At 69.3% G+C, this 57671-nt stretch carries 45 protein-coding genes and 1 tRNA gene (2 of these 46 cut by a window edge); 27 read left to right on the top strand and 19 right to left on the bottom strand.

Annotation, left to right across the window (positions count from 1 at the left end; genetic code table 11):
* The 3 genes from Q9Q40_04115 to Q9Q40_04105 form a co-directional block, all read right to left on the bottom strand.
* Positions 1–674, bottom strand: the 5' portion of a protein-coding gene (locus Q9Q40_04115; GenBank protein ID MDQ7006394.1) for a HEAT repeat domain-containing protein. Its footprint begins 67 nt before the window's first position; 674 of the gene's 741 nt are visible here — the first part of the coding sequence; its start codon is at positions 672–674; its stop codon lies off the left edge, out of view.
* On the bottom strand, positions 671–976 hold the full coding sequence (locus Q9Q40_04110; protein ID MDQ7006393.1) for a hypothetical protein: 306 nt from the start codon (positions 974–976) through the stop codon (positions 671–673). The genes Q9Q40_04115 and Q9Q40_04110 overlap by 4 nt, the downstream gene beginning before the upstream one ends.
* Positions 977–1049: 73 nt before the next feature.
* The gene (locus tag Q9Q40_04105; GenBank protein MDQ7006392.1) at positions 1050–4136 is read right to left on the bottom strand and encodes a thrombospondin type 3 repeat-containing protein; all 3087 of its coding nucleotides are present in this window, start codon (positions 4134–4136) and stop codon (positions 1050–1052) included.
* Positions 4137–5023: 887 nt separating this feature from the next.
* Here Q9Q40_04105 and Q9Q40_04100 point away from each other — a divergent pair.
* The gene (locus Q9Q40_04100; GenBank protein MDQ7006391.1) at positions 5024–5386 is read left to right on the top strand and encodes a hypothetical protein; all 363 of its coding nucleotides are present in this window, start codon (positions 5024–5026) and stop codon (positions 5384–5386) included.
* A 246-nt stretch (positions 5387–5632) separates the two neighbouring features.
* Here the strand turns inward: Q9Q40_04100 and Q9Q40_04095 are convergent, their stop codons facing one another.
* From Q9Q40_04095 to folK, 6 genes are all read right to left on the bottom strand, one after another.
* The gene (locus Q9Q40_04095; protein ID MDQ7006390.1) at positions 5633–6481 is read right to left on the bottom strand and encodes an HDOD domain-containing protein; all 849 of its coding nucleotides are present in this window, start codon (positions 6479–6481) and stop codon (positions 5633–5635) included.
* A 391-nt stretch (positions 6482–6872) separates the two neighbouring features.
* On the bottom strand, positions 6873–7265 hold the full coding sequence (locus tag Q9Q40_04090) for an aspartate 1-decarboxylase (GenBank protein ID MDQ7006389.1): 393 nt from the start codon (positions 7263–7265) through the stop codon (positions 6873–6875).
* On the bottom strand, positions 7262–8140 hold the full coding sequence (gene panC / locus Q9Q40_04085) for a pantoate--beta-alanine ligase (protein ID MDQ7006388.1): 879 nt from the start codon (positions 8138–8140) through the stop codon (positions 7262–7264). Before panC ends, Q9Q40_04090 begins: the two co-directional genes overlap by 4 nt.
* A 15-nt stretch (positions 8141–8155) precedes the next feature.
* Positions 8156–9067, bottom strand: coding sequence for a 3-methyl-2-oxobutanoate hydroxymethyltransferase (gene panB, locus Q9Q40_04080; GenBank protein ID MDQ7006387.1), 912 nt, complete (start codon positions 9065–9067; stop codon positions 8156–8158).
* Positions 9068–9338: 271 nt separating this feature from the next.
* Positions 9339–9965, bottom strand: coding sequence for a deoxynucleoside kinase (locus Q9Q40_04075; GenBank protein ID MDQ7006386.1), 627 nt, complete (start codon positions 9963–9965; stop codon positions 9339–9341).
* Positions 9962–10537, bottom strand: coding sequence for a 2-amino-4-hydroxy-6-hydroxymethyldihydropteridine diphosphokinase (gene folK, locus Q9Q40_04070; GenBank protein MDQ7006385.1), 576 nt, complete (start codon positions 10535–10537; stop codon positions 9962–9964). The genes Q9Q40_04075 and folK overlap by 4 nt, the downstream gene beginning before the upstream one ends.
* A 113-nt stretch (positions 10538–10650) precedes the next feature.
* Between folK and Q9Q40_04065 the strand changes: the two genes are divergently transcribed.
* The 4 genes from Q9Q40_04065 to Q9Q40_04050 all read left to right on the top strand — a co-directional run bounded on the left by Q9Q40_04065 (position 10651) and on the right by Q9Q40_04050 (position 15054).
* Positions 10651–11265: a hypothetical protein gene (locus Q9Q40_04065; GenBank protein ID MDQ7006384.1), complete on the top strand. Its 615-nt coding sequence runs from the start codon at positions 10651–10653 to the stop codon at positions 11263–11265.
* Positions 11231–12700 carry a bifunctional UDP-N-acetylglucosamine diphosphorylase/glucosamine-1-phosphate N-acetyltransferase GlmU gene (glmU, locus tag Q9Q40_04060; protein ID MDQ7006383.1) on the top strand — a complete coding sequence of 490 codons (1470 nt, stop codon included), beginning with the start codon at positions 11231–11233 and terminating at the stop codon, positions 12698–12700. Before Q9Q40_04065 ends, glmU begins: the two co-directional genes overlap by 35 nt.
* A 21-nt stretch (positions 12701–12721) precedes the next feature.
* Entirely contained in the window at positions 12722–14566 is a 1845-nt protein-coding gene (gene glmS, locus Q9Q40_04055; GenBank protein ID MDQ7006382.1) for a glutamine--fructose-6-phosphate transaminase (isomerizing), read from the top strand.
* A 74-nt stretch (positions 14567–14640) separates the two neighbouring features.
* The gene (locus Q9Q40_04050; GenBank protein MDQ7006381.1) at positions 14641–15054 is read left to right on the top strand and encodes a hypothetical protein; all 414 of its coding nucleotides are present in this window, start codon (positions 14641–14643) and stop codon (positions 15052–15054) included.
* Positions 15055–15058: 4 nt separating this feature from the next.
* Here Q9Q40_04050 and Q9Q40_04045 read toward each other — a convergent pair whose 3' ends face one another.
* The gene (locus tag Q9Q40_04045) at positions 15059–15502 is read right to left on the bottom strand and encodes a hypothetical protein (GenBank protein ID MDQ7006380.1); all 444 of its coding nucleotides are present in this window, start codon (positions 15500–15502) and stop codon (positions 15059–15061) included.
* Between the two features lie 259 nt (positions 15503–15761).
* On the opposite strand from Q9Q40_04045, the gene Q9Q40_04040 reads away from it, so the two are divergent.
* The 5 genes from Q9Q40_04040 (at position 15762) to Q9Q40_04020 (ending at position 21993) form a co-directional block, all read left to right on the top strand.
* Complete coding sequence (locus Q9Q40_04040; GenBank protein MDQ7006379.1) at positions 15762–18017, top strand: UvrD-helicase domain-containing protein; 2256 nt, start codon at positions 15762–15764, stop codon at positions 18015–18017.
* A gap of 380 nt (positions 18018–18397) precedes the next feature.
* Positions 18398–18613, top strand: a complete 216-nt coding sequence (locus Q9Q40_04035) for a hypothetical protein (GenBank protein MDQ7006378.1) — start codon at positions 18398–18400, stop codon at positions 18611–18613.
* Positions 18614–18632: 19 nt separating this feature from the next.
* A complete protein-coding gene (locus tag Q9Q40_04030) occupies positions 18633–19841 on the top strand; it encodes a glycosyl transferase (protein ID MDQ7006377.1) in 1209 nt (402 codons plus the stop codon).
* Positions 19838–21151 carry a glycerate kinase gene (locus Q9Q40_04025; protein MDQ7006376.1) on the top strand — a complete coding sequence of 438 codons (1314 nt, stop codon included), beginning with the start codon at positions 19838–19840 and terminating at the stop codon, positions 21149–21151. The genes Q9Q40_04030 and Q9Q40_04025 overlap by 4 nt, the downstream gene beginning before the upstream one ends.
* Positions 21148–21993, top strand: coding sequence for an HAD-IIB family hydrolase (locus tag Q9Q40_04020; GenBank protein MDQ7006375.1), 846 nt, complete (start codon positions 21148–21150; stop codon positions 21991–21993). The genes Q9Q40_04025 and Q9Q40_04020 overlap by 4 nt, the downstream gene beginning before the upstream one ends.
* Before the next feature lie 66 nt (positions 21994–22059).
* Here Q9Q40_04020 and Q9Q40_04015 read toward each other — a convergent pair whose 3' ends face one another.
* Positions 22060–23037, bottom strand: a complete 978-nt coding sequence (locus Q9Q40_04015) for a DUF1848 domain-containing protein (GenBank protein ID MDQ7006374.1) — start codon at positions 23035–23037, stop codon at positions 22060–22062.
* Positions 23034–23945, bottom strand: a complete 912-nt coding sequence (locus Q9Q40_04010; GenBank protein MDQ7006373.1) for a TIGR01777 family oxidoreductase — start codon at positions 23943–23945, stop codon at positions 23034–23036. Before Q9Q40_04010 ends, Q9Q40_04015 begins: the two co-directional genes overlap by 4 nt.
* Positions 23946–24178: 233 nt before the next feature.
* Between Q9Q40_04010 and Q9Q40_04005 the strand changes: the two genes are divergently transcribed.
* Both Q9Q40_04005 and Q9Q40_04000 read left to right on the top strand, forming a co-directional pair.
* A complete protein-coding gene (locus tag Q9Q40_04005; protein MDQ7006372.1) occupies positions 24179–27559 on the top strand; it encodes a M20/M25/M40 family metallo-hydrolase in 3381 nt (1126 codons plus the stop codon).
* A 117-nt stretch (positions 27560–27676) separates the two neighbouring features.
* The gene (locus Q9Q40_04000) at positions 27677–28660 is read left to right on the top strand and encodes a hypothetical protein (protein MDQ7006371.1); all 984 of its coding nucleotides are present in this window, start codon (positions 27677–27679) and stop codon (positions 28658–28660) included.
* Here Q9Q40_04000 and Q9Q40_03995 read toward each other — a convergent pair whose 3' ends face one another.
* Positions 28661–29443, bottom strand: a complete 783-nt coding sequence (locus Q9Q40_03995; protein ID MDQ7006370.1) for a TatD family hydrolase — start codon at positions 29441–29443, stop codon at positions 28661–28663.
* 41 nt (positions 29444–29484) lie between these two features.
* On the opposite strand from Q9Q40_03995, the gene Q9Q40_03990 reads away from it, so the two are divergent.
* Positions 29485–31470 carry a peptidylprolyl isomerase gene (locus Q9Q40_03990; protein ID MDQ7006369.1) on the top strand — a complete coding sequence of 662 codons (1986 nt, stop codon included), beginning with the start codon at positions 29485–29487 and terminating at the stop codon, positions 31468–31470.
* Between the two features lie 37 nt (positions 31471–31507).
* On the opposite strand, the gene Q9Q40_03985 is transcribed toward Q9Q40_03990, so the two are convergent.
* From Q9Q40_03985 to Q9Q40_03970, 4 genes are all read right to left on the bottom strand, one after another.
* Positions 31508–34018, bottom strand: a complete 2511-nt coding sequence (locus tag Q9Q40_03985; GenBank protein ID MDQ7006368.1) for a cytochrome c3 family protein — start codon at positions 34016–34018, stop codon at positions 31508–31510.
* Between the two features lie 105 nt (positions 34019–34123).
* The gene (locus Q9Q40_03980; GenBank protein MDQ7006367.1) at positions 34124–37078 is read right to left on the bottom strand and encodes a DUF5752 family protein; all 2955 of its coding nucleotides are present in this window, start codon (positions 37076–37078) and stop codon (positions 34124–34126) included.
* Positions 37079–37189: 111 nt separating this feature from the next.
* Entirely contained in the window at positions 37190–38551 is a 1362-nt protein-coding gene (gene gdhA, locus Q9Q40_03975; protein ID MDQ7006366.1) for an NADP-specific glutamate dehydrogenase, read from the bottom strand.
* Between the two features lie 161 nt (positions 38552–38712).
* Complete coding sequence (locus Q9Q40_03970) at positions 38713–39366, bottom strand: response regulator transcription factor (GenBank protein MDQ7006365.1); 654 nt, start codon at positions 39364–39366, stop codon at positions 38713–38715.
* Positions 39367–39460: 94 nt separating this feature from the next.
* Here Q9Q40_03970 and Q9Q40_03965 point away from each other — a divergent pair, with 94 nt between their 5' ends.
* On the top strand, positions 39461–41515 hold the full coding sequence (locus tag Q9Q40_03965; protein MDQ7006364.1) for an ATP-dependent DNA helicase RecQ: 2055 nt from the start codon (positions 39461–39463) through the stop codon (positions 41513–41515).
* Here Q9Q40_03965 and Q9Q40_03960 read toward each other — a convergent pair.
* Complete coding sequence (locus tag Q9Q40_03960) at positions 41436–42191, bottom strand: response regulator (protein ID MDQ7006363.1); 756 nt, start codon at positions 42189–42191, stop codon at positions 41436–41438. The two genes, Q9Q40_03965 and Q9Q40_03960, sit on opposite strands and share 80 nt — an antisense overlap.
* A 281-nt stretch (positions 42192–42472) precedes the next feature.
* Between Q9Q40_03960 and Q9Q40_03955 the strand changes: the two genes are divergently transcribed.
* The 12 genes from Q9Q40_03955 to Q9Q40_03900 all read left to right on the top strand — a co-directional run bounded on the left by Q9Q40_03955 (position 42473) and on the right by Q9Q40_03900 (position 55974).
* A tRNA-Met gene (locus Q9Q40_03955) sits at positions 42473–42548 on the top strand.
* A 29-nt stretch (positions 42549–42577) separates the two neighbouring features.
* Positions 42578–43618 carry a tRNA lysidine(34) synthetase TilS gene (gene tilS / locus Q9Q40_03950; GenBank protein MDQ7006362.1) on the top strand — a complete coding sequence of 347 codons (1041 nt, stop codon included), beginning with the start codon at positions 42578–42580 and terminating at the stop codon, positions 43616–43618.
* Positions 43611–44132 (top strand): phosphoribosyltransferase family protein, encoded by a 522-nt coding sequence (locus Q9Q40_03945; protein MDQ7006361.1) that lies wholly within the window; start codon positions 43611–43613, stop codon positions 44130–44132. Before tilS ends, Q9Q40_03945 begins: the two co-directional genes overlap by 8 nt.
* A 145-nt stretch (positions 44133–44277) precedes the next feature.
* On the top strand, positions 44278–46203 hold the full coding sequence (ftsH, locus tag Q9Q40_03940; GenBank protein ID MDQ7006360.1) for an ATP-dependent zinc metalloprotease FtsH: 1926 nt from the start codon (positions 44278–44280) through the stop codon (positions 46201–46203).
* A 5-nt stretch (positions 46204–46208) separates the two neighbouring features.
* Positions 46209–47351 (top strand): dihydropteroate synthase, encoded by a 1143-nt coding sequence (gene folP, locus Q9Q40_03935; GenBank protein ID MDQ7006359.1) that lies wholly within the window; start codon positions 46209–46211, stop codon positions 47349–47351.
* Positions 47348–48202 carry a diadenylate cyclase CdaA gene (cdaA, locus tag Q9Q40_03930; GenBank protein ID MDQ7006358.1) on the top strand — a complete coding sequence of 285 codons (855 nt, stop codon included), beginning with the start codon at positions 47348–47350 and terminating at the stop codon, positions 48200–48202. The genes folP and cdaA overlap by 4 nt, the downstream gene beginning before the upstream one ends.
* On the top strand, positions 48199–49110 hold the full coding sequence (locus tag Q9Q40_03925; GenBank protein ID MDQ7006357.1) for a CdaR family protein: 912 nt from the start codon (positions 48199–48201) through the stop codon (positions 49108–49110). The genes cdaA and Q9Q40_03925 overlap by 4 nt, the downstream gene beginning before the upstream one ends.
* 28 nt (positions 49111–49138) lie before the next feature.
* Positions 49139–50488 carry a phosphoglucosamine mutase gene (glmM, locus tag Q9Q40_03920; protein MDQ7006356.1) on the top strand — a complete coding sequence of 450 codons (1350 nt, stop codon included), beginning with the start codon at positions 49139–49141 and terminating at the stop codon, positions 50486–50488.
* 105 nt (positions 50489–50593) lie between these two features.
* Complete coding sequence (locus Q9Q40_03915; protein ID MDQ7006355.1) at positions 50594–51310, top strand: pyridoxine 5'-phosphate synthase; 717 nt, start codon at positions 50594–50596, stop codon at positions 51308–51310.
* Positions 51311–51321: 11 nt separating this feature from the next.
* Positions 51322–53223: a sodium-dependent transporter gene (locus Q9Q40_03910; protein MDQ7006354.1), complete on the top strand. Its 1902-nt coding sequence runs from the start codon at positions 51322–51324 to the stop codon at positions 53221–53223.
* Between the two features lie 106 nt (positions 53224–53329).
* On the top strand, positions 53330–53629 hold the full coding sequence (locus Q9Q40_03905; GenBank protein MDQ7006353.1) for a hypothetical protein: 300 nt from the start codon (positions 53330–53332) through the stop codon (positions 53627–53629).
* Between the two features lie 92 nt (positions 53630–53721).
* Positions 53722–55974, top strand: a complete 2253-nt coding sequence (locus Q9Q40_03900) for an aconitate hydratase (GenBank protein MDQ7006352.1) — start codon at positions 53722–53724, stop codon at positions 55972–55974.
* Between the two features lie 186 nt (positions 55975–56160).
* Here the strand turns inward: Q9Q40_03900 and Q9Q40_03895 are convergent, their stop codons facing one another.
* A complete protein-coding gene (locus Q9Q40_03895) occupies positions 56161–56850 on the bottom strand; it encodes a sulfotransferase (GenBank protein MDQ7006351.1) in 690 nt (229 codons plus the stop codon).
* A 99-nt stretch (positions 56851–56949) separates the two neighbouring features.
* On the opposite strand from Q9Q40_03895, the gene Q9Q40_03890 reads away from it, so the two are divergent.
* A protein-coding gene (locus Q9Q40_03890) for a sulfotransferase (protein MDQ7006350.1) crosses the window boundary here: on the top strand, positions 56950–57671 show its 5' portion. 43 nt of this gene lie beyond the right edge of the window; 722 of the gene's 765 nt are visible here — the first part of the coding sequence; it begins with the start codon at positions 56950–56952; the stop codon falls past the right edge of the window.

The raw sequence follows: 57671 nt of genomic DNA, 5'->3' as shown, positions 1-57671 counted from the left end.
TGCTCCAGGGCGGTCAGCGCCGCACTCTGGTCGTAGCGGTTGTCCCGTCGCGCCATCGCCTCGAGGGCGGGCACCGCGCGGGGATCGCCGATGGCCCCCAGGCCGCGGGCGGCCCACGAGCGAACCATCACCGACTCGTCGTCGAGCAGGCCCAGCAGAGTCTCCAGCGACTCGGGCGCCGCAAGACGGGCCAGGGACTCGACAGCCACCTGCCGCACTTTCGGCTCGGGCTGACCGAGGGCCTCGATCAGCGGCCCCACCCCCGCGGGATCGCCGATCTCTCCCAGGGCCCCGGCGGCCTTGATGCGCACCACCAGGCTGGCGTCGTCCATCAACCGGGCGAGGACGGGAATGGCCCTCGAAGACCCCAGCTTGCCCAGGCTCGCCGCCACCGACGCGCGCACTCCGGGATCCGGATCGTCGACCAGGCCGGCGAGGAGATCCACGCCGACCGGGCCGGCGGCGCGGGCGACGAGGGCCGCGGCCGTCGAGCGCACCAGGGGCGAGGGATCGGCGAGGGACTCACGCAGGGCCTCGATGTCGAGTTCCTCACTCCGCGCCAGTTCGTACAGGGCACTGACCCGCTCTTCGACACCCGTCTTGCATCCCGCCGCAACCAGGGCTGCGGGGACCAGCAGCAGGAGTCCAACGCTGCGGACCGGCGATCGCTTCATTCGAAGTCCAGCGGGTTCTTGGGTGGGGTGGGATCCTTGCGGGCTTTTTCCTTGGCCAAGCGGAACTTCCGCTCCAGGGTCTGCCCCCGCTTCTGTTCGCTGCGGAAGGCGCGCAGGAAGTCTTCGTCCCGGCGGGACCCCGCCTCCTGCACGGCCCCGAGGGCGTCATCGAAATCACGGGGGGTCTTCGAGGCCTGTTCCGCATCGAGCACTTCCCCGCTGCCGGGATCGACGGTCAGGCGGCCCCGGCAGCACGGACAGATCACGATCAGCGGCAAGCTCGCCTGGGCATCATCCGCCATCGGCCGCACCTCCAGCAAGGTCGGCGACAAGGATCACCTCTTCCGGCGACCGCGGCAAGCGCCCGGCCGCGGCCTACTGGCAGCCCGCGGGGACCTGGCGCTCGTTGCCCGCGGTGTCACGCCCCGCCGTTCCCTCGCCGCCGGAGAAGGTACCGGTGACCAGGAAGAAGCGCGCATCGCCCGCGGTCGGCGCTTCCGGGATTTCCAGGAAGGCCGCTGGGCTGCTCGGCGAGAGGCACTGGCCGTAGAGCCCCCCGGTGGTCAGGGTGGTCACGGAGTCGGCGTAGACCGCGTAGCCGCTCGCGCCGCTTTCCTTGGTCCACTCGAGGAAATCGGTGACCCGTATGCGCACGCCCCCGATCTCTCCGTCGTCCAGGTCGCAGGCGTCACCCACGCCATCACCGTCGTTGAGGTCGGCCTGGTCGGCGTTGGCCATGTCGGCGCAGTTGTCGACATCGTTGAGAACGCCATCACCGTCCCGGTCGTCATCGGAGGCGTTGGGAATGCCGTCACCGTCCATGTCGTCATCGCAGGCGTCGCCCACACCATCGCCGTCCGCATCGAGCTGAAGCGGGTCGTAGGCCGTCGGGCAGTCGTCACAGACGTCCCCGATACCGTCGCCGTCTCCATCGGCCTGGTCCGGATTGGCGAGCAACGGACAGTTGTCCAGGTCGCCTCCCACACCATCGCCGTCCTGGGCATCGTCGTAACGATCACCGGGGAAGAGATCGCAGACGTCACCCACACCGTCATGGTCCGCGTCGGCCTGGTCGGCGTTGGCCGTCATCGGGCAGTTGTCCACGTGGTTCTGCGCACCGTCGGCATCCCAGTCGCGGGCCGCGTCTTCATCGCAGACCTGCGGCAGGGGCCGCTCGCTGCCGTCGCTGGCCTTGCCCGGCGTACCTTCCGCGCCCGAGGAGATGGTGGTCACCAGGTACCAGAAACTCTTGCCGGCCTCGGGCTGGTCGTTGATCACGGCCCGGGTCAGGGGAACCAGCGGGCGGTAGCAGTAGCCGGGCTCTCCGGAAGCCAGGCGACTGACGAAACCGAAGTAGACGTTGTAGCTCTCGGCCCCGGTCTCCTTCTCCCACTTCGCCTGGTCGGGCTTGGTGGACCGCTTGTTGAGCAGCAGGTTCTGCACCGCCCCGTCGTCCAGGTCGCAGGCGTCTCCGACGCCGTCAGGGAAACCACCGGAGTCGTTCTCGTCGAGCTGGGCCGGGTTCGGCACGTGGGGACAGTTGTCGCTGGCGTCATTCACCCCGTCGCCGTCGTCGTCGTTGTCGGTGGCGTTGTCCAGACCGTCGCCATCCACGTCGTTGTCGCAGTTGTCACCGGTTCCGTCACCATCGAGGTCGCGGTTCGAAGCATCGACGTTGGTCGGGCAGAGATCGCAGGCGTTGCCGAAACCGTCACCGTCGTCGTCTTCCTGGAGGATGTTCGGCTCGTCGGGGCAGTTGTCCGAGTCGGAGGGCACACCGTCGGCGTCCGAATCGTTGTCGGGATCGAGAACGAAGGGATCACAGACATCGCCGCGGGAGTCGAAATCCCGGTCCCTCTGGTCGGCATTGGGGTAGTTGGGACAGTTGTCCCGGCCCCCCACCAGTCCGTCCCCGTCGGCGTCCATCGGGTCGTAGTCCATGCCGGCGCCGCCGGCGAAGATATCGGTGCTGTTGGCCGGATCGTTGCGATCGTCCCGGTAGATCACCGCATAGGCATCCGGCCCTACCGCCAGGTCCACATCGAACGAATCGGCCGTTCCGGGAGCCGTACCCAGGTCGATACGCTCGAAGACGGGCCAGGAAAGCCCGCCATCCGTCGAGCGTGCGATGAAGACGTCCCGCCCCTTGGGGTCGGCCGGCCCGTTGCGATTGTCGACCCAGGCGATGGTCACCTCGGTGCCGTCGGCCTCCATGTCCCACCCCTCGACGGCCACCGTACCCGGGTCGACGCCCTCGTCGATCCGGCGGGAGGCGGACCAGCTCACCCCGTCGTCGCTGCTCTCGGAGAAGTAGAGATCGGCGCTACCGTCCCGATCGTCTTCCCAGGCCACGTAGATTCTCCGCGGCGTCCCCTCGGCCAGGGTGATCCTCGGCGCGGTGGCGCCGGCACCGGCCGGCGCGTCGTCGACCCGCACTTCGGTGGACCACGTGGCGCCGCCATCGGTGGAAAGCGCGAAGTAGATGTCGTCGTCACCGTTCCGGCGATCCTGCCAGACGGCCGCCACGACCCCGGCCGCGCCGCAGGCCAGCGCCGGGGCCGCCGCCTGGGTCTCGGAGGCATCGGCGGCGTCGAGACGGATTTCCGCGCCGACCGGCAAGAAGCTCTGGCCGTTGTCATTCGAGTAGCGCAGGAGGATGCGCCCCGGATGGGGAAGAGTGATCTGCGGATCGGGGTCCCGCCGGTCGCGGTAGGCCACGTAGAGTGTCCCTCCCTCATCGCGGCAGGCCGCCGGCTCGGTAGCTCGTTCGAAGTTGGTCTCTCCCCCGCCACCCTCGTCGATGTTGACCGTCACTTCCACCCCCCAGGTCTGCCCGGCGTCCATGCTGCCGCGAACGCGAACATTGCCGTAGCCGGTGGAGGGATTCGAGTGGTTGTCCTCCCAGATCACATTGACGATCCCGTCCCCCGTGGGCTCCAACAGCGCGCGGCGGGTCAACCAGGGACTCATCTCGTCGGCGTCGTTGTTGGTCACCGTCGCGGGATTTCCGGGCCAGGTCACGCCCCCGTCCGGAGACACGTGGACGAAGACCTGGCCCAGCAGATCCTCGAGCATCATCACGTAGAGCCGGCCTGCGTCATCGAGGGCGGGCACGGCGATTTCCATGCTCCCGCCATCGGCCCAGCCCGGAGGGAAATTGGTATTCAGCCGGACGTCACCGGTGCGCCAGGTTCCGCCTTCGTTGACCGAGAGGTTGATGTAGGAATCGTAACCGGTGAAATAACGCCGGTCCTGGAAAACGGCGTAAACCGTGCCGCCCTGCAAGATGACCCGGGGAGCGCGAGTCTTGGAGGTATTGACGAACAGCCCCTCGTTGACCTCCACCCTCGAGTCGGGATCCCGCATCAGCGCCGCACCGGAGGCCAGCATACCCAGCAGCAGCGCCACGACGATCATGACGCCCTTGCGAATCACCTTGCGATCACCTTCCATGCGGCGCATTCGACGACTCCTTCACCTGCGGCCCGCCCGGTGGAAACGAAGCCCTGACCGCCACGGCGGTGGGCTACCCGCCGGGCGTGGCACTGCACCATCTCGTCTCATTCCCCAGGCCGTGCTTCGAGGCCGCGACGGCCCTCCCGCCGCCGATTGGAACAGGGCGCCCCGCAGCCAGCCCCTCCCGGTGTAGCCAAGCCGAATCCTTCGTGCATATACCGTCATGGCGACCCGTTGTCTCCCCAAATTTCTCTCGGCGACGGCTCTTTTCTCCCCTGGCCCCCGGCCGGCCCGGGATCGACGGCGTTGGCACCGGCCGCGGGACACCGGCGCCAACGCCGGCCAGGCAAGGTCCGGACTCGCTCCATGGGGTTTTTGACGGCAAGACAAGGGGCCGGCGCCGCGAAGTGGCGGGGCTTTCCCCGGGGCTTTTTTCACTCACGCCGAGCCGGTCTCCGCCCGCGAGTCGCCCCGGGACGACCGGGGGCGCCCGCCGGGACTCCGGGGACCAAACCATCAACCCTTTTGTTTACAACGTCTTGTAAGGACCCCGGGAATCGCCCGCAGGTTCCCGCCTTTTTTCCTTGCATTCGACCGGAGTTGCGGGTTTATTTCCGGCCGTCAGGTTAGGTCCAACTGCCGACCGGTCCCTGCTCGAGCTGCCAGAGCATGGAGGGGAAGGTGGAAGGACGAGCGACGATTCCGGAGCCCTCCCGGCCCCCGCTTGGGGGTAAGGCGCAGGGGGATGGGTTCTGGCCACCAGGCAAGGGCCACGGAAAGCTCTCGAATCGTCGGAACGTGAATCGCGGGTTTAGTGAGGTTCGGGTTTGGTCAACCTAGAAAACTTCGACACTGGAATCCCCTGCGCCGTTCAAGGAAAGGAGCCCAATACGATGCGTCCGGCAGCTGTGTTGAAGATGCTGTGCGCCGCTCTCGTGCTCGTCGCCGCTGCGGCGATCACCGTGCCAGTGGCGCACGCAGACTTCGCCGAATGCGTGCAGGCCTGCGTCGACCAGTTCGACGCGGACAAGGCCGAGTGCGACCGTCAGCTTGATGACACTCTGGCCCAATTGGACCAGGAGGCGGATGACTGCCTCAACAACTCTTCCGACCCCATTGCGGCGGGACTCTGCCTGCGTGAGGTCAACATCAAGCGGTTTCGCGCACAGGCCGACCACAGGCGCTGCGTGAGTGTGGCGAATACTGTCGCGTACAACTGCTACCGGGACTGCCAGAACTCTCCTTCGGCTCCATAAGTCCCCGGAGGAACTGGCCAGTTTCTAGCTCTCGAGAGAAACACCAGACTATCGATCAAGAGAAGGCCCGGCTTCGGCCGGGCCTTCTTTTTCGCGACACCGGCGCTCCCTCACCCGCCGGCCTCCCGACAACGGGCCTCCGACAAAAAGACACCCTCGGCACGATGCCGAGGGTGCCAGACGGCGCGGGTTCGCGTTGCGGGGGGATCAAGTCTCTGGGCCGCGCCGCCTCCTACCAACTCCTGCTCAACTGAAAAGCGCCGACCGGGCCGTGCTGAACAGCCCCGGAAGGTACTCCTCGAGTTCTTCCACTTTCTCCGCTCCCAGACCCAGCATCTCCGTCGCCGGATGCGCCAGCAGGTCCAGGTCCTCGTCGCGGCCGATTCCCAACCCCAGGCGATGGGACAGGGCGTCGGCGAAGGACACCGTGGCGACGATCGGCTGGTCTTTCTCGGGCGCGGCGCCGGGGTCGTGGTGGTAACGCGCCACCACGGCCACCGGCTCGGGCAGCTCCCAGTTGCGGCAGAGGAGTTCGCCCGCCTCGCTGTGCAGGTCGTCGACCACCCGGGCCAGCTCGGCTGGCAGGTGCGGCGCCGAGACCGCTTCCCGCTCCCGCAAGGCCTTGATCAGGGCCAGCCTGCCGAAATCGTGCAGCAGGCCGCACATGAACGCTTCGCCCGACTCGATCCCCGCGCCATCGGCCACCATGCCGGCACCGAAGGCCGTCGCCAGGCCGTGTTCCATCAACGGCGCTCCATCCTCGCCGTAGACATCGGGATCGGCCATCTGTGAGCGCAGCACCAGCGCCAGCAGCAGGTTCCGGATCTGGGAGAGCCCCACCCGGGCGATGGCGAAGGCCAGGTCGTTGATCCGCCCACGGGCCCCGTAGAGGGCGGAGTTGGCCACCCGGAGCACCGCGGTGGCCAGCACCGGGTCCTTCTTGATGAACTCCGCCATCCGCGCCGCGGTGATCTGTGGAGAGCGCATCTCCTCGAAGATCCTCACGGCCACCTGGGGCAAGACCGGAAGTTCCGTCGTCGAGGAGAGAAGTTCCTCGAGCGTAGCGGGGACCTGCTGGAGAGTGTCTTGGCTCACGCGGTTCTGGCTCCTGCGGGGCGGTGGCGTCTGCCCTCTCTTGTCGGCACCAACACCGGAGCCCTTTAGCCCGCAACTTTCGCGCCCCACCGTCCTCGACGACCCGCCCCGAGGCAAAGAGGAGACGAAGGTGGAGACGCACTCCCCCCCGAAGGGGGATTTCGGTGTAGATTCTCGAGATCCCTTGCAGGTAGGGCGCAGGACTCGGGTCTTCCGCCTTCGCTTGCGCGCGAGATCCTCTGCGGTCCGCACGGCCGGCAGGCGTCGACCCTGCTGGAATCGAACAACCGGGAGGTTACGCCGGATCGCGCCATCGACCCGCAAGGGGGGAGACACCAAGAGCCGGCGGGGGGCAGCACCTCTCGCCGGCTCCGACGTACCCGACAGGCGATCAGCCCCGACCGACGGGGGTGAAGGCGGTCTCGCCGGTACGCACGGTGAAGTCCCGGTTGTCGGCCCCCACGAGCACCAGCCGCGGCCGGTGACCCGCCACCTCGTCCGGCTCCAGGTCGCAATAGGCGGCGATGATCACCCGGTCTCCCAGTTCCACCAGGTGAGCGGCGGCACCGTTGAGGCAGCAATCCCCCCGACCCGCGGGCCCTTCGATCAGGTAGGTGGACAGGCGGGTCCCGCGGCTGACGTTGTAGACCTCGATACGCTGGTAGGGCGCCATGCCGGCCGCGTCCATCAGGGCCCGATCGAGAGTCAGGCTCCCCTCGTAGTCGGGATCCGCAGCGGTGACCAGCACCCGGTGCACCTTCGAGTGGAGAAAGGGAATCTTCATCGCAGGTCGCCTCCACCGACGCCCGGAATCTCGGGCAGCAGCAGGTTGTCGATCAGGCGGGTCTGGCCGATCCAGGCCGCCACCAGCAGCAGCACCTCGTCTTCCACCGTCTCCAGTCGGTCGAGGCTGGAGGGCTCCACCGCTGCCACATAGTCCACCCGGGCCAGCGGCTCGGCTTCGAGGATCCGCCGCATTTCGGCCTCGACCCGCTCACCGGCAACACTCTCTTCCGCCTCGATCATGGCCTTGGCCGCCTCGAGAGCCCGGTAGAGCACGCCGGCCGCCCGGCGCTGTTCGGGGTCCAGGTAGGCGTTTCGGGAGGACCGGGCCAGGCCGTCGGCCTCGCGCACGGTGGGCTCGACCACCAGCTCCATGTCCAGGTTGAGATCGGCCACCATCCTCCGGACGATCAGCGCCTGCTGAGCGTCTTTCTGGCCGAAGACGGAGAAGTGCGGAGCGACGATCTGGAAGAGCTTGAGCACGACGGTGCAGACCCCGCGGAAGAATCCCGGCCGGCTCGCGCCCTCGAAGACCGCGGAAAGCCCCTCCACCTCCACCGCCGTCCGGAAGCCCGAGGGGTACATGTCCCTGCCCTCCGGGCAGAAGAGGAAGTCGACGCCTTCCTCGATGCAGAGATCGGCGTCCCGGACCAGGTCGCGAGGATAGGTGTCGTAATCCTCCGCCGGACCGAACTGCTTGGGGTTGACGAAAATCGAGACCACCACCACGTCGCCCAGCTGACGCGCCTTGCGAATCAGGGCCAGGTGCCCCTCGTGGAGCGCCCCCATGGTGGGCACCAGGGAGATCTTCCGCCCCCGGCTGCGAATCTCCCGGGAAATCTCGCGCATCAGGTGCACACGGCGAACCAGTTCCATCCGTTGGCTTCTCCCTCAGCCGAGGCGACGGGAATCCTGGCGGCCCTTGTCGCGGGCCGCCAGCGCCTCGGCGGTTTCCCGGGGCAGGCGGTAGGCGTGGCGCGGCGTGGGAAAGGCCCCCGAACGCACCTGGTCGGCGAAGGCCGACACCGCCGAGACGGCCTGACGGCGGAGATCGGCGTAGGCCTTGACGAACTTGGGCAAGGGACCGTCTCCCAGGCCCAGCAGGTCGTGGAAGACCAGCACCTGTCCATCGCAGTCGGCGCCGGCACCGATACCGATGGTGGGCACGCCCACCTGCGCGGTGACCCGGCGCGCCACCTCCGCCGGAACCCCTTCGAGGACCAGGGCGAAGACCCCGGCCTCCTCGAGAATCCGGGCGTCTTCGAGCAGAGCATCGACCTGTTCGAGAGCCCGACCTTGAACCCGGTAACCACCCATGGCGTTGAGCGACTGGGGCGTCAGCCCCAAGTGCCCCATCACCGGGATCTCGGCGCCGACCAGCGCCTCGATCACCTCCCGGCGGCGACGGCCGCCTTCGAGCTTGACCGCCTCGGCGTGGCCCTCCCGCACCAGGCGCCCGGCGGCACGAACCGCATCGGCGGGACCGGTGTGGTAGCTGAGGTAGGGCATGTCGGCCACCACCAGGGCCTGGGGACGGGTGCGGGCCACCGCGGCGGTGTGCCGGACCATGTCCTCCAGATCGACCCGCAGGGTGTCCTCGTAGCCCAGCACCACCATGGCCAGGGAATCGCCGACCAGCAGCAGGTCGACCCCCGCCTCGTCGGCGATGCGGGCCGAGGGCGCATCGTAGGCGGTGAGCATCACCAGGGGGCGCACGCCCTTGCTGGCCATGATGCCGGGAACGGTGATCTTGCGCGGAGCGGCGGCTCGCGGCGAGGCGCCGTCCTGGGGACCGTAGACCATCTGTCCTCCCACCTCCCCGCCGGCAGGGCCGGTCGCAGGATGGGGCTGGTCGGGTGCCGGGCAGGATCCGGCTCGTCGGAAGAGCGGGCTGCCGTGGTGCCGGTCCCCCAAGGGGAGATCCGGCCCCGCGCCCGGGATCTTCCAACCGCCCGGACAGTTCCGCGGCGGACCGGGCTAACCCTCACACCCAGTTGATTTTCGGCAGAGTTTAGCAGCCGCCCGGGCCGTAAGCCAGCGCCGCGGACCGGCCCCCGACCAACGGGCGTGGAGATCAGGGGCGGTAGTACTCCACCCCTCCCCGCTCCATGGCCTGGATCCTGGAGGCCAGATCGTCGAGCTGGGCTTCGTGCTCGAGGGGGTTGATCTCGTTGGTGTCCACCACCAGCAGCGGCGCCTGGTCGAAGTGGAAGAAGAAGTGGTCGTGGGCCTGCACCACCTGCTCGAGATAGGTGTCGGAGATCCGCCGCTCGGCCTGGCGGCCCCGGCGTTGAATGCGGGTGATCAACGTGTCGACCCGGGCCTGGAGGTAGACCACCAGGTCGGGTCGGGGAATCTCGGTGACGAGGTGCTCATAGAGCTTCTCGTAGGTCGCCAGTTCCGAGTCGTCCAGATTGATGTAGGCGAAGATGCGGTCCTTTTCGAAGAGATAGTCCGAGACCACGGTCTGCTGGAAGAGGTTGCCCTGGGCCAGGTGCCGGAGCTGCTGATGCCGGGAGATCAGGAACCAGATCTGGGTCGGGAAAGCCGAGCCCCGCCGATCTCCATAGAACTGCTCGAGAAAGGGGTTGTCGGTGGGCTCCCGCACCAGGCGGGCATCGAAGCGTTCGGCCAGGCGCTCGGCGAGCACCGTCTTGCCCACACCGATGGGCCCCTCGATAGCGATGTACCGTGGCGTCACCCCGTCCGCTCCTCGCTCGGGTCTCCCGGCCCGGCCGGGGCGGGTTCCGGACTCCCCCCGGCCGGGATGTCGATCCTACGGGGACTGTCCGGCGCGGAGCAAGGGGCCAGGGCGGCCAGGCGCTCGGCCACCGTCGCCGAGGTCGGCGGAAGTTCCAGGTGGGGCAGGATTTCCGCCAGTGGCGCGAGGACGAAGCGTCGTGCGGTCATTCGCGGATGGGGCAGCACCAGACCCGGCTCGTCGACTTCCAGCGGGCCGTAGACCAGCAGGTCGATGTCCAGCACACGGGCTTCCCAGCGCCGCCGGCGCCGGCGTCCACAACGGCGCTCGATGGCGAGACCCAGATCGAGCAGCTCGCGGGGGGCCAGGGGGCAACGCCCCGAGGGCCCGGCGAGGACCTGGTTGAGGTAGGGCCCCTGCCCGGGAGGACCGCCCTCGGCGGGACTCTCGTAAATCCCCGAAGCCAGGGTCCAGGGCCACCCTCCGCGCCGCAATTCCCGTCGGGCCCGGCCCAGCCACTGCTCCCGGTCCCCCAGGTTCGATCCCAGGGCGACGACCACCCAGCCTTCCATGCCCCGGCCTCCCGAACCCGGCCTGTTTGACACCCTCGGCCGGCAGACATAGCATCCGCAACGCTCCGCTCGCCGCCGCGAGACGCGGTGGTGCGGCGAAGGGAGATTGTCGCATGCCGAAGCGGAAGGCCGGTTCCACCTCCTCCAGCACCACCACGGTCCCAAGCACTTTCGCCGCCGCGGAAAAGGCTTATTCCAGTGCCATGCAGCTCTTCTCCGTCAAGCGGGATTTCGCCGCGGCCATCAAGGCGTTCGAATCTTTTCTCGAGCAGTTCAGCGACGACGACACGGTTCTCGAGCTGGTTGATCGCGCCCGCTCCCACCTCGCAGCCTGCCGCCTGAAGACCTCTCCGCCCGCGGCCAACCCCTCCACGGGGGCCGAGTGGCTGACCCAGGCCGTGGTCCTGTCCAACGAGGGTCGCACCGACGAAGCCATCGAGGCCTACGAAAAGGCCTTGGCATCCGGCGCGGAAGAGGCGAAGGTTTACTACGCCCGGGCTGCGACCCTGGCGGCAGCGGAGCGGAACGACGAGGCCATGGAAAGCCTGAGGCTGGCCCTGGCGGCCGACCCGGAGAATCGGAATTTCGCCCTGGGCGACCCGGACTTCGAGCGGCTGCGGGAACTGGCCGGATTCGTCGAACTCGTCGAACCTCCGCAGAGCGCCGGCACCGGGCCTGAGGAGGCATACCAGGATGGCCCGGAAACCGAGCCGAACCAGGGCGTCTGAAAGCTCCCCATCCCTCGTCGCCGTGATCCTCGCCGCGGGCGAGGGCAAGCGCATGAAATCCGCCCTGCCCAAGGTGCTGCACCCGGTGGCGGGCCGGCCGATGGTCGAGCACGTGGTGCTCGCCGCCCGCCGGGCGGGAGCCACACGGGTGGTCGTGGTGGTGGGCCACGGAGGCGGGGAAGTCGAACGTGTCCTCCGCGCGCGCGTCGACGGACCGGACCTGCGATTCGCCACCCAGCGGCAGCGTCGGGGAACCGCCGACGCCGTCTCCGCCGCGGCGGGACACCTGCGGGGCGTCCGTGGCGAGGTGCTGATTCTCTGCGGGGACGTCCCCTCCCTCCCCGGTCGCGCGCTGAAGGACCTGGTGCGCCGGCACCGGCGGCGGCGCTCGGCCCTGACCGTGCTCACCGCGGCCCTCGACGACCCCGCCGGCTACGGCCGCATCGTGCGCGGTGAAGACGGCACCATCGAGGCCATCGTCGAGCACCGGGATGCCGACCCGCAGCAGCGGGCGATCCACGAAATCAACACGGGGACCTACTGCGCCACCTGGCCGGCCCTGCGCCGGGCCCTGCGGCGCATCCGCCCCGACAACGCCCAGGGCGAGTACTACCTCACCGATGCGGTACGGGAACTGCTGGCCGAAGGCCTGCGCGTCGAGGCCTGCCTCCACCAGCACCCGGCCGAGGCCCTGGGAGTCAACAGCCGGCGGCACCTGGCCGAAGCCCACCGGGTGCGCTCGGCCCAGGTCCTCGACGAGCTGATGGCCCGGGGAGTGACGATTCTCGACCCGGCCACCACCTGGGTGCACGACACGGTGCGCATCGGACGGGACACGGTCATCCATCCCGGCGTCTGCCTGGAGGGCGCCACGCGCATCGGCAAGAACTGTGTCGTGCGCAGCGGCTGTCGACTGACCGACGTGGACGTGGCCGACCGCGCGATCCTGCTGGAGGGCACGGTGGCCACCGACAGCAGCATCGGCGCCGGCACCCAGGTCGGTCCCTACGCCCACCTGCGACCCGGCACCCGGCTCGGCCCGGCGTGCAAGGTGGGCAATTTCGTCGAAACCAAGAAGGCCCGTTTCGGCCGCGGTTCGAAAGCCTCGCACCTGAGTTACATCGGCGACGCCGAGGTGGGGCGGCAGGTCAACATCGGCGCCGGCACCATCACGTGCAACTACGACGGAACCCACAAGCACCGCACCGAACTGGGCGACGGCGTGTTCATCGGCTCGGACACCCAACTCGTCGCGCCGGTGCGGGTGGGCAAGGGCGCCTACGTGGGAGCCGGGGCGACGATCACCCGGGACGTGCCGGCGGGCGCGCTGGCGATCAGTCGGGCCGAGCAGAAGAACATCGAGGGCTGGGTCGCCCGCAAGAAGAGAAAGATGGCCGCAAAGCAACAGGGGGGCGGCGGCAAGTCCCGCCGCTGATCGCGGGAGAGGAGAGCACAGATGTGCGGAATCGTTGGATACGTGGGCTCCCGCAACGCGGCGGAAATCCTGGTCGGAGGCCTCAGGCGGCTGGAATACCGGGGCTACGACTCGGCCGGCATCGCCCTGGCCTGCGGTGAAAAGCTCGAACTGCGACGCGCGGCGGGCAAGTTGCGGGACCTCGAGGAAGCGATCCAAGCGGCACCGGTACCGGAAAGCGGCCACGGCATCGGCCACACCCGTTGGGCGACTCACGGCAGACCCACGGAGGAAAACGCCCATCCCCACCGGGACGCCGACGACCGCGTCGTGGTGGTGCACAACGGGATCATCGAAAACTACCTGGAACTCAAGCAGGAACTCGGGGCCCAGGGCGAGTCTTTCCGCTCGGAGACCGACAGCGAAGTCGTCGCCCACCTGATCGCCCGGGAGATGCGCGCCGGCAAGAACATCACCGAGGCGCTCCGGGCCACGGCCCGCCGACTGGAGGGCATCTACGCCATCTGCGCGATGAGCGTGGACGAGCCGGGCGTGGTGGTCGGCACCCGCATGGGCCCGCCCCTGGTGGTGGGCCGGGGCGAGGGCGAGAATTTCCTCGCCTCGGACGTCACCGCCCTGCTCGAACACACCCGCGACGTGCTCTTCCTGGTCGACGGGCAGATCGCCACCCTCACCGCTGACGGCATCACCCTGACCGACGCCGAGGGCGGAGAGGTGGAGTGCACGTTCCAGCGCATCGCCTGGGACCCGATCCTGGCCGAAAAAGGCGGCTACCGCCACTTCATGCTCAAGGAGATTCACGAGCAGGCCCGGTCGATCAACGAAACCATGGCCGGCCGCATTTCCCTCGAACAGGGCGACGTGTTCTTCGCACCCGAAGAGTTCCCCCTGACCGACGCGGACCTCCAGGGCATCGAGCGGATCTACCTGATCGCCTGCGGCACCTCCTGGCATGCTTGCCTGGTGGCCAAGTTCATGCTGGAGAAGCTCACCGGCGTCCCCACGGAGGTGGACTATGCCTCCGAGTTCCGCTACCGCGAGCCGCTGGTCGGCCGCGGCACCCTGATCACCATCGTCACCCAGTCGGGAGAAACCGCCGATACCCTCGCCGCCCTGCGGGAGGCCAGCTCCCAGGGAGCGCGTTCGATCGCGATCTGCAACGTCCTGGGCTCGACGGCCACGCGGGAGGCCGAAGGGACGATCCTGACCCACTGCGGCCCGGAGATCGGCGTGGCCTCCACCAAGGCCTTCACCGCCCAGCTCGTCGCCCTGCTGCTGATGAGCCTGCGCATGGGCCTGGCCCGGGGCACCCTGAGCCACGACCAGGTACGCGGGCACCTCACGCGCCTGGTGCAACTGCCATCCCTGGTCGAGCGCTGCCTCGAGAACGACGAGAAGATCCAGGAGATCGCGCGGAGCTACAAGGACGCCCAGGACTTCCTCTACCTGGGACGGGGCGTCAACTACCCCATCGCCCTCGAAGGGGCGCTCAAGCTCAAGGAAATCTCCTACATCCACGCCGAGGGCTACCCCGCCGGCGAGATGAAGCACGGCCCCATCGCCCTGATCGACGAAGACCTGCCCGTGGTGGCCCTGGCCCCGAAAGACAGGGTGTTCGAAAAGATGCTGGCCAACATGGAAGAGGTGAAGGCCCGGGGCGGCACCCTGATCGCCGTCACCACCGAGGGCGCGGGCGACATGGGCGGCAAGGCCGACCACGTCCTCGAAGTGCCCGAGAGTTCCGACTTCCTCGAACCGATCCTGCTGGTTCTGCCGCTACAGTTGCTGGCCTACCACATCGCCCTGCTCCGCGGCTGCGACGTGGACCAGCCCCGCAACCTGGCCAAATCCGTCACCGTGGAGTGAGGGGCGCGAAGGCCCCTCCCCCGGTGCAGCCGGTGCCGACGGGATGCGCGGCCGAAGGGCTGTAGACTCGCGCCATGATCCGCCTGCCGCCATCGTCCCGACCGGGGCCGCCTCCGGGGCTGCATCGCCTGCTGACCGCGCCCCTGGTGGGCGCGATGACCGTGATCGCCTCGGCCATCGCGATGGCCCTTCAGGGCGCGCTGCACGATCCCCTGCGGACGGGCTGGCTGCTGGCCCTGGCGGCGGTGGGAGGCGCCGTCGCGGGAGCGATGGTGGGAGGAGGGCCCCGGCGCCTGGTGGTTCCGTCCGCGGCGCTGGCCAGCACCGCCACCTGCGTGCTCCTGGTGTTGCGCTGGGCCCGCTGGGCCGATGCCGGCGTCGGCCGCTACCTGCTCCGCTGGCTCCCCCTCGCCGCGCCGCTGCTCTTGGGGCTCTGCCTGCTGTCCGCCGCCGCGGGAGCGTGGCTGCGCACCCGCCTCGAAGATTGACCGGTCAGCGAGCCACGCCCCTCAGGCGCTGCCAGCGCCGCAGGACCCGGCGGTCCATACCCTCGCCACGGGGGGCGGCGTCTCGACGACTGACCCGCCGGGGCCGGGCGGCGAGCGTGCTGGGAGCGAGCCGATCCCGGGGAGCGTCACGCCTGCCGCCGAGGGTCGCCCGCAGCCGATCCCATGACTCGAGGGCGTTCCGATCGTCTCCCCGCCGATGCCACGGCTCACGGGGCAGAGCCCGGGCGACTTCCGCCAGGCGAGGGTAGGAAAGGCGTGCCGAAGGCCTCGAGAAAGCGCGGGTCCCGGGCTCCGCAAGCGCCACGGCCCGATCGGGGCGGGGCAGAGCGGCGCCCGCGGCCGGCATGGCCAGGGTCGACACCAGAGCGACGAGCAGGAGCCGGGCCCCTCGCCTGCGCTGCGGTCGACCTTGTTGGCGCGTTCCCATGGATCCCTGCTTTCTCCTGGCCTTCGGCCGGCGGGCGTCGCGGCCTCGTCCCGGCTGCGACGCCGCCACCCTTCGCAAGGGGCGTACCAGCATTCAATGCGTTGAAAACAAAGGAAGTCAGCTTGGCGTCCCGGCCGGGGGAGGACAGTTCTTCCGGACAGAGTGTCCGAACTCCTGTCTTCGGCGGTTGCCCCCGTCCCGCGGGATGGCCACAATGCCGGGCGCGCGCTGCCACGGCGTCGTTTCCCCGGGAAGGTGCATGTTCGACCAGGAAGAAATCCTCGGCCGCCTCAACGACGCCCAACGCGAGGCCGTGCTGCATACCGACGGCCCCCTGCTGATCCTCGCGGGCGCCGGCTCGGGCAAGACCCGCGTCATCACCCACCGCATCGCCTGGCTGGTCGCCACCCGGGGGGCCCAGCCGCGGGACATCGTGGCGGTGACCTTCACCAACAAGGCCGCGGCGGAGATGCGCGAGCGCGTCGAGCGCCGCCTGGGCCAGGCCCTGACCGGCGCCTTCATCGGCACCTTCCACGCCCTGGGCCTGCGCATCCTGCGGGCCAACGCCCTGGCCGCGGGTTACCCGCCGGGCTTCGTGATCTACGACACCACCGACCAGCTCTCGGTGACCAGGGCGGCGATCAAGAAACTGGCCGTCGACGACAAGGCCTATCCCCCGCGGCAGGTGCTGACCTGGATCTCGCGGACGAAAAACGAGCTGGTCGATCCGGGGACGGCGGCCCAGCGGGCCCGTTTTCCCAACGAGAAGATCCTCGCCGCCTGCTACCAGGAGTACGAAGACCAGCTCAAGGTCTCTTCCGCGATGGATTTCGACGACCTGCTGGTACGCACGGTGCTGCTCTTCCGCCGCCATCCGGAAATCGCCGAACGCTACGCCCGCCGCACCCGCTGGCTGCTGGTCGACGAATACCAGGACACCAACCCCCTGCAATACGCCCTGATCCGCCACCTCTCCGCGGTCCACGGCAACGTCTGCTGCGTGGGTGACGAGGACCAGTCCATCTACTCCTTCCGGGGCGCCGACATCCGCAACATCCTCGACTTCACCCGCGACTTCGCCGACGCCCGCATCGTCAAGCTCGAACAGAACTACCGCTCGACGGGCACGATCCTCGCCGCCGCCGGCAAGGTGATCGCCAACAACGCGGAGCGCCACGACAAGACCCTCTGGACGGAGAATCCCGGCGGCCGGAGGATCATCCACTACACGGCCCGCGACGACCGGGAAGAGGCGGACTTCGTCGTCGAGAGCATGCTCGCCCTGTCCCGGGAGGAGGAGATCCCCCTTGAAGAGATGGCGGTGCTCTACCGCACCAACGCTACCTCGCGACTCTTCGAAGATCGCCTGACGGCCCGGGGCATCCACTACAGGATCTTCGGCTCGCTGCGCTTCTACGACCGCAAGGAGATCAAGGACCTGCTGGCCTGGTTGCGGCTGCTGGCGCATCCCGACTCGGACCAGGACTTCCTGCGGGCCGCCGCCACGCCGCCCCGGGGCCTGGGGGCCAAGACCCTCGAGGAGGTCGGCCGACGGGCCGCGGAATGGGGCTGCTCGCGCCACGAGGCCGCCCGCCGCGTGGTGGAGGAGGCCTCCGCCCTCACCCCCCGGGCCAGGGGGGCGCTGCAGCGTTTCCTCGCCACCCTGGACGACCTGCGGGAGTTGGGCCGAGGCCTGTCCACCGCCGCCTGGGTCACCGCGGTGATCGATGCGGTGGGCCTGATGGCATACCTCGAGCGGGCCTATCCCACCGACCACGTGCAGCGGGCGGAGAACATCGACGCCCTGGTCTCGGCCGCCGAAGAGCACGACGAGGCCGGCGCCCCGGAGGGCCTGGCGGGATTTCTCGATCGCGTCTCCCTGCGTTCGGACACCGATGACGTGCAGGGCCGGCACGGCCCCTGCCTGATGACGATCCACGCCGCCAAGGGGCTCGAGTTCGACGTGGTGTTCATCGCCGCCCTCAACGAGGACCTCTTCCCCCACGCCCGGGCGCGTCACGAAAACGGCGGCCTCGAGGAAGAGCGGCGGCTGATGTACGTGGCGATGACCCGTGCGCGCAAACGCCTGCTGCTGACCTCGGCCCACTTCCGGCGCCAGTACGGCGAGCCCGTGCTCTCGCGTCCCTCGATCTTTCTCGGCGAGATTCCCCCGGATCTGCTCGAAGAACGGGGCAGCGCCCGGAGGGACGACCTTCCCCGCGCGCGACCCGGCGGCGCGCTGGCGGGCGTTCCCCGCCGGGATCTGCGGCGCACTCCCGCCGCCGGCACGGCCCGCCCCCGGGGCGGCGAACTGCGATTCGAGCCGGATCCCGACGCGACGGGAGACGGGACGGTCTTCCGCCGGGGCATGCAGGTCCATCACCCGGGCTTTGGCCGCGGCCGCATTCTCGAGGTCAGCGGCCGGGGCCAACGCCTGACCCTGGACATCCGCTTCGAGCGGGCGGGACGCAAGCGCATCCTGCCCCACTACACCACCCTGCAACCCTGCGACTGACCCCTGCCGAGGCCCGCGCCCGGCTGTGCCCGAACGCCGCGATGAACCCTCCGGGACGAGGCCGTCATCGCCGCCTGCATGTTTGCCATGCCGGTCCTGGGCGCCGTGGTGGACCGGCGGCAAGCCGGGACGGCCGACTGCCACGCGGGAGGACGCCGGCTACCGGGATGGGCGATGGGCTTGTCGACCATGGCGACCCGGAGTTCCGCCGTCAGCTTCCCTGGCATTCCGGCCTGGGAAGCCAGGCGCAGCGGGAACCGGCCGCCCGCAGCCAGGCCGCTGGTCGCTGGTGCTCAACGGCCTGGGCCGACTGCCCCTGACGATGCTCGACCTGCTGCCCGGGCGTGTTCTGGATCTGATGGAACCCCCCGGGCTTCGGCGTGCCCCTGGGCCTGAGCCGGCTGCCGGTGTGGAAAACGGCCGGCCACGTACCACGGGGCGAGCCCGATCCGGTCCCCGACCGGGTCGCCCGGATCCGGCGCGCGCGCCCCCGGTGGCGGGTGCCCCTGCTGTTCTTGCCGGGGTTCGCGCTGACCGTGCTGCTGACGGTGACGATTCCTTTCCTGGTCCGGTGGGCTATGATCGACCCGGCTTGATCGAAGCCGGGGAGGCCGCATGTCCGACTTTTACCAGCGCGGGCTGATCACCACCCTGCACAACCTGGGCCACGACAACTGCGCGCGACTGGAGAGCGAGCTGCTTGGCCATGCCCGGCGCCGGCCCATCGCCCTGGTGCTTCCGACCACCGTCGACGATTTCCACGCCCCGCCGATGGAGGGGATCCTCGCTCGCCTGGTCGAGGCGCCTTTCCTCGGAGAGATCGTCTTCACCCTCGGACCCGCCGGCCCCGACGACTTCGCCGCCGTACGACGCCGTCTGTCCGACATCGGCCTGGAGGCCACCGTGTTGTGGAACGACGGGCCGCGGCTGACGGAGATCGCACGGCAGATCGAAAAGGCCCAACTCCCTCTCGGCCTGCCGGGCAAGGGTCGCTCGGCCTGGATGGCCTTCGGCTACGTGATCGGCCGGGGGGAGTTCCATTCCATCGCGCTGCACGACTGCGACATCGTCACCTACGAGCGCCGCCTGCTGCCCCGGCTGTGCTACGGAGTGACGCACCCGGAGCTGGGTTACGAGTTCTGCAAGGGCTACTACTCGCGGGTCACCGACAGGCTCCACGGCCGCGCCACGCGGCTGCTGGTCACCCCCCTGCTGCGCTCGCTGGTCAAAATGATCGGCCACCATCCCCTGCTGACGTTCTTCGACTCCTTCCGCTACCCCCTGGCCGGCGAGTTCGCCATGACCACCCGCCTGGCCCGTCAAAACCGCATCCCCGGCGACTGGGGCCTCGAAGTGGGCGTGCTGGCGGAGGTCTACCGCAACGTCTCCCTGCGCAACATCTGCCAGGCCGATATCGCCGACGGCTACGAACACAAGCACCAGGCGCTCTCGCCCGAGGACGCCGGCCGCGGCCTGCACAAGATGGGCGTCGACATCTGCAAGAGCCTTTTCAGGACCCTGGCTTCCGAAGGAGTGATCTTCTCCGGCGCGTTTTTCAACACCCTCGTGGCGGCGTACGTGAAAACCGCCGAGAACATGCTCGAGCGCTACCAGGACGACGCCGCGATCAACTCGCTGATCTTCGACCGCCACGCGGAAGCCCGGGCGGTGGAGACCTTCACCCACGCCGTCCGGGAAGCCGCCGCCACGATCAGCGACGACCCCCTGGGGGTGCCGTTGATCGCCAGTTGGGACCGGGTCGCCTCGGCCATCGACGGCATCTGCGAAAACCTGGTCCAGGCCGTGCAGGACGACAACCGGTGAGCCTCCCCGTCGAAGAGCCCCGACGATCCTTCGCGCGCGAGTTGCTGGACGCCGCCCTGGCGGCGGTGGATCCGGCCCAGGCCGTCACGCGCCACTTCGCCTCGGTCGAACAGCGCCTGGCCCGCGAGGGCATCGAGCGCGTACGCGTCGCAGCCGTGGGCAAGGCGGCCTGGCCGATGGCCCGGGCGGCGCGCCGCCTGCTGGGTGAACGCCTGGAGGCCGGGGTGGTGCTGACCCGCTACGGCCACGCGGGAACCGAAGCCTTGCCCCCCCTCCAAGTGATGGAAGGCGGTCACCCGGTACCCGATGCGAAGGGAGTCGCGGGCACGGCGGCGATGCGACGACTGCTCGAAGGCGCCTCCGGTCGGACCCTGGTGCTGTTCCTGATCTCCGGCGGTGGCTCGGCGCTGCTGGTGCAACCCGCCGCCGGGCTGAGCCTCGAAGACAAGCGCCAGGCCACCGAGTCCCTACTGCGCTGCGGCGCCGAGATCGGCGAGATCAACGCGGTGCGCAAGCACCTGTCGGCGATCAAGGGAGGCCGGGCCGCACGCCTCGCGGCCCCGGCGGGCGTGCTGGCGCTGATCGTCTCGGACGTGATCGGCGATCGCCTCGACGTGATCGCCTCGGGCCCCACGACTCCCGACAGCTCGTCCTACGCCCAGGCCCTGGCCGTGCTCCGCCGGCATCGCATCAGCCACCAGGTCGCCCCCGCCGTGATCGCCCACCTGGAAAAGGGCGCGGCCGGCGACCTGCCGGAGACGCCCGGGCCCGACGACCCTCTCTTCGACAGGGTGGAGAACATCCTGGTGGCCGGCAACCGGCTGGCGGTGGAAGCCGCGGTGGACGCCGCGCGACAGGCGGGATGGCCCGCGCAGGCCGGCCCCAGCGACGTCCAGGGCGAAGCCCGCCGGGTAGGCGTCGAGATGGCCCGACTCGCCCGGACCCTGGGCGACGGGCCCTGCTGCCGGGTGAGCGGCGGCGAGACCACCGTCCACGTACGGGGTCCCGGACGCGGCGGGCGCAACATGGAATTGGCCCTGGCCTTCGCCATCGAAATCGCCGGCGCCGAGGCGGTCACCCTGCTTTCGGCGGGCACCGACGGCAGCGACGGCCCCACCGACGCCGCCGGCGCGATGGTCGATGGCCGGACCGTGCCGCGAGCGCTGAGCCGGGGCCTCGATCCCAGGGTCTTCCTCGAGCGCAACGACTCCTACGAATTCTTCCGCCGCGCCGGCGGGCTGCTGGTCACCGGTCCCACCGGTACCAACGTGATGGACCTCCAGATCCTCCTGGTGGGCCGTGCGCCATGAAAGCGCTGGTGGTCACCGACCTGGACGGCAGCCTGCTCGACAGCCGGGACTACTCCTTCGAGCCGGCTCGCCGGGTGCTCGACGACCTGGCCCAGCGCGGCATTCCCCTGGTGGCCTGCTCGAGCAAGACCTGCGCGGAGATGCGCGCGGTACTGGCCGAGATGGGCCTCGGCGCCCCCTTTGCGGCAGAAAACGGCGGCGGCGTCTTCTTTCCCGCCACGGAGCCGTGGCGGAGGGTCCTCGAGAGTCTCGAAGCCCGGCCCGCCTTCATCGAAGAGCGCGACGACCTGCTGCTCGTGCGCCGGGGCCCCCGCTACCGGGATATCCTCGAGGCGATGGACCGGCTTCGCGCACAGGGCTTCGCCCTGCGGGGCTTTGCCGACATGAGCGCCGAAGAGGTCGCCGCACGGACCGGCCTGAGTGTCCCGGCCGCCCGCCTGGCCCGCCGCCGCGAGTTCGACGAATGCTTCGTGGTGGACAGCCCCACCCAACCCGACGACTCGGCCCTCGAGCAGGCGGTCCGGGCCCTCGGCTACCGCCTCACGCGCGGCTCCCTGCTCCACCTCCTCGGTCACCAGGACAAGGGTCAGGCTTTCCGCCTGCTCCACACCGCCTGCGAGCGTTTTTTCGGCACGGCCCTGCGCACCATCGCCCTCGGCGACGGCTACAACGACCTTCCCATGCTCCTCGCCGCCGACACGGCGGTTCTCATCCCGCCCCCGAACGGCGAGCCCGACCCCGACCTCGCCCGGGCCCTCGCCTCCCACCCCCACGCCATCACCGCCTCCGCCCCCGGCCCCGCCGGCTGGGCGGACGCGCTGAGCGCATGGCTCGGCCCCTAGCAGCCCGCTGAAAAGCCTCTTCCGCGCGCGACGAAGAAGCGGGCGCCCCCGCCAGCGGCGCCGCACTCACGAAGGGGTGCCGCCGGTCGCTCCACCCGGGACGGCGCCCCGAGCCTTCCGGCCGGCGGAACGGGTCTCGGAACCCGGAGGGACCATGGCGCTCGAGGAAGGATCGTGCGCCGCCCGGGTCGCCCGGGCCGCCCGGGTCGAGACCGTGGCGTAGCAATAGACGCAGCCATGGAGGCAGCTATCGGGAAAGCCGATGTCGATGGAGTGGTGACAGCCGCAGGCCGCACGCTGGCCCTTGTGGGAGCGGAAGGAGAAGGCATGCTCCGGGAAGAGCCCCGCCAGCCACGGCCCGTCGATGCAGCGCCCCCGGGCCAGCCCCGGGACGTCCCAGGCCAGGGGCTCGGCGCAGCTCTGGATCTCGAGGCCGTGGCGTCCGGCCCGTTCCACCAGCCGGGCCAACACCTCCCGCGCCAGCGCCGGCTCCTCTTCCTCGGCGCACAGGGGATAGCCCCCGCCCGGCTCCACCCCCGCCAGGCGACGGCGGGTCTTGCGGTAACGATCGAGAATCGAGACCACGACCCGCTCCACGCTCCCCTCCAGCGCGCTGGCGAAGCGCTCGAAGCGGGCGGCATGGACGCCGGGTCCGTCCCGCGGTCCCAGGACGATGGGGTCGTAGCGCCAGACCACCCGCCGGGGATCGCCCCAGCGGCGGGCCAGGGCGATCATCCCCTCGATCACCCGCTCTTCCGGTGGCGCCTGGGGCTCGAGAGGGGGCCCGAGTCCGGTCAGTGAAACCATGGCCACGCTACGCCGGTGCCCCGCTGCTTCGAGGGCGTCGAGCAACGCTTCCAGGCGCCACGGCTGGCGGGTCCAGAAGACCCAGGCATCCACGTCCGCGGCCCGCAAGGACACCCGCCGGCGCTGGCGCCGATTGAAGGGGTTGACCGACTCGCACCAGCCTTCCCGCAGGCGGGCCCGCAGCCACGGTCCGTAGAAGGCCGGCAGGTCGGTACGGCGGCTGGCCGAGAGGATCACCGCGCCTCCCCGTAGATCGCCCCCAGGGCCGCGGGCAGTTCGGGGTGGCGAAAGCGGAAACCCGCCTCCAGGGCCCGGCGGGGCAGCACTCTCTTGCTCGACAGCAGCTCCCAGGCAAAGCCCCCGGTCAGGATCCGCAGGGCGAAGGCCGGCGCGGGCAGCCAGGCCGGCCGGTGCAGAGCGCGTCCGAGTTCCCGGGCGAACTCCCCCTGGCGCACCGGGCCGGGAGCGGTGGCGTTGACCGCACCGCCCACCTGCCCGCCCAGGGCCCAGAGGATCATCTCCACCAGATCCTCCCGGTGGATCCATGACCACCACTGGCGCCCCCTGCCCAGGCGCCCCCCCATGCCGAGGCGGAAAGGCCGTTCCATCGCCCCCAACGCCCCGCCGCCCCGTTCGAGCACGATGCCGATACGCAGCCGCACCACCCGCCAGCCGGCCGCTTCCGCCTGCCGGGCTTCCTGTTCCCACTGCCGGCAGACCCGGGAGAGAAAGTCGTCGGTGGGGCCCTCTCCTTCGTCCAGGATGGCGTCCCCGCGTTCGCCGTAGAAGCCGATCGCGCTGGCGGAGACCAGCACCCCCCCGGTGCCGCCGGCCACCAGCCCCTCGACCAGGTGGCGCGTACCCGACACGCGGCTGTCCTCGATGGCCCGACGCTTGGCCCGCGTCCAGATCCCCGCCACCGGCTCTCCGGCCAGGTGGACCACCGCCCCGACTCCCTCGAGGGCCTCGGCGGGAGGCGGGCCGGCCTGGGGCTGCCAGGCCCAGGCCCCGGACAGTTCCGGCAGCGCCTCCGTCACCGCCCGGGGCCGGCGGCTGAGAGCGACGACCTGACGGCCCTCCTCCACCAGGCGGGCAACCAGCGCCCGCCCGATGAAACCACCTGCTCCCGTCACCAACACGCGCATCGCCGGCCTCCTTCCATCGGGCGGATCAGTGTAATCCGGCGCCGCCGCCGTGGGGCCCGAGACGCCGGAGCGCTCGCGGGAAGCCCGGGCGAGACTCGCGGCCGCCCGGCCTCCCGCCGCGAACGCGAAAAGCACGAGGACGCTTGCCGGACCCTGCCCCCCCGGACTTGGGATGAAGCCTCGTGGAGCGGGTGTATTCTCACTGTCCTGCGCTGATGAACCCGGGAGTTTCCATGATCGACCGTCTCCGATTCCTGCCCCTGTTGGGGGTGCTCGCCACCGGCGCCCTTTCCCTCGCCGCCACCGCGGCGGACCTTGTGCACCACGACCTCCAGGTGCGTCTCGATCCCCCGACCCACCGCATCTTCGTCCGCGACGAGATGACCCTGGGCGCCGCGCCATTCGCCGCGGCCGCCGACGGGGTGACCCTGGTGCTGCACGAAGGTCTCGAGCTCCGCTGCCGCTCGGAGGGCTGGCACCTCGAAACCCTCGACCAGGTCCCCGAAGGCTTCGCCGGCGCCGAAGGGGCGCAGGTGCCCCTGACGGCCTACCGGCTCGTGCGTGACGCCGGGACCGGGGGCCCGGTGACCCTCGAGTGGGAGGGCGCGATTCACCATCCCCTCGAGCAGGTGGGCGAGGAGTACCAGCGCAGCTTCGCGGAAACCCCGGGACTGATCGGCGCCGAGGGGGTCTTCCTGGCCGGATCGAGCCTCTGGGTGCCGCGCCTGGACGACGCACTGCTGACCTTCCGCCTGGAAGCCCGGGAACTGCCGCAAGGCTGGGACGTGGTCAGCCAAGGAGGCCGCACGCGCCACGAGAAGGACTCGAAGGGTCGCTGGACCACCGTCTGGGACTGCCCCTCTCCCACCGAAGAGGTCTACCTGGTGGCGGGCCCCTGGACCGAGTATGGCGCGCGCCACGGCAAGACGGAGATCCTGGCCTTTCTGCGCACCCCCGACGGGGCCCTGGCCGACCGCTACCTGCAAGCCACCCGCCGCTACCTGGAGATGTACGAGCAGGTGCTGCCGCCCTTTCCCTATCCCAGCTTCTCCCTGGTGGAGAACTTCTGGGAGACCGGTTACGGGATGCCGGGCTTCACCCTGCTCGGCTCGCGCATCATCCGCTTCCCGTGGATCCTCACCTCGTCCTATCCCCACGAGATTCTCCACAACTGGTGGGGCAATTCGGTCTACGTCGACGCGGCCCTGGGCAACTGGTGCGAGGGGCTGACGGCTTACATGGCCGACCACCTGCTGGCCGAACAGCGGGGAGAAGACGCGCTCTATCGCCGCTCGACGCTGAAGAAGTTCACCGACATGGTGCGGGGCGGTGAAGACAAGCCCCTGGTGACGTTTCGCTCGCGACATTCGGCGGCCTCCGAGGCGGTGGGCTATGGCAAGAGCCTGATGCTCTTCCACATGGCGCGCCAGATCCTGCGCGACGACCTGTTCGGCGCGGCCCTGCGGCGCTTCGCCCAGACGATGACCTTCGAGCGGGCCACCTTCGACCACATCTCCGGAATCATGACCGCCGAGACCGGCATCTACTGGAAACCCTTCTTCCGCTCGTGGATCGAACGCAGCGGAGCGGCGGCATTGAAGATCGACGGGGTCGAGGCCACGGCCCCCGCGCAGCCGGGAGAGCCATGGCACCTGGTCGTGCGGCTGCGGCAGGTCCAGGCTGAAGAGCCCTTTCCCTTCGCCGTGCCGGTCTACGTCACCCTCGCAGGCCGGGAAGAGGCCCTGGTGGCATGGGAAGAAACCAACCAACGGGAAATCGTCTTCGAAATCGACTGCCCCTCGCGCCCGCTGCGCGTGGACGTGGATCCTCTCTTCGACGTGATGCGCCGCCTCGACCCCCTCGAGGTGCCCCCGGCCCTGAGCACCCTGATGGGAGACAAGAGCCCGACCTACATCCTTCCCGCCGGGGCCGACGAGGCCGAGTTGAGGGCCTGGCGCGAGCTGGCCGGAAACTGGCAGGGGCCGGACACCGAACCCCGCTTCCTGCTCGACGAAGACATCGACGCCCTGCCGGCGGGAACGGTGTGGGTGCTCGGGCGCGACAACCGCTTCGGCCCGCCCCTGGCCGCCACCCTGGCCGAACAGGGCGTCAGCCTGGATGAGAGCGGCATTCGGGTCCGGGACCAGCGTTTGCCCCTCAGCGGCCACAGCCTGGTACTCGTGGCCCGACGCCCGGAGGACCCGGCCGTCGCCGCCGCCTGGATCGCGGCGGATCCGGTGGAGGCCATCGCGGGCTTGGCCCGCAAGTTGCCCCACTACACCCGCTACTCGTGGCTCGCCTTCGCCGGCGACGAACCGTCCAACGTGGGCAAGGGCCTGTGGACCCCCCTGCGGTCACCGCTGGTGTATTTCCTCGAAGAAGGCGCACCCCGCGCCCGGTTCCCCCGACGCGAGCCCCTGGCCACCCTCCCCCCGGCGGTGGAGAGCACGGCGATGGTGAAGGCCGTCGAGTTCCTCGCCGCCCCCGCCCTCGAAGGACGCGGCATGGGCAGCCCGGGGCTGGCGGAAGCCACCGCCTGGGTCGAGAAGAGGTTCGAGGCGATCGGCCTCGCACCGGCGGGCGGCGACGGCTACCGCCAGAGCTTCGTCGCCCAGGTCGGTACCCCGGCCCGCCGGGTGGAGGCGGTCAACCTCCTGGGCCGTATCGAAGGCAGCGACCCGGCCCTCGCCCACCAGCCCGTGATCCTGATGGCCCATCTCGATCACCTGGGTCGGGGCGGGCCCGATGTGCGCGCGGGCAACGAGGGGCAGATCCACCCGGGCGCCGACGACAACGCCTCCGGCGTGGCCGTGCTGCTGGAGGTGGCCCGGCTGCTGGCCGCCGCCCCGCCTCCCGCCCGGCCGATCCTGGTGGCCGTGGTCACCGGGGAAGAGTTCGGGGGCGTGGGATCGCGGCACATGGTGGCCTCCCTCGGTGAAGCCGTCAGGCCCTTCGCCTGCGTGAACCTGGACACGGTCGGACGCCTCGGTGACGACCCCCTGCTGGTCATCGGCGCCGAATCGGCCCGGGAGTGGAAGTACCTCTTCATGGGCGTGGGCTACACCACCGGGGTACCGATCGAGATGGCCGCCGAGCCCCTGGACAGCTCCGACCAGGTCGCCTGCATCGAGGCGGGGATCCCCGGGGTGCAGTTGTTCTCCGGGGCCCATGCCGACTACCACCGGCCCACGGACACGGCGGACAAGATCGACGCCGCGGGTCTCGGACGCGTGGTGGAAGTGACTCGCGAGACCCTATCCTACCTGGCCGGCCGCAGTGAAGCGCTGCACTTCACCGGGGCCTCGGCAAGCTCCCGGCCGGCCGCCGCCGCGGCGGCGAAACCGGCCGCCCGCAAGGCCACCCTGGGAACCCTGCCGGACTTCGCCTTCAAGGGTCCCGGTGTCCGCATCGACGAGGTGATGGCCGACTCGGCCGCCACCGAGGCCGGCCTGGCTCCCGGCGACGTGATCATCGGCTGGGACGACCAGCCGGTGAACGACCTGCGGGGCTATACCGAACGGATCCGGGCCAGCCGCCCGGGACAGAAGGTGCGCCTGACCCTGCTGCGGGGGGAAGAGGAGATCCAGCTCGAGATCACGCTGCGGGCCCGCTGACCGCGACGCCGGGACATTCCAGCTTTCGCTTAAAATTCGCCGTCAAGTCCACCCGCCTCCGGCCGATCTGTTGCTGTGACACGCCGGTGGTTGCGGAGCCATCGGGAGGAGAGACGGATGAACATCGCTAGCCTGGCCCTGAACCCGACGACACCATCGACGACCCCTCCCCTGCGATCGGCCCAGCCGAACGACGCGTCCCTGCAGGTCGGGGGCACCCCCCAACCCGTCCTGCCCCAGCCCACCGACCAGCCGCTTCCGGCGGCGCCGGCAAACGGGGAGGGCGACCTCGATCGCTTGCTGGAGCGTGCCGCCGAGCTGAAGATCCAGTTCAAGCTCTTCGAAAACGACGATCACGAAGAGGACAAGCTCGGCTTCAAGGTTCGCCTGCGGGAAGAGGGAGCGAAGATTTCCTTCAAGTTCAAGCGCGAGATCGAAGCCGAACTCGAGCGCAGCGAGGCCGACGACGAGAAGCGTGAGGCCAGCTTCAAGATCCAGCAGTCCTTCGAGATGAAGCTCCAGTTCAAGCTCGAGGGCTTGTCGACCCGGTCCGGCATGGGCGCCGACGGCCTGACCCGGGAACTCGGCAGCGTCTTCGGCGAGTTCCTCTCCGGCCTGGCGGGGCTCTTCTCGGGCCGGCCCCTCGATCCGGGAACGCCCGCTGCCGCGCCCGTGAGCACCGACCCGGCGACGGCCGCCCCGGCCACCACGACGCCGGTGGTATCCGCGACACCCGGCGAGGTGGCGGCCGCCACGCCGGCGACCGGGATGGTGGCCCCGGCCGATCCCCAGCCGGTGCTCCCCGAAGGGGTCACCCCCTCGCCGGTTCCGGAGTCCGATCCGCTCCAGGATCTCTTCGGCCGCCTGAACCGACTCTTCGATGGTTTCACGCGGAACATCCTCGACATCTTCGGCGCCTTCACCCGGGACGCGTCCCCGGCTCCGGCCCCCGCAGCCGCCACGACGCCCCTGGCGGGGGCCCCCACCGCGGAGCCGGCCGTCACGCCGGGCAGCTTCGAACTGAAGATCTCCTTCGAGGCCAGGATCTCGGCCTACCTCGAAGCGCCCGCCCTGCCGGCGGTGGTCAGCGCGGAAGCCTGATCACGGCTCGATACGGAAAAAACGAAGAGCATTACGGGAGGTCGCCTCGGCGACCTCCTCGTACGTCCGGCCGAGGATTTCCGCCAGTCGGCGGGCGGTGTGCACCACGAAGGCCGGCTCGTTGACCCGGCCGCGGCAAGGGACGGGAGCCAGCCACGGCGCGTCGGTCTCCACCAGCAGCTGGTCGAGCGGCACCCGCGCGGCGGCCCGGCGCAAGGCCCCGGAGCCGGGATAGGTCAGGTTGCCCGCAAAGGAGATCGGCCAGCCCCAGCCGAGGAAGGGCTCGAGATCGCGCTCGGTGCCGCCGAAGCAGTGCAGCACCGCACGCAGACCCCGCGCTGCGTAGGGAGCCAGGGCCTCACGGGCGGCGGGCCAGGCCTCCCGGAGGTGCAGCACCAGGGGCAGATCGGCCTCGAGGGCCGCCTCCGCGTGCCGTTCGAGCCACGCCACCTGCACACCCAGGGGCACCCGCTTCCAGTGCAGGTCGAGCCCGGTCTCGCCCAGGGCCACCACCTTGGGATCGGCGGCCAGGGCGAGGATCCGGCGCCAGGCCGATTCGTCGGCGTCGGCGGTCTCGTTGGGATGAATACCCACCGCGGCGAAGAGCCCCTCGCGGGAAGCGACGTAGGCCGCGACGGCCTCGGCGGAATCGGCGTCGATGCCGATCAGGAGGGCCCGGGTCACGCCAGCCCGCCGGGCCCGGTGCCAGGCCGCGTCCGGATCGGCTCCCAGCTCGCCGTAGAGCAGGTGGTTGTGCGTGTCGAAAAGGGACGCCGAGGTCATCGCCGGTCTCCGGCGGGACGCCTGCGCCTATAATCCGCGCCATGTCCCGCTGGATGCCATCTTGCCTGCTGCTCGCCACCCTCGCCGCTCTCGGCTGCACCCCCACCCCGTCCCTCGAGGACCTCTCCCGCGTCGCCGCACTGGAAGACCGACGGGTGGACGACCCCCAGGCCTGGGCGCCCTGGCTCACCCATCGCGACCCCCGGCTCCGCGGCCTGGCCGCCCGCGGCATGGGGCGGGTCCGGGCCGGGTCCCTGGTCGCCCCGCTCCTCGAACGGCTGGGGACGGAGGACGACTCCCGGGCCGCCGGGGAGATGATCTTCGCCCTGGGGCAGATCGCCGATCCCCGGGCCACCGACCCGCTGCTGGAGCTCGAAAAGCGCACGACGGCAGCGTTGCGGGCGCGCATCCTCGAGGCCCTGGGCAAGATCGGTATGCAGCGCAGCGCCCTGTTCATCGAGCGCCTCGAAGATCCCGCCCCGGCGGTGCGCCGGGCGGCCCTGGCGGCCCTCGTGCGCCTTCACGGGCGACGTGCCGATCCGCCGGCCCCCCTCGAGGCGACCGCGGCCGCCACTCTCCTCGAAGCCCTGTCGAAGCTGCGCCAGGACACGGACGCCGAACTGCGCTGGTGGGCCGTCTACACCCTCGAACAGATCTCCCTGCCCGGCGCCACCAACCTCCTCCTCGACGCCTGCGCCGACCCCGACGACCGCGCCCGCATCTTCGCCGTCCGCGGCCTGGGACGGCGGCTCGAGGCCGAGCCGGCGATCGCCGAGAGGGTCTCGCGGGCGCTGTCGCCCCTGCTCGATGACGCCTCGCCCCACGTGGCGGCGGCCGCGGCGACGGTCCTGGGGCGGATGCCCGACAAGGAGGTTCGCAAAGCGCTGGCCCAGGCCTTCGTCCGGCACCGCAACAGCAAGAGCTTCCATCTGCGGCTGGCCATCGTCTCCCTGCCGCAGCTTCCGCCGGGGGTACTGGCCCGCGCCCTGGCCGACGGCTCGCGCATGGTGCGCGCCAAGGCCCTCGAACGCGGAGCGGGACTGCGGGATCCGGGAACCCCGGAGGTGGCCCGCTGGGCGATCAGCCCCGACCGCTGGCAGCGGGCCGCGGCGGCCCGGGCCGCCGCCCGCCTCGAGTTACCCGCCGCCCTGCGGCTGCTCGACCGGCTGCGCAACGACGCCGACCCCCTGGTGGCCGCCCAGGCCATCGAAGCGCTGGACGAACAGAAATTCGACCGGGTCGGCGATCAGCGCCGCCGGTGGTTGCTCGAAGCCCTCGAGAAGAACGACCTGGCTCTGCGCGGGACGGCGCTGAGCCTGCTCGCCCGCCACGGCAAGGCCGAGGACCTGGCCGCGGTGCGCGCCTGTTTCGCCGCCGCGACGGGAGACGCCGACGTGGAAGTCCGCCGCGAAGCCCTGCGCACCGCCAAGGCCCTGGCCGGCGCACGGGCCCATGACTTCTTCGTCACCGCCGCCGCCGACCCCTCACCGGCCGTGGCCGCGCTGGCGCGGGAACTGGGCGGCCTGCCCGCCGCGACGGGCGAGCGGATCGGCAAACCCTCTTCGGTGCGTCTCGTCGCCGGGGAGGACTTCGGCAGCGAACGGGAGAACCCGCGGGCCCTGCTCGAAACCAGCCGCGGCCGGATCGTCATCGAGCTGCTGCGCGAACAGGCGCCGCGTCACGTGAAGAACTTCACCACCCTCGCCCGCCGGGGCTTCTACGACGGTCTTCCGTTCCACAGGGTGGTCTCGGGTTTCGTGATCCAGGGCCTCGATCCCCGGGGCGACGGATGGGGCACCGGCGGCGTTTTCCTGCGCGACGAGATCAACCCCCTGCCCTACGAACGGGGCACCGTGGGGATGCCCAACGCCGGCCCCGACACCGGCGGCTGCCAGATCTTCATCACTCACGTTCCCACGCCCCACCTCGACGGCCGCTACACCGTCTTCGGCCGGGTGGTCGAGGGGATGGACGTGGTCGACGCGATCGAGGTCGGCGACACCTGCATTTCCGTCGAGATCCGCTGACCCGGCCCCGCGCCCCGCGACGCCATCGGAACGCGCCCTACAGGTCGCCGCGGGGGTGATGGTGCTCGAAGTCCTTGCGGGGCATCCGCCCACTGATCCAGATCCAGCTCATGGGATATTCGCGGGGGACGAATACGGTGAAGAACAGGTGCCAGACGATGATCGCGCCGACCGCCAGGATCGCCTCGTAGAAGTGCACGGTCTCGCAGACGCGCACGACCCAGGCGGGCACGTACTCGGTGGACAGATCGGGGAACATCAACACGAAGCCGGTGACGCTCATCACGATCGTCCCCCATACCAGGGCCCAGTACTCGGCTTTCTGGGTGTAATCGAAGTAGCCGAAGGCCGGGGGCTTCGGACGCAGGCCCAGGTAGTAGGCGACGTTGCCCACCGCCTCGCGCAGATCGGAAAGCCGCGGCAGCATCGCCCACAGCAGCTTCCGGCCCCGCGGGGTCAGCAGCAGGTAACCGATGTGCAGCAGGGAAGCGGCCACCATCAGCCCCGCGGACACCCGGTGGATGACGCGTCGCAGTCCCTCGTTCATGCCCGCGGCACTCAGCGCCTGGGCCCACCAGGCATCGGGAAAGCGCAACGCGAAGCCCGTCAGAGCGAGGGTCGAGAAGGTCAGCGCCAGCACCAGGTGCTGGAGGACCTCCGAGCGCGTCATGCGCTCTACGGTGGGTTGGGCATGGTACTGCCGATAGTGCCCCCTGAGTTCCTTGACGTAGATCAGCAGGTTGTGCAGCCCCATCCCACCGAGGGTCAGTACGATCAGCCAGATGTAGACCCAGCGCACGTAATCGTGGGGCCGCCACGCCCGACCGGCCTCCAGGTGGGTGTAGGAGCGGGCGAACTCGGGGTTGGTGTTCTCGTGGCAACGGCCGCAGGTGGCCACCACGTGGTCCGGATGCACCGAAGAGTCGGGGTCGAGGGGGGAGCGGATGTCGTGGCTGGTATGGCAATCTTCGCAGGAGGCCGCCGCCTCGCAATTCCGTTTGATCGCCCAGCCGTGGTAACTGTCGAGATAGCTGCCCACCACATTGGGAGCCAGGGCGTAGCGGGCGTTCATCTCCTCGTCCTCGTGGCAATGCCCGCAAGTCTCGGTGGCCTGGCGCGAGCGGCTGACCGCCGAGCAATCGTCGTCCACCGGCATGATCAGGTGCTCATCGTGGCAGTCGGTGCAGGACGGGGCGTCCCCGATCCCGTGCGCGAGCGCCTTGCCGTGCACCGATCCCTCGTAGACCGCCGCGATCTCCGCGTGGCACTGGCCGCAGGTCCTGGCCAGGTTCTCGCGGGCCACCGTGCTGGCCGGATCGGCCGCACCGTAGAGCTCGTGGCTTCCATGGCAGTCGGTGCAGACAGCGGTCATGTCGCCGTCCTGCCAACCCTGGCCGTGAATCGACTGCAGGTAGCTGGGCAGGCTCACCGGCAGGCGAACGTAATCTTCGGTGATCACCGGCTCGTCGGTGTGGCAGTGACCGCAGGTCTTGGGGATGTTGAAGTGGTTGACCGGGCTGTCCCGATCACTCGGAGCCAGGACGTGGTGGCCGCCGTGGCAACTACCGCACTCGGCCGCCACCTGGCTGCCCTGCAGGTGAGCGTGGCGGTGGGCGCTGCGGCGGTAGGCCGCCTCGGCCTCCTGGTGGCAGCGGCCGCAGCCGAAGCCCGTGGCCTCACGGGGCCCCTTGACCTGGTGCGCCCGGTGGCAGGACAGGCAGTTCATCTCTCCCGAGGCGAAGATCGCCTCGTGCACCGACCCCTCGAAGAGCCGGTCGTAGCTGGGGTGGCATTGGCTGCAGGCCTCGAGGGTGCCCTGGTCGAGGGTCGGCTTGACCACGCCATGCACGTCATGGCACGAGGAACAGGAGATCACGCCCCCGGCGGGAAGGGGGCCGAGATGACCGCTGGCCGTCAGTTCGTCCATCGCTCCCTGGTGGCAGGCCTCGCAAAGCCGGCCGACCGCGCCCGCCGACGGAGGCGCCTGGGAAGCGTGTACCGGGTGACAGGTGATGCAGCCCGGAGCGTTCTGCCCCGCGGCCAGGGCCTGCCGGTGGATGCTGCCGTCGAAACGCTCGGCCTGGTCCTGGTGGCAACGCCGGCAGGTCCGCTCCACCGACCGCGGATCCAGGGGCTGCAGGTAGTGCGCATCGCCACCGGCGCCATGGCAGTCCACGCAGCCCGGCGCACCGGGCTTGCCCCTCCCCACCGCACGACCGTGAACGCTGCCCTCGAAGGTCCTCACCGCATCGTCGTGACAGCTCGAACAGTCCACCGGACGATAGACGGCGAAGTGAGGCAGATCGTCGTAGTCGGCACCCTGGTCGTGGCAGTCGAGGCACTCCATGCCCGCGTGGATGCTTTGTTCGAAGTGCCCGGCGTCGACGTAGACCGACCGCCCATCGTCCCGGGTCAACCCGCTGTCTTCGTGACAGGCCAGGCACTCGTCATGGTCGGCCCGGACGACCCCTCCCGCGATGCAGGCAACCGTGATCGAGACGCAGACCAAGGTCCACCTGGCCGACAGAGAAAAGCTTTTCGTTCCCACGGGGTCGCCTCCGGAGTGGCCATCGCGAGCCGAGTTTGACTTAATAGTAAGCTACACCCTGAGGGAGATCCACTCCCCGGTAAAATAAGCTGTCAATGCCTTCGGTTAGTCGCCCTGGCCGGGCCGGGAGATCAACCCCTCTCCCCGGCGGCCGTTCATCTTGACCACCAGGGGTTGGTCGAAAGACAGCAGTCTTACCGGCCCCTCTTCCACCACGGCCTTCTGCCGGGCGAGCCAGTCCCAGTCCACGAAGGAGACGCCGCCCTGGTTGACCGTGAAGTAACCGACGTTGAAGGAAGTCAGGTTCTGAAAGAAGTGGGTCCCCTGGGAAGGGGCGACCTGGAAGTCCCGAAAGCTCGCCTCGACAATGGTTCGCGCCCCGGAAATCTGGTCCCAGGTGACCGGGATGCCCAGCCAGGGGTCCTTCGAGCCCCACCGCCCCACGCCGATCAGCACATAGGAGCGCCCCTCCCCCACCAGGCGGGTGTTCATCCGCGCCACCGCCTCGGCCACCGCCCGGCTCTCCTCCCGGCGATAGGTGTTGGCATCCACCACCAGCAGGTCGAAGACCCGGAAGCGGCCGTTGCCCAGCACGTTGTCGCTGCGGCAGACCAGGGACTCGGGGGACGGGTCCCCCAACTCGAGGGCCTCGGTCTCGCGGGCCAGGGCCAGGGGCCGCATCTGCAGCATGGCGAATTGCTGGGGAGCGCCCCGGGGAACCGAGAGATTGACGGCGAACTCGATCTCCACCGGAGAGTTCATGCCCCAGCTTCCCAACTCGAGCAGGATCTCGAGAATCTGCGCCAGGGGAAAGACCCCGTGCTTGAGCACCGGGGCAAAACTGACCAGCCGCACGCCCGGACGGGAGATACCGTCGTAGATCGCGTCGTTCTCCGGTGAGTAGACCGAGCCCAGGCGGCCCAGGGTGCCGTCCTCCTCCGCCGCGTCGAGACCATATTCCTTCTCGCGGAAGGCGCAGGCGCCGGTCTCTTCCTCGAGCGAGAGAGCCCAGAAGGTGCGCTGGCAACCGGCGAGCATGTCGCGAGCCGAGGAGAGTTGCAGCACGTGGCGGGGGAAGCGCGGAGAAAACTGCAGGGCCGCGCCCCCCTCGACCACCATGCGCCCCATGCCCAGGGCCACCGACGCCACGCCGTCGTCCGCGGCGAGAGGCGGCGTGGGGTAGAAGTTGTAGGACCGGGCCACACCGGAGAAGTCGGGGTAGAAGCGCCCGCCGTGACGCTCACCGACGACCTTCATCACGATCACCGCCATCTTCTCCTCTTCCAGGCGGTAGGGCGTGGCGCGCATGTAGGCCTTGGCCTGGGAGGAGAACGTGGAGAGATAGACCTGCTTGATCGCCGCGATCAGCCGCTCGAGTCGAATGCCGGGATCCGCCTCGACGTTGGGAAGCATGTAGGTTTCATAGACGCCGGTGAAAGGCTGGTACTGAGAATCTTCGAGCAGGCTCGACGAACGCACCGCAAGGGGCGTGGTCACGCTTGCGAGAAACGCGGCCAGGTCCTGCCGCACGTCTTCCGGAAAAGAAGCGGCGTGAAAGCGCTCGGTCAACGCGTGGTCGTCGTCGCAGTGGAGGGCGAAGTCCCGCAGGTCGTTCTCGTCGAGAAAACGATCGAAGACGTCGGTACCCAGCACCACCGCCGGCGGTACGGAAATCACGACGCCGTCGAAAAGGCGGTCGACGGGGTAGTTGTAGAGCAGGTAGCGCACGAAGGCCAGGCCCCGCGCCTTGCCGCCCAGCGAGCCGCCGCCGATCCGGGCGAAACCATGCTGCGCATCGAAACTGTCGGGATCGTAGTCGGAGATCACGCCGCTCTGCCGCTCCCGGCGGTACTCCTCGATGGCCTCGATCAAGTTGGTCCGGATGTCTTCGAGGGTCTCGAAATCGGAGACCTTCCGGGGACGCAGCTTTTCGGCCAGCGCGAATTCCGTGCGCGCCTTGAGCCAGTTGGAAAAGTGGTTGCGCTCACCGTGGTAGCCGATGCACTCGACCGGCACCGTGCGCAGTTTCTCCAGCAGAGAGCGCAGGTTGTGAGCCCGGTCCACCTCTGTGCCGTCGGGCAGACGGAAGACGAAATCGCCGAAGGCGAAGTTGTCGACCATGAACTCCCGCAGGTCGTTGAGCAGCGTGGGCGAGTCCTTGAGTACGAAACAGGTGCCGGCCTGCTCCGCCAGCACCCGGTTCTCCGGCCGTGAAGACTGCAAGAGCACGGGAATGTCCGGCCACGCTTCGCGCACCTTGCGGGCGAACTCGACCCCGGCATCGGGTTGCAATCGACCCCAATGAGGGAACTCGATGTCCGAGATCACCCCGAGGATCACTTCGTTGTAGCGCGAGAAGTACTCCCAGGCCTCCTCGAAACTGCTGCAAAGCAGAATCTTCGGCCGCGCCCGCATGCGCAGGATCTTGTGGGTCAGGTTGACCCCCTCGGAGATCACGCTGTGAGAATGGCGGAAGAGTTCGGCGTAGATCAGCGGCAGGAACGAAGAGTAGTAGCGAATCGAATCCTCGATCAGGATCACGACCTGCACACCGGCCGCCGTATCGTGCTCGAGGTTGAGACGGTCTTCCATGTACTTGACGATGGCCAGGAAGATCCGCACGTCTCCCTGGTAGAGGAAGACCCGTTCGATGTCGGAGACGTCGTGACGACTGACGAAGTCTTTCAGTTCACGGCTGTCGTAGCCGAGCAGAATCACCGGCACGTCCTCGGTGCGCGCCTTGACCTCGCGAGCCAGCTCGAGGGCGTTCATATCGATGACGTTGAGCGAGGTGATCACCAGGTTGAAGCGTCCCTCCTCCAGGGCCTGCAGGGCCTCACGACCACTCGAGACATGCCGGAGCCCCGGAGTGTGCCGCAGGTTGAGATCGAGGAATTCGCTGAGGAAGAGTTCGGTGAGCTGACCATCCCGCTCGAGGATGAACGAATCGTAGAGGCTCGAGACCAGAAGGATGTTTTGAATCCGCCGGGGCATCAACTCCTGGAGGCTCTCGAGTCTTCGCATCCGTGGCGGCAAGGTCGTCTTCGGCGTGGCTTCCATGGTTTCCCTTCCGGCGCCGTGGGAAGAACCGGCCCGCCGGAATTGTAGCAGCCGCAAACAACAGGGGACGCCGCAAGGCGTCCCCTGTCGGTCGGCGGAAAGCTTTCTCGATCAGACGATACCCTGATCGATCATCGTATCGGCGACCTTGAGGAAGCCGGCGATGTTGGCCCCGTTGACATAGTTGCCGGGGGTGCCGAAGCGCTCGGCAGCATCGATACAGGCCTGGTGGATACCCTTCATGATCATCTGCAGGCGGTTGTCCACTTCTTCCCGGGTCCAGGCGTAACGCATGGAGTTCTGGGCCATCTCCAGCCCCGACACCGCCACGCCGCCGGCGTTGGCCGCCTTACCCGGGCCGTAGAGGATCTTCTCCTCGATGAAGAGGTCCACGCCTTCGGGGGTCGTCGGCATGTTGGCGCCCTCGGAGACGACGTAGACGCCGTTCTTGACCAGGTTGCGGGCATCGACGCCGTTGATCTCGTTCTGGGTGGCGCTGGGGAAGGCGCAGTGGGCCTTGTGGTCCCACAGGGGGTTGTGGTCGAGGTTCGGATCCGTCGGGGTGTACACGGCGCTCTTGTATTGCTCGGCGTACTCCTTGATCCGGCCGCGACGGACGTTCTTCAGCTCCATCACCCAGGCCAGCTTGTCGCGATCGATGCCCTCTTCGTCGTAGATGTAGCCGCCGGAGTCGGAGAGCGTGACCGGCTTGGCCCCCATGTCGAGCAGCTTCTCGACGGTGTACTGGGCCACGTTGCCGCTGCCGGAGACCAGGCAGGTCTTGCCTTCGAGGGTCTCGCTGCGGGTGTTGAGCATCTCGGCGGCGAAGTAGACCGCGCCGTAGCCGGTGGCCTCGGGCCGGATCAGGGAGCCGCCCCAGTTCAGACCCTTGCCGGTGAGCACACCGCTGAATTCGTTGGCCAGCCGCTTGTACTGACCGAAGAGGAAGCCGATCTCGCGGCCGCCGACGCCGATGTCACCGGCGGGAACGTCCGTGTTGGGACCGATGTGGCGGTAGAGCTCGCTCATGAAGCTCTGGCAGAAGCGCATCACCTCGTTGTCGCTCTTGCCCTTGGGATCGAAGTCGGAACCGCCCTTGCCGCCACCCATGGGCAGGGTGGTCAGAGCGTTCTTGAAGACCTGCTCGAAGGCGAGGAACTTGAGAATGCCCAGGTTCACCGAGGGATGGAAGCGCAGGCCGCCCTTGTAGGGACCGATGGCGCTGTTCATCTCGATGCGGAAGCCCCGGTTGATCTGCACGTTGCCCTGGTCGTCGACCCAGGGGACGCGGAACATGATCACCCGCTCGGGCTCGATGATCCGTTCGAGCACCTTGGCCGCGCGGTACTCGGGGTGCTTGTCGAAAACGGCCGCCAGGGACTCGGCGACCTCTTCGACGGCCTGGTGGAACTCCGGCTCCGCCGGGTTCTTGGCCTTGACATCACTCAACAGGGTCTCGATGTACTTGGACATGACACAAGCCTCCTCGCATCTGGGAGAACACGCCCCGCGGCCACTGGCGGCCACCGGGGCGAATCTTTGACGCGTACCAGGTAAGCCTAGACCCGGAAGACCTGCGCTTCCATAGGTGTTTTCCCCCGTTCGCCCGGGGGAAACGCTGTAGGAGCAAACGCTCAGACCTGGATCAAGTGATTGCGAATGCAGTACTTGACGATATCCGCGAGATTACGGGCGCCGAGTTTGCGCATGATCGCCGCCCGGTGGGTCTCGGCGGTCTTGGCCGAGATGTTCAGCACCGCCGCCGCCTCCTTGGTGGAATAGCCGTCGGCCAGGAGCACCGCCAGCTCCCGCTCCCGCTGGGTCATCACGCCGCCGGGGCGCTGACGTTGGATCGCCGCCGAGACGTACTCGGCCACCATGTCCCGCCCCGCGGCGCCGGCGAGGAAGTAGTCGCCCCGGGCGGCGTGGCGCAGGGCCACCACCAGGTCGTCGAAGCAGCATGCCTTGAGCAGGTAGCCCCGGGCCCCCGCCTCGAAGGCCTGGCGCTGATAGGCCTCGTTGTGATGAGCGGTGAGGATGACGATCTCGCTCCGGGGATGGTGGTCGTGAATCCAGCGGGCCGCGTCGATGCCGTTCATCCGGGGCATGACGATGTCTAGCAGCACCACGTCGGGAAGCTGCTCGGCCACCGCCTCGATCGCCTCCCGTCCGTCCGCCGCCTCCCCGACCACCTCGAATTCGTCGCGGGCGGCGAGCAGGGCCCGCACCCCCTCGCGGAAGAGACCGTGATCGTCGACGAGCAACACGCGGATCGGCACCCGGGCCATGGATCCTCCAGACGGGCAAGCCCCGATTCTACCGCCCGGGACTCCCCCCGGCGACGCCGTCGGCGCCTTCCCCCGTCTGCGATAGACTCCCGACATGGAGCCATGGGATCGTCTCGCGGCCGGCCTGGATCGGCATTTCGGACATGCCTCCTTCCGCCCCGGCCAGCGGGAGGCCGCGGCGGCGATTCTTGCCGGCCGGGACCTGGTGGCCGTGATGCCCACCGGGGCCGGCAAGTCCCTGTGCTACCAACTGCCCGCCGCCCTGCTCGATGGCGTCACTCTCGTCGTCTCGCCCCTGATCGCCCTGATGAAGGACCAGGTCGACGCTCTGGCGGGCGCCGGCATCGCGGCCGCCGCGATCCATTCCGGCCAGGGGGGGGAGGCCCGGCGAGACGTGCGGCGGGCCCTGGCCGAGGGCGCGCTGAACCTGCTCTACGTGGCTCCTGAAAGACTGGCCAGCGAGGGCTTCCTCGCCCTGCTCGACCGCTGCCGGGTCGCCCGGCTGGTCGTGGACGAGGCCCACTGCATCAGCCAGTGGGGCCACGACTTCAGGCCGGACTACCGGCGCCTGGGCCCCCTCAAAAAACGCCTGGGCGTTCCGGTCTCGGCCTTCACGGCCACCGCCACACCCGGCACCCGCCGGGACATCATCGACCAGCTCTCCCTCCGCGATCCCCTGGAGTTGGTCACCGGCTTCGAGCGCCCCAACCTGACTCTCGGGGTCGAGCGCGTGGGACGGACGGTCGACAAGCAGGTGGTGGTCTCGAGGGTGCTGCGGGAGTGCGGCACGCCGGGGCTGATCTACGCGGCGACCCGCCGCAGCACCGAACGCTGGGCCCAGTGGCTGACCGCCCAGGGCCTGCGCGCCGACTGCTATCACGGCGGCCTGCCCGACGCCCGGCGTCACGCCATTCAGGAAGCCTTCACCGGCGGCGAGCTCGAGGTGATCGCCGCGACCAACGCCTTCGGCATGGGCATCGACAAAGCCGACATCCGCTTCGTGGTCCACGTCGAGGTGCCGGGCAGCGTCGAGGCCTACTACCAGGAAGCGGGCCGGGCAGGCCGGGACGGCAAACCATCCCTCTGCCTGCTGCTCTACTCCGGGGCCGACGTACGGACCCAGGAATTCTTCATCGCCCTTTCCAACCCCTCCCCGGCCCTCTTCCGCCGGGTCTGGGCCGACCTGGCGACAGTGGACGACGAGCTGCCCCCCTCCGCCTTCCCGGGCGCCGACGAGGCGGGGGTGGAGACCGCCGTACGCCTGCTGCGCCAGGCCGCCGATCTGGCCGGGGTGCGGCCGGGCCATGGCCCCCTGCCCCTCGACCTGGACATCCAGCAAGCCAAGGCCGAACGCGACCGGGAGCGTCTCGAGGCGATGATCCGCTACGCCCTCTCCCCCGGCTGCCGCTCCCAGTTCATCTACGACTACTTCGCCGGCTCGGCCCAGGGCGGTCGAGCCCTTCAGTGCGGCACCTGCGACAACTGCCTGGGCTGGCACCGGCACCGGGGCCGCCCCCTCGACGACGAGGAGTATCGACGGGTGCGCGTCGCCCTGTCGGGGGTGGCCCGCCTCGAGGGCCGCTTCGGCGCCCGGCGCATCGCCCAGATGCTCACCGGCAGCCGCTCGAGGGAGTTGTTGGTCCGGCGCCTCGATCGCCTGCCGACCTACGGACGCCTGGCGGAGTTGAGCGTCGACGAGGCCCAGAAACTACTCGGTGTCCTGGCCGATGCGGGGCTGATCGAACGACGCACCCTGGAAGGTGGCCGGCCGGGACAGTTCGTGCTGGCCCTGACGGAGATCGGCGCCGAGGTGATGAGGGGCGTCCGGCGACCGGAGCTGGCCCTGCCGTCCGGGCAGGCGGCCGCCGCCACCGGTCCGCCCCGCGAGCCCGGGCGGAAAGACCGCCGGCGGCGAAGAGCCGGCGCCTCCCCGCTGGCGGAAGCCCTGCGGGCCTGGCGGGCGGAGGAAGCCCGCCGCCGCGGAATCCCCGCCTACAGGATCCTCCACGACAGCACACTCGACGCCCTGGCCTGCACCCGCCCCCGCACCGCGGCCGAGTTGCTGGCGGTCAAGGGTATCGGCCCGACCAAGGCCGAGCGCTTCGGCCCGGCCCTGCTGGATCTGATCCGCGGCGCGCCGGCCCCCTGAAGACAGAGTCGACCGATCCCAACAGGTCGGAAGCGCGTGATGCGAGGATCTTCCCGCAGAGCACGCGATGGACCGCCTCGAGCCGGGCGGCCGCGGAGAAGGGCTTGCGCAACAGGGGTACACGGCCGGCCTCGAAGCCGTGAGCGATCCGCGCAGGGTCCGCACAACCCGACAGGAACAGGACGCGACGGCCGGCCAGCCTGGCGCCGAACCGTCGGGCGAGTTCCGGGCCGGTGATCCCCGGCATCACCACGTCCGGGATCAACAGGTCGTAGGCCGGTGCCTGCGGGCCCTCGAGCGCCGCCGTCGCCCCGTCGGGGTAGCACACGACCCGGTAGTCGCCTGCCTCGAGTACGCAACCGATCAGCCCTGCCACCGAGGGCTCGTCTTCCACCACCACCGTGTGCCCCTCGGCGTGCCGGGGCGTCGGCGGTCGCCGGGGCGCGACTTCGAGCGCCTCCGCGCAGAAGGGCAGGAGCAACCGAGAGGTCGTCCCCTCGCCGACCCGGGAGAAGACCTGCACGTCATCGCCGCCCTGGCGCACGATGCCGTAGGCGTTCGACAGGCCGAGTCCGGCACCGCGCCCGAGGGCCTTGGTGGAGAAGAAAGGGTCGAAGACCCGGGCCAAGGTTTCCTCGTCCATGCCCACGCCGGTATCACGGACCTCCAGGGCCACGTAACGCCCCCCCCGGCGGCAAGGCGCCGGCTGAAGGCCAGGGGTTGACCGACCCGGGAGGCCGCCCGCTCGGCGGCGCGCCACCCCTTGCCCCGGACTTCCTGGACCGGAGAAACGAACCAGGGTCAATTTGCGTCCTTTCCCCCGCCCTGTCTGCCCCTTGGCCGACCGGGTGTCGCGGAGTTGACGCTCCCTGCCCCGCCCCGTAAAGTGTGCCGCTGGCGACCCCACCCCCCTCACCCCCGGCGATGGGCGCGAGAAGCGGGTGGGGCGTGGCGTGTGGCGGTGTAGCTCAGTCGGTAGAGCAAGCGGCTCATAATCGCTGTGTCCCCGGTTCGAGTCCGGGCACCGCTACCACATCCGTTCCGAGAGCCTGGAGGCCTGCCATGGCCCCCACCCCCGAGCGTCCCACCCCCGATCCCTGGCTGCGCGCCGCTCCGCCGGCCCTGCTCGAGGAAGTGACGCGTCCCTGGGCCCCGCCCCGGGGGGCGCGCATCCTGGTCGCCGTCTCGGGAGGCGCCGACTCCCTGGCCCTGCTCCACCTGTTGGCGGCCCTGGCACCCGGCCGGGGCTGGACCCTGGCCGCCGCCACCCTGGACCACGGCCTGCGAGGCGAAGCCTCCGCGGCGGACCGCTGCTTCGTCGAGGAGGTCTGCCGTCGCCTCGACGTGCCCTGCCGCGGCCGACGGCTGCAGACCCGCCCCCGGCGCGGAGAGAGCCTCGAACTCTGCGCCCGGCGGGTTCGGCACGACTTTCTGCGGCGCACCGCCGCCACCGAGAAGGCGGAGGTCATCGCCCTCGGACACCAGCTCGAGGACCAGGTGGAAACGGTGCTCTACCGCCTGGCCCGGGGCACGAGCCTGGCGGGAGCGGGTGCCATGACCCGCTGGGCCCCACCCCTGTGGCGCCCCCTGCTGCGGGTTTCGCGGAACACCCTGCGGGAGTGGCTGCGGGAACAGGGAGCCGGCTGGCGGGAAGACGCCTCCAACGCGGAACTCGATGCGGCGCGCAACCGGATCCGCCATCTGGTCCTGCCGGCCCTGACCCGGGCCCTCGGCGGGCAGGCCCTGGCGGGCATCGCGCGCTCGGCGAGCCTGGCCCGGGAAGAGGGAGAGGCCCTGCACGCCCTCGCCGCGCGGCTCGCCCCTTCCCCCCTGCCCGCTCCCCCCGGCTGCCTGGCCCTCGATCGCCGACGGCTCGCCGATCTCCCTCCGGCCCTCAGGCGCCTGGTGCTGCGGGATCATCTCCAGCGCCTGGGGGGTTCCGACCTGCGGCTCTCCCGGGCGCACCTCGAGGCGGTCGACGCCCTGGTGGAGGCCCGCGGCCGGGGCCGCCGGGTGGACCTTCCCCGGGGACTGGTGGCCCGACGCGAAAAAGGGGTCATCATGCTGGCCTCATCTATCGAGGAGAAAGGCATCGATGGCTAGGAAGCTCGCACCGGAGGTCCTTTATTCCGCCGAAGAGATTGCACGCCGGGTCCGGGAGTTGGGCCGAGTCATCACCGAGCAGACTCCCGAACACGGCGAAATCGCCGCCCTGATCGTGCTCAAGGGCGCCTTCGTCTTCGGCGCCGACCTTCTGCGGGCCATCGACCGCAAGACCCGGGTGGGCTTTCTCGAAACCCACAAGGACCCCGACGATCCCGGCGCCACCGACTTCCTTTTCACCCATCCCTTTCCGATCCAGGGCGCCGACCTGTTGATCATCGAGGACATCCTGGACACCGGGATCACCCTGACCCGGCTGCAGGAGCGCATGGCCTCCCGCCGGCCGGCCCGGATCCGCACCGCCGTTCTGCTCGACAAGGTCCCCCGGCGGGAGGTCGAGACCCGCGTCGAGTACCGGGGCTTCGAAATCCCGGACAAGTGGGTCGTGGGTTACGGCCTGGACGATGACGAAACCTACCGCAACCTGCCCTACGTCGGCTTCATCGAAGATTGACCGGGAGCCGGCCGCGGCATCCCAGGCAGGAAAGTCCGGCGAAAGGTCCCGGATGGCGGCAACCCCCGCCCCACCCTAGAATCATCGTACAGGCGCCCTGGCGCAGATCCGCCCCGGCGGATCGGCCCCCGCCGGAGGAATCTTTGTGAATCAGCATGTCAAGACGATCCTGATCTGGGCGACGATCTTCGTCGGCCTGATCGTTGTGATCAAACTTTTTTCCACTTCCTCGGAGACGGCCGAGCCGCTGACCCAGAGCGCCCTGTACGAGGCGATCGACGAGGATCGGGTACAAGAGATCACCATCACCGGCGATGCCATCGGCTACCAGGTGGACGGCAAGTACAAGGACGGCACCACCTTCTCCACCTACCTGGTCAAGGACGAAAAGCTGATCGACCGCCTGCGGGAGCACGGCGTGACCGTCAAGGCGGAAAAACCGCGGGACGGCACGATCCTGGTGGGGATCCTGAGCTGGGCGCCGATCCTGCTGTTCATCGGCATCTGGATCTTCTTCATGCGGCAGATGCAGACCGGCGGCAACAAGGCCCTGTCCTTCGGCAAGTCGCGGGCCAAGCTGCTCACGCCCCAGGGCAAGAAGATCACTTTCCGTGACGTGGCGGGCTGCGAGGAAGCCAAGCAGGAACTGCTCGAGATCATCGACTTCCTCAAGGATCCCCAGCGATTCCAGCGCCTGGGCGGCAAGATCCCCAAGGGCGTGCTGCTGATGGGCCCTCCGGGCACGGGCAAGACCCTGCTGGCCCGGGCCATCGCCGGCGAGGCCAACGTTCCCTTCTTTTCCATCTCGGGCTCCGATTTCGTCGAAATGTTCGTCGGCGTGGGCGCCTCCCGGGTGCGTGACCTCTTCGAGCAGGGCAAGAAGAACGCCCCCTGCATCATCTTCGTCGACGAGATCGACGCGGTGGGGCGACATCGCGGCGCGGGCCTCGGCGGCGGCCACGACGAGCGGGAGCAGACCCTCAACCAGCTGCTGGTCGAGATGGACGGCTTCGAATCCAACGACGGGGTGATCCTGATCGCCGCGACCAACCGCCCCGATGTGCTCGACCCCGCCCTGCTGCGGCCGGGGCGCTTCGACCGCCGGGTGGTCGTGGGCCGGCCCGATGTCCGGGGCCGCGAGGAGATCCTGCGGGTCCACACCGAGAAGATCCCCCTCGGCGAAGTGGACCTGTCGGTCATCGCCAGGGGCACGCCGGGCTTCTCCGGCGCCGACCTGGCCAACCTGGTCAACGAGGCCGCCCTCTACGCCGCCCGCCTGGGTAAGAGCGCCGTGGGCCAGGACGACTTCGAGATCGCCAAGGACAAGGTGATGATGGGCGTCGAGCGGCGCAGCCTGCTGGTCTCCGACGAGGAGAAGCGGAACACCGCCTACCACGAGGCGGGCCACGCCCTGGTGGCCCACCTCGAACCCTGTGCCGATCCACTGCACAAGGTGACCATCATCCCCCGGGGCATGGCTCTCGGTGTCACCCAGCAACTTCCGGAAGACGACAAGCACACCCACACCCGGGCCTATCTCGAGGCGACCCTGGCGGTGATGATGGGGGGCCGGGTGGCCGAAGAACTGTTCATGGAACACCTGACCACCGGCGCCGGCAACGACATCGAACGGGCCACCGACCTGGCCCGCCGGATGGTCTGCGAGTGGGGCATGAGCGACAAACTCGGCCCCCTGACCTTCGGCAAGAAAGACGAGCAGATCTTCCTCGGCCGCGAGATCGCCCGGCACAAGGACTACTCCGAGCAGACGGCGATTCTCATCGACCAGGAGGTGCAGCGCATCGTGCGGGAGTCCTACGACCGGGCCACGGCCCTGCTCTCCGAGCACCGGGACGCCCTAGTGCGGCTGGCCGAGGCCCTGCTCGAAAGGGAAGTCCTCGACGCCGACGAGATCCGCCGGCTGGTGGACGGCGAGACTCTGCCTCCCATGCCCCCGCTGAACCCCGACGCTCCCGACTCGCCGGCCCCCGCCACCAACGAAGACGCCGTCACCGGGGAGGACCGGGATCCCGACCCCCTGCTGGGAGGTCCGGTCGAGCAGCCGAGCTAGGCCCCATGGCCACGGCGGGGGTGCGGACCTGGGATCTGTGCGAGAGCGCGGGCGAGGGCCTGCCCACCCCCTGCCGGGTCCTGCGCTGCCCTCCCGCCCACCGGACGGCGATCGCCACGGCCCTCGAGCGCCGCCACCCGCCGCTGTGTCTTCTCGAACGTCCCGATCACCTGCTGCTGGCCGGCCCGGCCCGGGCCCTCCTCGACTTCACCCGGCTTCTCCCGCCTCCCGCCGGCCCGGTCCTGGCGGCGGCCCTCGAGGCCTACGAGGCGGCTCCCCGCCCCCTGCGCTTCGCCGACGGCGCATCCCTGGACATGGCAGGCGCCGCGCGGGTGATGGGCATCATCAACGTCACGCCGGACTCGTTCTCCGATGGCGGGCTCTTCGTCGACCCCGGCCGCGCCACCGAGCAGGCCGCCCGGATGGCCGAGGAGGGAGCCGACCTGGTGGATGTCGGCGGTGAGTCCTCCCGCCCCGGCGCCACACCCGTCGACACCGACGAGGAACTCGCCCGGGTCATTCCCGTCGTCCGGCGCATCCGCCGGGAACTGCCGACCCTGCGCATCTCGGTGGATACGCGCCGGGGGGCCGTGGCCCGGCAGGCCCTCGAGGCGGGGGCCGACATGATCAACGACATCTCCGCCCTTGCCGATCCCTCGCTGGCCCGGGTGGTGGCCGAGTGGGGCTGCCCGGTGGTGCTGATGCACATGCGGGGTGAGCCCCGCTCGATGCAGGCCGACACGCGCTACGACGACTTGCTGCAAGAGATCTTCGATCACCTGGCGGAAAGAAGCGCCCGGGCCCGCGAATCGGGGATCGAGGATGATAGAATCCTCGTCGATCCGGGAGTCGGTTTCGGCAAGTCGGTGGAGGGCAACGAGGAGATCCTTCGGCGGCTCGGCTCCTTCAGGAGCCTTGGTTTTCCCATTCTCGTGGGTGTGTCCCGCAAGATGTTCGTCGGTTTCCGCAGCGGGGTGGAGGTTCCGGCCGCCAGGCTGGCGGGCTCTCTTGCGGCCGCCTGCGCGGCCGTCCTGGCCGGAGCGCGCATTATCCGGGCCCACGACGTAGCGGCCACCCGGCAAGCCCTGGCGGTGGTCGAACCCCTCCAGGGCTGGCCCCGCCGCGGTCCGGCAGAGGGCTCACGGTGAGCGAGATCCTCGACTTCCTCTGGCTGATCGCCGCCCAGCTCACCCAGCTCCGGGGCCTGCTCGATCTTCTCGTGCTGTGGTTCGCCACCTACCAGCTGATGCTGCTGATCCGGCGCACCCGTGCCGTCCAGATGGTCTACGGCCTGCTCGCCGTGGTGCTGCTGTGGGCCCTGACCGGGCTCTACTCACCGCTCCGGCTCCAGGCCGTAAACTGGGTCCTGAGCCAGGTGTTGATCTACGGCGCCTTCATGGTGATCGTGATCTTTCAGAACCCCATCCGGCAGGCCCTGGCCCAGTTCGGCCGGAATCCCTTCCGCCGCTTTCGGCAGCATGACGTCCGGGCCCAGATCATCGCGGACATCTCCCTGGCCTGCTCGGCCATGGGCTCGAGACGCATCGGCGCCCTGATCGTGCTCGAACGAACCCACGGCCTGAAGAACTACATCGAGACCGGCATCGAACTCGACGCCCGGGTGAGTTACGACCTGCTGATCAACATCTTCACGCCCAAAACGCCCCTGCACGACGGGGCAGTGATCATCAGCGAGGGCCGGATCAAGGCGGCGAGCTGCTTTCTGCCCCTGACCACCGACCCCTACACCTCGCGGGATTTCGGCACCCGCCACCGGGCGGCCAAGGGCGTGACCGAAGAAACCGACGCGGTGGCGGTGGTGGTCTCCGAGGAGCGGGGCAAGATCTCCGTCGCGGTCGACGGCGCCCTGCTCACGGATCTGGACGGGCGAGCCCTGCGCGCCTTCCTCGAAGAGCAGCTCGGAGGAGAAGGCGCCGAGGGTGAAGCCTCGCCGGGCTTCTTCGAATCGCGTTCGGCGCGGGCGGGACTGTTTTCATGAGGGGTTTTTTCCGGCGCAACATGGGCCTCAAGCTGCTTTCCCTCCTGCTGGCCTTCATCCTCTGGGCCAGCGTGGTGACCCGCTCGCCGGAAGTGCGCTGGTACGAGGTGCCGGTGCGGTTCAAGACCGGGCCCGATCTGATCGTCACCAACCCCGCCCCGGCCATGGTGGGCATTCAGCTCTCCGGCAGTTCCACGATCCTCGACCGGGTCGCACCGGACGAGATCTACGCCGAGGTGGACGTTTCCCACCTGGCCCCCGGCAGCCACCGGGTGGCCGTGGTTCCCGAGGAAATCCGGCGGGTCCCCCGGGGGGTCTCCGACATCAGCGTGGTCCATGCCCTGATCAGCGTCACCCTCGACGCCCGTCGGACCACCCTGGTCCCCGTGGTGCTGGTTCTGGGCGGGGAGCTTCCCGACGGCTACGAAGTCGTGGAGAGCGAGGTCAAGCCCTCGGACGTGGAGGTCAGCGGCCCCGAAAAAGAAGTGCTCTCCGTGCGCAACGTGCCCACCGAACCCTTCGATCTCAGCGCCCTCACCCGCAGCAGCGAGCGAATGCTCAAGCTGGTGCTGCCCGAGGCCAACGTGCGCCTGGCCCCGGCCACGGTGCGGGCCCGGGTGCAGATCCGCGAAGTGCCCACGTCCTTCTCGCTGCAACTCACCGTTCGTCCCAGTGAACCGGGATGGCGGGTGGAGCCGGAGGCCGTGACCCTCAGCTTCCTTGCCCCCCCCTCACTCTTCACCCCTCTCAGCGAACAGCTCCAGGCCACGGCATCGGTCGATGCCCTGGGCAGCAAGGCCGGCGAGGTGGCCGTCACCCTCTCCTGGGGCAATCTTGATACCGACGAGCTGGCGCTGGTCTCCGACGTGAAGGTCGAACCGGCCCGGGTGAAGGTACGGCCCAACTAGGAACGGGTCGGGGAGATCCACGACGACCATGAGAAAACTCTTTGGCACCGACGGTATGAGGGGTGTGGCGGGCACCCCCCCCCTCGACGGATCCACGCTCTACCGCCTCGGGCGCGCCCTGGCGGTGATCCTCGCTCGCGCGCCGGAACGATCGGCGCCGCCGCGAGTGCTGTTGGGGCGGGATACCCGCGAGTCCTGCGGCTGGATCGCCGCCGCCCTGTCCCGGGGCATCCGTGACGGCGGGGGCGAGCCGGTCAGCGCCGGCGTGCTGCCCACACCGGGCCTGGCGCTGCTCACACGCCGGGACGACTTCGCGGCGGGACTGATGGTCTCCGCCTCCCACAACCCCTACGAGGACAACGGCGTCAAGGTTTTCGCCGCCGACGGCAGCAAGCTCTCCGATCACTCGGAAGCCTCTATCGAAGCGGAAATGGAGGCCCTCGGGGACGTGGCGCCGCCGGTCGGTGACGACGCCGCGACCGACGACCACGATCATCTGCTCGAGGAGTACCTGGCCTTCCTGGACCACTGCCGGGAGGGGGTCGACCTGGAGGGCGTCCTGGTGGCCCTGGACTGCGCCCACGGCGCGGCCCACCAGGTGGGCCCCGAAGCCTTCCGCCGGGCGGGAGCCGGGGTGGTGGTCACCGGCGACGCGCCCGACGGCCGCAACATCAACGACGGCGTCGGCTCGCTCCATCCGGAGGTGGCCGCGGAGCTGGTGCGCAGCAGCGGTGCGAGCCTGGGCTTCTGCTTCGACGGCGACGCCGACCGCTGCATCGCGATTGCCGGCGACGGCACGATTCTCGACGGCGACTTCCTGCTCTACTACATGGGGTGCGCCCTGCACCGGGCGGGGCAGCTCAAGGGAGCCACCGTGGTGGCCACGGTGATGAGCAATCTGGGCCTCGAGAAAGCCCTCGAGGCCGAGGGATTGGCCATGCTCCGCACTCCCGTCGGTGACCGCTACGTACTCGAGGCCCTCCGTAGGCGCGACCTCAGCCTGGGGGGCGAGCAGTCGGGCCACGTCATCCTGATGGACTATGCCCCTACCGGCGACGGGGTGCTCACCGCCCTGACCCTGGCCCGGATGTGGAAGCAGGGCGCCGGCGATCTGCTCGAGGCAGCGGCGCGCATCCGGCGTTACCCCCAAGTACTCAAGAACGTACGGGTCCGCTCGAAGCCCGCCATCGCCGACCATCCCGTCCTGGCCGCCGCTGTCGCCGACGCCGAACGCCGGATGGCCGGCGAAGGCCGCGTGGTGGTGCGCTACTCGGGGACCGAACCCAAGGCCCGGGTGATGATCGAAGGCGCCGACGCCCGCCTGGTGGAAGACCTGGCCGACGAACTGGTGACGCTGTTCGAGCGGGAGTTGGGCTGAAGCGCCGCGGCGGGCGCGCCTGGATCGGCGATCCGGCCGGCCGGGGACCTCTACACAGCCGGGGCGGCTTTGTGCAAGAATCTGGCGTTCTGAACGGGAGGTAGGATGACGCGTCTGTCGGTCAACATCGATCATGTGGCTACCGTGAGGCAGGCCCGCCGGGCCGCGGAACCCGACCCCATCGCCGCGGCGGTGATCTGCGAGTTGGCCGGGGCTCACGGCATCACCTGTCACATCCGGGGCGACCGGCGGCACATCCAGGACGACGACCTGCGGCGACTGCGCGAGGTGGTGGGCACCCGCCTCAATGTGGAGATGGCCGCCACCGCCCGCATGCTGGAAATCGCCCGCCGCCACCGCCCCCACCTGGTCACCCTGGTGCCCGAACGGGAGGGCGAGGTGACCACCGAGGGGGGCATCGACGCCGCCCGCCTGCGCCGACGCCTGCGCGGGCACATCACCGCCCTGCGGCGCTCGCGCATCGACGTCTCCCTGTTCATCGATCCCCAGATCGAGCAGATCGAAGCGGCCGCGGAGCTGGGAGTCGGCACGGTGGAACTGAACACCAACGCCTATGCCGCGGCCGGGAGCGAGCGGGCCCGGGCCCGGGCCTACGACGCCTTCGTGGCCGCCGCGGCGCGGGCGGAGGCACTGGGCCTGCGGGTGGCTGCCGGCCACGGCCTGACGGTGCGCAACGTGGCCCCCATCGCCGACGTCCCCCAGGTCTTCGAGCTGAACATCGGACACAGTATCGTCGCGCGCGCGATTTTCCTCGGCCTCGGCGACGCCGTCTCGGAAATGCTCGACGCCATCGGAGCCTGAAAGGAAGCGAGATGTCTGAGCAGCAACGGGAATCCTGGGGCTCGAGGATCGGCGTGATCCTGGCCGCCGCCGGCAGTGCCGTGGGCATCGGTAACCTGCTGCGCTTTCCGGGCCAGGCCGCCCAGCACGGCGGCGGCGCCTTCATGATCCCCTACATCCTCTCGCTGTTGCTCTTCGGCCTGCCGATGATGTGGGTCGCCTGGACCGTGGGACGGATGGGAGGCCGCTGGGGTCACGGCACCACGCCGGGGATGTTCTGGCGGCTGAGCGGCAAGAGTTGGGGCAAGTACCTGGGCGTGATCGGCGTGGCCCTGCCGATGATCTTCATCCTCTACTACACCTACATCGAGGCCTGGTGCCTGGGCTATGCCTGGTTCTCCATGCGGGAGAGCTTCGTCTCTCATGCCGGGCGTTACGTCGACCTGCGCATGTTCTACGACGAATTCCTCGGCAACGGCACGACCCACAGCTACTTTCCCGGCATCGGCACCGCGGTCACCTTTCTCGCCATCACCCTGGCGCTCAACGTCTGGGTCTTGTTCCGCGGCATCAATCGCGGCATCGAAACCCTGGCCAAGATCGCCATTCCCCTGTTGCTGCTCTTCTGCCTGATCCTCTCGGTAAGGGTGCTGACCCTCGGACGGATCGAGGGCAGCGTGTGGGACGGGCTGCGCTTTCTCTGGTCACCGGACCTGACCGCTCTGACCAGCCCCAAGGTGTGGATGGCCGCGGCGGGGCAGATCTTCTTCACCCTCTCCATCGGCTACGGCTGCCTCGAGTGCTTCGGCTCGTACCTGAAGCAGAACGACGACCTGACCCTGACAGGGCTGACCACAGCCTCCCTCAACGAGTTCGTCGAGGTGATCTTCGGCAGCATGATCGCCATCCCGGCGGCGGCGGTCTACTTCGGCGCCGACAAGGTCCCCGAGATCGCCGGCCAGGGCACCTTCGCCATCGGCATGGTTTCGATGGCGGAGATTCTGCGCGGCCTGCCGGCCTTGCAGATCTTCGGCACGATCTGGTTCCTGCTGCTCTTCTTCGCCGCCTTCACCTCCTCGGTGGCGGTGGCCCAGCCGGTGATGAGTTTCCTCGAAGACGAGGCGCGGCTCTCCCGCGCCAGCGCCGCGGGCCTGCTGCTGATCTTCTGGACGCTCGGCAGCCTGCCGATCGTGCTGCTCTATCGCTATGGCGCGTTGAACGAGCTGGATTTCTGGGCCGGCACCATCGGCCTGGTGGTGTTCACCATCGTCGAGATCATTCTCTTCTCGTGGGTCTATGGCATCGACAAGGGCTGGGAAGAGATGCACCGCGGCGCGGTGATCCAGGTCCCCCGCGTCTTCCGTTTCGTGCTCAAGTACGTCACGCCGGTGCTGCTGCTGCTGATCTTCGCCTTCTGGTTCCAGGGAGCCGTGGTGAGCGGCGATCTGCTGGCCCCCGCCCCCAAGCTGCACTGGGGCATCATCGACCGGGAAACGTACGACGGTGAATTCCGCACCAGGGCTGCCACGGAAGGGAACGACGCGCGCGACCTGGCCGCCCTCGAGGCCAAGGTCGCCGATCGGGTCAGCCTGCTGCGGCGGGACCTCGACGGTTGGGCCACGGTGGTCCTGCACCCCAGCGCGCCACTGGTGGTGGCCCAGTGGAGCGGCGACCCCGCCCTGCTCGATGTGCTCCGGCCGAAGGATTTTCAGCGCTGGCTGTCTCTCCAGGGACTGCGCTACCAGGCGCCCCAGGGAGCGCCCCAGAGTTCCATCGCCATCAACATCGCCTTCCAGGCCCGCTACCGGGAAACGGCGATCTGGATCACGCGGCTGGTCATCGTCGTCTTCAACGCGGGCTTCCTGTTGATGGTCTGGGCGATCTGGAAGCAGCGCTATCCGGACGGACACCCGCCCCGGGAGGAGAGCCGATGAACGGCGGAGACTGGCTGGCGGCCCTGTTCATGGGCCTGACCTGGACCGCCGTGGTGGCCCTGACGGTGTTTTGTTTCTGGAAGGTCTTCCAGCAGGACCGGAACAGGTGAAACCCGGGCTGAGCGAGGCCGAGCAGCGCGCCCTGGCGGCCCGGGTCGAGAGTGCGGTGCTCTCCCGCCTGGGCTGGCGACTGATGCGCCCGTTGCTGGCCACGGGCCTGGCCGGTACCCTGTTCTTCCTCTTCCAGTCCGAGATCGATCCGACCCACGGCATCACGCTCTTCCTCGCCGGCGCCGGCGCCTTCTACCTGGTGCTGCAGCTCTACGTGGCGGCCTGGACCCGCCGGGCCGAGAAGGCCGCGCGGAAAGCCGGCGACGCTCTGGCCTCCACCGGGACCAAGGAGTAGGATGGCGCCGTCGGCCCGGCGGCTGCCCACCACGTCTCCGGCCGGCCCCACCACCCACCCTTCGACTTCCAGCGTGGACCCCGGGAGGCCCGATGTCCGATTCGATCATCCGAGAGCAGATTCCCATGATCCGTGAGGTCTACCGGCGGCTGCCGGAGCGCGTGGCCACCGCCCGCCGGCTCCTCGGCCGCCCCCTGACCTATGCCGAGAAGATTCTCGTCAACCACATCGACACCCTCGACGCGGCTCCCGAGCGAGGCGTGACCTACGCCGCCTTCCGCCCCGACCGGGTGGCGATGCAGGACGCCACGGCCCAGATGGCCTTGCTGCAGTTCATGCTCTCGGGACGCGAGAAAGTGGCGGTGCCCAGTACGACCCATTGCGACCACCTGATCCTGGCGCGCCGGGGCGTCGCCGAGGACCTCTCCGCGGCCAACGACATGAACGGCGAGGTCTACGACTTTCTCGCCTCGGCATCGGCCAAGTACGGCATCGGCTTCTGGAAACCGGGCTCGGGCATCATCCACCAGGTCGTACTCGAAAACTACGCCTTCCCGGGCGGCATGATGATCGGCACCGACTCCCACACCCCCAACGCCGGCGGCCTGGGCATGGTGGCCATCGGCGTGGGTGGAGCCGACGCCGCGGACGTGATGGCCGGACTGATCTGGTCGCTGCGCTGGCCTCGCCTGGTGGGCGTCAAGCTGACCGGTTCGCTCAGCGGCTGGGCGGCCCCCAAGGACATCATCCTGAGGGTCGCGGAGATCCTCACCGTCAAGGGCGGGACAGGTAAGATCGTCGAGTACTTCGGCCCCGGCACGGCGTCGATCTCCGCCACGGGCAAGGCCACGATCACCAACATGGGAGCCGAGATCGGCGCCACCTGCTCGCTTTTTCCCTACGATGAGCGCCAGCAGCGTTATCTCGAACTGACCGGCCGCGGCGAGATCGCCGCCATGGCCGAGAAGGTCGCCTCCGATCTGCGCCCCGACCCGGAGGTGCTCGACGCCCCCGAAAAGTTCTACGACGAGATCATCGAAATCGACCTCGACGCCCTCACGCCCCGCGTGGTCGGCCCCCACACTCCCGACCTCGGACGTCCCGTCGAACAGCTTGGCGCGGAGGCGAAAAAGGAAGGCTGGCCGATCGAGCTGTCGGCCGCCCTGATCGGATCGTGCACCAACTCCTCCTACGAAGATATCGGCCGGGCGGCGAGCGTAGCCCGCCAGGCCCTCGACAAGGGCCTGAAAGCCAGGGTGCCGCTGCTGATCAGCCCCGGCTCCGACCAGGTCTTCGCCACCGTCGAGCGCGACGGCCTGCTGGAGCCTCTCGAGGCCCTGGGCGCAACGGTTCTGGCCAACGCCTGCGGCCCCTGCATCGGCCAGTGGAAACGGGACGACATGAAAGATGGTGCGACCAACTCCATCATCACTTCCTTCAACCGCAACTTCCGCCGCCGCAACGACGGCAACCCCGAAACCCACGCTTTCATCGGCTCGCCCGAGACGGTGATCGCCTTCGCCCTGGCGGGCCGGCTCGACGTGGACTTCACCCGCGAGCCGGTGGCCGATGGCGTGCGTCTCGATCCGCCCGTGGCCGACGAATTGCCCGCGGCGGGCTTCGAGCAGCGCCGGGACGGCTACCAGCCTCCGGCCGCCGACGGCAGCCAGGTGCAGGTGGCGGTGGCCCCGGACAGCGAGCGCCTGCAGCTTCTCGAGCCCTTCGCCCCGTGGGACGGCCGGGACCTCGAGGGCCTGGCGGTGCTGCTCAAGGCCCGAGGCAAGTGCACCACCGACCACATCTCCCCCGCCGGCCCGTGGCTGCGCTTCCGCGGCCACCTCGATCGCATCTCCGACAACATGTTCACCGGCGCCAACAACGCCTTCACCGACGAACCGGGAACGGGCATCGACGTGCTCACCGGCGAGGTGGGCCCGCTACCGGCCATCGCGCGGCATTACAAGGCCGAGGGACTGGGCTGGGTCGCGGTGGGAGACGAAAACTACGGCGAGGGCTCGTCGCGGGAGCACGCGGCCATGTGCCCGCGCCACCTCGGCGCCCGGGCGGTGATCGCGCGTTCCTTCGCCCGGATCCACGAGACCAACCTCAAAAAGCAGGGCATCCTGGCGCTGACCTTCGCCGATCCGGCCGACTACGAGAAGATCGGACCCCGCGACCGGCTGAGCATCGTCGGCCTGGCCGAGATGGCTCCCGGCAAGACGCTGACGGTGGTCATCCGCCACCCCGACGGCGGCGAAGAGCGGATCCAGGTGCGGCACAGCTTCACCGAGGGCGAAATCGAGTGGTTCCGCGCCGGCTCCGCTCTCAACACCTTGCGCTCCTGAACGATTCGGTGTGGGTGGCTTCGGCGTCCCCCGGCCACCCACGCCCCGCCCGGCTCACGGGCTCCGAGTGTCGGTGTAACCCAGTTCGACCAGCAGCTCCATGCCGGGAGCGATCAGCGCCTCGAGGGTCTCCGGCGGCAGGGCCCGCCACTTGCCGATGCGGTCGGTGCGGGCGACCCCGGAGATCTACTCCCGCGCCGCGTCGCCCAGGGGCAGGCGGAGAAAGGCGAAGACCCGCTCGAGGGTTGGTACCGGCTCCCGGCAGAGATCCTCGTAACGCACCTCCAGGTACTGTTCCGGCCGGCAGCGTCCCTGCATGCCGAAGCGCACGGCCGTGATCCAGTGCTGCAACTCCAGCTCGGTGCGGTAACGCGCGATCATTTCGGGTCCGAGGGGCTCGCCGCGAAAGTGGGTCACGCCGGCATCGGCGAACACCGTCAGCCGGTCCACCGGCCGCTGGTGCAAGCGGGCGATGCGGGCGTCGAGGCGGGAGAGCATCACGTCCCGACCGTCACGGATCAGGTGCACGACCCGGGCCTGGGGAAAGGCATCGAGCAGCACCGGCAAGGCAAAGAGCGTCACGCCGATCTTCCAGCCGAAGGGACCGGGCTCGCCGATCTCCTCGCGGTGAAAGCGCTCCACCTCCGAGCGCAGCTTCTCCTGCAAGCTGCCGCGCGCCTCCTCCCCCATCGTCGGATAGCGGAAGGCGGCCATGCAGATCTCGTGGATCACCGAATTGCGAGCGGCGAAAAAGGCCGTGTCCTTGCGCTGGGGGTGCACCTTCCCCATCCGCACGCCGGCACGGATATAGGCCTCGCAGAGCAGGCGCCCTCCCGAGTGCCCACGCCCGAGAATCGGAAACGGTCCTTTCCTCACCGGCCCCCCCTCCTTCCGCACGGCTCCGGATTTGCACGCAGCCTGCCGCGAGCCCTAGATTCCCCCGGGAGCCAGGTTGGAAACCCCGGGAGACAGATCGTGCAGCATATCGTGATTTGCGGCTATCCGAGAGCGGGAACGACCCTCTTCTACAACATGCTTCACACCACGGTGAGCAACCACCACATGCTCAGCCGGGAATCCCACGCGGCCTGGATCATCGGCCGGCACCCGAGCGCCTGGATCACCAAGCGCCCCCTGGACATCTTCGAGATCGACGCGATCCGCGCCGCCAACACCTACGGCAAGCGCCTGCACGTGATCATCATGGTCCGCGACCCCCGCTCGCTGGTGGTCTCCCGCCACCAGAGCGTTCCCGACGACTACTTCATCGGCTGGGACCGACAGTACTTCGTCGACGGCGACCGCATCGAGCGCAGCAACCCCGGCATCGTCCAGATCCACAATGCCATCGCCAAGACCCAGGCCCGGGGCGACCTGGACTCGGTGCGCATCTTGCGCTTCGAGGACCTGGTGGCCGACCCCGAAGGGGTTCAGGCAGAGCTGGGCCGGGAGCTGGGTCTCGAGTACCGGGGCCGCTTCTCGGATTTCCACCGTGCCGACGTACCCGAAGACCTGCGCCGCGCCCTCAACGGCCTGCGCCCGGTGGACCCCACCGCCCTGACCCGCTGGCGCCGGCCCGAACACCGCGAGCGCGTGCTCGAGCAGTTCTCCGCCTGCCCCGCCCTCTTCGACCTGCTCGAACAGTACGGCTACGAGTCCGACCGCCGCTGGTGGGACGCGCTATGGAAAGAAGCCGA

This window comes from Acidobacteriota bacterium (assembly GCA_030949985.1).
Taxonomy (GTDB): Bacteria; Acidobacteriota; Polarisedimenticolia; order J045; family J045; genus JALTMS01.
The sequence above is the reverse complement of the archived record's forward strand: the minus strand, read 5'-3'. Positions and strand labels throughout refer to the sequence as shown.

Bases quoted from the DNA above. Each gene is read 5' to 3' on its own strand.
- Q9Q40_04110 (MDQ7006393.1), bottom strand. From the start codon at position 976: ATGGCGGATGATGCCCAGGCGAGCTTGCCGCTGATCGTGATCTGTCCG.
- Q9Q40_04105 (MDQ7006392.1), bottom strand. From the start codon at position 4,136: ATGCGCCGCATGGAAGGTGATCGCAAGGTGATTCGCAAGGGCGTCATG.
- Q9Q40_04100 (MDQ7006391.1), top strand. From the start codon at position 5,024: ATGCGTCCGGCAGCTGTGTTGAAGATGCTGTGCGCCGCTCTCGTGCTC.
- Q9Q40_04090 (MDQ7006389.1), bottom strand. From the start codon at position 7,265: ATGAAGATTCCCTTTCTCCACTCGAAGGTGCACCGGGTGCTGGTCACC.
- panC (MDQ7006388.1), bottom strand. From the start codon at position 8,140: ATGGAACTGGTTCGCCGTGTGCACCTGATGCGCGAGATTTCCCGGGAG.
- panB (MDQ7006387.1), bottom strand. From the start codon at position 9,067: ATGGTCTACGGTCCCCAGGACGGCGCCTCGCCGCGAGCCGCCGCTCCG.
- folK (MDQ7006385.1), bottom strand. From the start codon at position 10,537: ATGGAAGGCTGGGTGGTCGTCGCCCTGGGATCGAACCTGGGGGACCGG.
- Q9Q40_04065 (MDQ7006384.1), top strand. From the start codon at position 10,651: ATGCCGAAGCGGAAGGCCGGTTCCACCTCCTCCAGCACCACCACGGTC.
- glmU (MDQ7006383.1), top strand. From the start codon at position 11,231: ATGGCCCGGAAACCGAGCCGAACCAGGGCGTCTGAAAGCTCCCCATCC.
- glmS (MDQ7006382.1), top strand. From the start codon at position 12,722: ATGTGCGGAATCGTTGGATACGTGGGCTCCCGCAACGCGGCGGAAATC.
- Q9Q40_04050 (MDQ7006381.1), top strand. From the start codon at position 14,641: ATGATCCGCCTGCCGCCATCGTCCCGACCGGGGCCGCCTCCGGGGCTG.
- Q9Q40_04045 (MDQ7006380.1), bottom strand. From the start codon at position 15,502: ATGGGAACGCGCCAACAAGGTCGACCGCAGCGCAGGCGAGGGGCCCGG.
- Q9Q40_04040 (MDQ7006379.1), top strand. From the start codon at position 15,762: ATGTTCGACCAGGAAGAAATCCTCGGCCGCCTCAACGACGCCCAACGC.
- Q9Q40_04030 (MDQ7006377.1), top strand. From the start codon at position 18,633: ATGTCCGACTTTTACCAGCGCGGGCTGATCACCACCCTGCACAACCTG.
- Q9Q40_04020 (MDQ7006375.1), top strand. From the start codon at position 21,148: ATGAAAGCGCTGGTGGTCACCGACCTGGACGGCAGCCTGCTCGACAGC.
- Q9Q40_04010 (MDQ7006373.1), bottom strand. From the start codon at position 23,945: ATGCGCGTGTTGGTGACGGGAGCAGGTGGTTTCATCGGGCGGGCGCTG.
- Q9Q40_04005 (MDQ7006372.1), top strand. From the start codon at position 24,179: ATGATCGACCGTCTCCGATTCCTGCCCCTGTTGGGGGTGCTCGCCACC.
- Q9Q40_04000 (MDQ7006371.1), top strand. From the start codon at position 27,677: ATGAACATCGCTAGCCTGGCCCTGAACCCGACGACACCATCGACGACC.
- Q9Q40_03995 (MDQ7006370.1), bottom strand. From the start codon at position 29,443: ATGACCTCGGCGTCCCTTTTCGACACGCACAACCACCTGCTCTACGGC.
- Q9Q40_03990 (MDQ7006369.1), top strand. From the start codon at position 29,485: ATGTCCCGCTGGATGCCATCTTGCCTGCTGCTCGCCACCCTCGCCGCT.
- Q9Q40_03980 (MDQ7006367.1), bottom strand. From the start codon at position 37,078: ATGGAAGCCACGCCGAAGACGACCTTGCCGCCACGGATGCGAAGACTC.
- gdhA (MDQ7006366.1), bottom strand. From the start codon at position 38,551: ATGTCCAAGTACATCGAGACCCTGTTGAGTGATGTCAAGGCCAAGAAC.
- Q9Q40_03970 (MDQ7006365.1), bottom strand. From the start codon at position 39,366: ATGGCCCGGGTGCCGATCCGCGTGTTGCTCGTCGACGATCACGGTCTC.
- Q9Q40_03965 (MDQ7006364.1), top strand. From the start codon at position 39,461: ATGGAGCCATGGGATCGTCTCGCGGCCGGCCTGGATCGGCATTTCGGA.
- tilS (MDQ7006362.1), top strand. From the start codon at position 42,578: ATGGCCCCCACCCCCGAGCGTCCCACCCCCGATCCCTGGCTGCGCGCC.
- Q9Q40_03945 (MDQ7006361.1), top strand. From the start codon at position 43,611: ATGGCTAGGAAGCTCGCACCGGAGGTCCTTTATTCCGCCGAAGAGATT.
- folP (MDQ7006359.1), top strand. From the start codon at position 46,209: ATGGCCACGGCGGGGGTGCGGACCTGGGATCTGTGCGAGAGCGCGGGC.
- Q9Q40_03925 (MDQ7006357.1), top strand. From the start codon at position 48,199: ATGAGGGGTTTTTTCCGGCGCAACATGGGCCTCAAGCTGCTTTCCCTC.
- glmM (MDQ7006356.1), top strand. From the start codon at position 49,139: ATGAGAAAACTCTTTGGCACCGACGGTATGAGGGGTGTGGCGGGCACC.
- Q9Q40_03915 (MDQ7006355.1), top strand. From the start codon at position 50,594: ATGACGCGTCTGTCGGTCAACATCGATCATGTGGCTACCGTGAGGCAG.
- Q9Q40_03910 (MDQ7006354.1), top strand. From the start codon at position 51,322: ATGTCTGAGCAGCAACGGGAATCCTGGGGCTCGAGGATCGGCGTGATC.
- Q9Q40_03900 (MDQ7006352.1), top strand. From the start codon at position 53,722: ATGTCCGATTCGATCATCCGAGAGCAGATTCCCATGATCCGTGAGGTC.